The sequence below is a fragment of the Thiorhodococcus minor genome (genome assembly GCF_010820565.1).
Lineage (GTDB): Bacteria > Pseudomonadota > Gammaproteobacteria > Chromatiales > Chromatiaceae > Thiorhodococcus > Thiorhodococcus minor.
The window spans coordinates 1-41,390 of sequence record NZ_JAAIJQ010000051.1 but is presented as its reverse complement, the minus strand read 5'-3'; the positions used below and the strand labels follow the sequence as shown (position 1 = coordinate 41,390).

40 protein-coding genes and 2 pseudogenes are annotated in these 41,390 nt (G+C 63.3%); 22 read left to right on the top strand and 20 right to left on the bottom strand.

All coding sequences use genetic code 11. The features are described 5' to 3' along the window. Positions 1–279: 279 nt before the first annotated feature. The 7 genes from G3446_RS16460 to G3446_RS16430 all read left to right on the top strand — a co-directional run bounded on the left by G3446_RS16460 (position 280) and on the right by G3446_RS16430 (position 6,530). Entirely contained in the window at positions 280–657 is a 378-nt protein-coding gene (locus G3446_RS16460; protein WP_164453885.1) for a hypothetical protein, read from the top strand. Between the two features lie 174 nt (positions 658–831). Then, complete coding sequence (locus tag G3446_RS16455) at positions 832–1,731, top strand: ABC transporter ATP-binding protein (RefSeq protein ID WP_342450141.1); 900 nt, start codon at positions 832–834, stop codon at positions 1,729–1,731. Further along, positions 1,728–2,468 carry an ABC transporter permease gene (locus tag G3446_RS16450; protein ID WP_164453919.1) on the top strand — a complete coding sequence of 247 codons (741 nt, stop codon included), beginning with the start codon at positions 1,728–1,730 and terminating at the stop codon, positions 2,466–2,468. The genes G3446_RS16455 and G3446_RS16450 overlap by 4 nt, the downstream gene beginning before the upstream one ends. Then, positions 2,465–3,838 (top strand): GldG family protein, encoded by a 1,374-nt coding sequence (locus G3446_RS16445; RefSeq protein WP_164453918.1) that lies wholly within the window; start codon positions 2,465–2,467, stop codon positions 3,836–3,838. Before G3446_RS16450 ends, G3446_RS16445 begins: the two co-directional genes overlap by 4 nt. Further along, the gene (locus G3446_RS16440) at positions 3,835–4,995 is read left to right on the top strand and encodes a DUF4340 domain-containing protein (RefSeq protein WP_164453917.1); all 1,161 of its coding nucleotides are present in this window, start codon (positions 3,835–3,837) and stop codon (positions 4,993–4,995) included. Before G3446_RS16445 ends, G3446_RS16440 begins: the two co-directional genes overlap by 4 nt. 8 nt (positions 4,996–5,003) lie before the next feature. Further along, a complete protein-coding gene (gene mutM, locus G3446_RS16435; RefSeq protein ID WP_164453916.1) occupies positions 5,004–5,831 on the top strand; it encodes a bifunctional DNA-formamidopyrimidine glycosylase/DNA-(apurinic or apyrimidinic site) lyase in 828 nt (275 codons plus the stop codon). A gap of 21 nt (positions 5,832–5,852) precedes the next feature. Continuing rightward, positions 5,853–6,530, top strand: a complete 678-nt coding sequence (locus G3446_RS16430) for a DUF599 domain-containing protein (protein WP_164453915.1) — start codon at positions 5,853–5,855, stop codon at positions 6,528–6,530. On the opposite strand, the gene G3446_RS16425 is transcribed toward G3446_RS16430, so the two are convergent. From G3446_RS16425 to G3446_RS16415, 3 genes are all read right to left on the bottom strand, one after another. Next, positions 6,488–7,663: a RuBisCO large subunit C-terminal-like domain-containing protein gene (locus G3446_RS16425; RefSeq protein WP_164453914.1), complete on the bottom strand. Its 1,176-nt coding sequence runs from the start codon at positions 7,661–7,663 to the stop codon at positions 6,488–6,490. The genes G3446_RS16430 and G3446_RS16425 overlap by 43 nt on opposite strands. An 84-nt stretch (positions 7,664–7,747) precedes the next feature. Further along, positions 7,748–8,755, bottom strand: a complete 1,008-nt coding sequence (locus G3446_RS16420) for a transketolase family protein (RefSeq protein WP_209262471.1) — start codon at positions 8,753–8,755, stop codon at positions 7,748–7,750. Next, the gene (locus tag G3446_RS16415) at positions 8,755–9,699 is read right to left on the bottom strand and encodes a transketolase (protein ID WP_164453913.1); all 945 of its coding nucleotides are present in this window, start codon (positions 9,697–9,699) and stop codon (positions 8,755–8,757) included. The genes G3446_RS16420 and G3446_RS16415 overlap by 1 nt, the downstream gene beginning before the upstream one ends. Positions 9,700–9,757: 58 nt before the next feature. Here G3446_RS16415 and G3446_RS16410 point away from each other — a divergent pair, with 58 nt between their 5' ends. The 3 genes from G3446_RS16410 to G3446_RS16400 all read left to right on the top strand — a co-directional run bounded on the left by G3446_RS16410 (position 9,758) and on the right by G3446_RS16400 (position 12,576). After that, positions 9,758–9,913 (top strand): hypothetical protein, encoded by a 156-nt coding sequence (locus tag G3446_RS16410; protein WP_164453912.1) that lies wholly within the window; start codon positions 9,758–9,760, stop codon positions 9,911–9,913. An 80-nt stretch (positions 9,914–9,993) separates the two neighbouring features. Continuing rightward, entirely contained in the window at positions 9,994–11,043 is a 1,050-nt protein-coding gene (locus G3446_RS16405) for a bifunctional nicotinamide-nucleotide adenylyltransferase/Nudix hydroxylase (RefSeq protein WP_164453911.1), read from the top strand. A gap of 96 nt (positions 11,044–11,139) precedes the next feature. Then, a complete protein-coding gene (locus G3446_RS16400; RefSeq protein ID WP_164453910.1) occupies positions 11,140–12,576 on the top strand; it encodes a nicotinate phosphoribosyltransferase in 1,437 nt (478 codons plus the stop codon). 56 nt (positions 12,577–12,632) lie between these two features. On the opposite strand, the gene mnmE is transcribed toward G3446_RS16400, so the two are convergent. The 6 genes from mnmE to G3446_RS16370 form a co-directional block, all read right to left on the bottom strand. After that, entirely contained in the window at positions 12,633–13,970 is a 1,338-nt protein-coding gene (gene mnmE, locus G3446_RS16395; protein ID WP_164453909.1) for a tRNA uridine-5-carboxymethylaminomethyl(34) synthesis GTPase MnmE, read from the bottom strand. 11 nt (positions 13,971–13,981) lie between these two features. Further along, positions 13,982–15,658 carry a membrane protein insertase YidC gene (yidC, locus tag G3446_RS16390; RefSeq protein WP_164453908.1) on the bottom strand — a complete coding sequence of 559 codons (1,677 nt, stop codon included), beginning with the start codon at positions 15,656–15,658 and terminating at the stop codon, positions 13,982–13,984. Continuing rightward, a complete protein-coding gene (gene yidD / locus G3446_RS16385) occupies positions 15,651–15,887 on the bottom strand; it encodes a membrane protein insertion efficiency factor YidD (RefSeq protein ID WP_164453907.1) in 237 nt (78 codons plus the stop codon). The genes yidC and yidD overlap by 8 nt, the downstream gene beginning before the upstream one ends. Then, positions 15,872–16,258: a ribonuclease P protein component gene (gene rnpA, locus G3446_RS16380; protein ID WP_164453922.1), complete on the bottom strand. Its 387-nt coding sequence runs from the start codon at positions 16,256–16,258 to the stop codon at positions 15,872–15,874. Before rnpA ends, yidD begins: the two co-directional genes overlap by 16 nt. Next, entirely contained in the window at positions 16,255–16,389 is a 135-nt protein-coding gene (gene rpmH / locus G3446_RS16375; RefSeq protein WP_164453906.1) for a 50S ribosomal protein L34, read from the bottom strand. The genes rnpA and rpmH overlap by 4 nt, the downstream gene beginning before the upstream one ends. A 172-nt stretch (positions 16,390–16,561) precedes the next feature. After that, positions 16,562–16,804: a hypothetical protein gene (locus G3446_RS16370; protein WP_164453905.1), complete on the bottom strand. Its 243-nt coding sequence runs from the start codon at positions 16,802–16,804 to the stop codon at positions 16,562–16,564. Between the two features lie 168 nt (positions 16,805–16,972). Here G3446_RS16370 and dnaA point away from each other — a divergent pair, with 168 nt between their 5' ends. The 4 genes from dnaA (at position 16,973) to gyrB (ending at position 23,386) form a co-directional block, all read left to right on the top strand. Beyond that, positions 16,973–18,325: a chromosomal replication initiator protein DnaA gene (gene dnaA / locus G3446_RS16365; RefSeq protein ID WP_164453904.1), complete on the top strand. Its 1,353-nt coding sequence runs from the start codon at positions 16,973–16,975 to the stop codon at positions 18,323–18,325. A gap of 193 nt (positions 18,326–18,518) precedes the next feature. Continuing rightward, positions 18,519–19,619 carry a DNA polymerase III subunit beta gene (gene dnaN / locus G3446_RS16360; RefSeq protein ID WP_164453903.1) on the top strand — a complete coding sequence of 367 codons (1,101 nt, stop codon included), beginning with the start codon at positions 18,519–18,521 and terminating at the stop codon, positions 19,617–19,619. Between the two features lie 40 nt (positions 19,620–19,659). Then, positions 19,660–20,742 (top strand): DNA replication/repair protein RecF, encoded by a 1,083-nt coding sequence (gene recF, locus G3446_RS16355; protein WP_164453902.1) that lies wholly within the window; start codon positions 19,660–19,662, stop codon positions 20,740–20,742. Positions 20,743–20,980: 238 nt separating this feature from the next. After that, on the top strand, positions 20,981–23,386 hold the full coding sequence (gyrB, locus tag G3446_RS16350) for a DNA topoisomerase (ATP-hydrolyzing) subunit B (RefSeq protein WP_164453901.1): 2,406 nt from the start codon (positions 20,981–20,983) through the stop codon (positions 23,384–23,386). 511 nt (positions 23,387–23,897) lie between these two features. On the opposite strand, the gene G3446_RS16345 is transcribed toward gyrB, so the two are convergent. The 5 genes and pseudogenes from G3446_RS16345 to glyQ form a co-directional block, all read right to left on the bottom strand. Continuing rightward, positions 23,898–24,614, bottom strand: a complete 717-nt coding sequence (locus G3446_RS16345; RefSeq protein ID WP_164453900.1) for a lysophospholipid acyltransferase family protein — start codon at positions 24,612–24,614, stop codon at positions 23,898–23,900. Beyond that, complete coding sequence (gene gmhB / locus G3446_RS16340) at positions 24,611–25,189, bottom strand: D-glycero-beta-D-manno-heptose 1,7-bisphosphate 7-phosphatase (protein WP_164453899.1); 579 nt, start codon at positions 25,187–25,189, stop codon at positions 24,611–24,613. Before gmhB ends, G3446_RS16345 begins: the two co-directional genes overlap by 4 nt. Further along, positions 25,186–27,108 (bottom strand): annotated as a pseudogene (glyS, locus tag G3446_RS16335) (glycine--tRNA ligase subunit beta); the annotation flags it as partial. The pseudogene glyS and the gene gmhB, both read right to left, overlap by 4 nt. 15 nt (positions 27,109–27,123) lie before the next feature. Further along, positions 27,124–27,270, bottom strand: coding sequence for a hypothetical protein (locus tag G3446_RS28990; RefSeq protein WP_342450140.1), 147 nt, complete (start codon positions 27,268–27,270; stop codon positions 27,124–27,126). 7 nt (positions 27,271–27,277) lie between these two features. Then, the gene (glyQ, locus tag G3446_RS16330) at positions 27,278–28,183 is read right to left on the bottom strand and encodes a glycine--tRNA ligase subunit alpha (protein ID WP_164453898.1); all 906 of its coding nucleotides are present in this window, start codon (positions 28,181–28,183) and stop codon (positions 27,278–27,280) included. A gap of 484 nt (positions 28,184–28,667) precedes the next feature. On the opposite strand from glyQ, the gene G3446_RS16325 reads away from it, so the two are divergent. The 6 genes from G3446_RS16325 to G3446_RS16300 all read left to right on the top strand — a co-directional run bounded on the left by G3446_RS16325 (position 28,668) and on the right by G3446_RS16300 (position 35,812). Beyond that, positions 28,668–29,822: a cation diffusion facilitator family transporter gene (locus G3446_RS16325; protein ID WP_342450139.1), complete on the top strand. Its 1,155-nt coding sequence runs from the start codon at positions 28,668–28,670 to the stop codon at positions 29,820–29,822. Positions 29,823–30,308: 486 nt separating this feature from the next. After that, positions 30,309–31,712, top strand: coding sequence for a glutamate--ammonia ligase (gene glnA, locus G3446_RS16320; protein WP_164453896.1), 1,404 nt, complete (start codon positions 30,309–30,311; stop codon positions 31,710–31,712). 124 nt (positions 31,713–31,836) lie between these two features. Continuing rightward, the gene (locus G3446_RS16315; protein ID WP_164453895.1) at positions 31,837–32,418 is read left to right on the top strand and encodes a DUF4124 domain-containing protein; all 582 of its coding nucleotides are present in this window, start codon (positions 31,837–31,839) and stop codon (positions 32,416–32,418) included. Positions 32,419–32,696: 278 nt separating this feature from the next. Next, positions 32,697–33,740 (top strand): nitrogen regulation protein NR(II), encoded by a 1,044-nt coding sequence (gene glnL, locus G3446_RS16310; protein WP_280818835.1) that lies wholly within the window; start codon positions 32,697–32,699, stop codon positions 33,738–33,740. Next, positions 33,733–35,160, top strand: a complete 1,428-nt coding sequence (gene ntrC / locus G3446_RS16305; protein ID WP_164453893.1) for a nitrogen regulation protein NR(I) — start codon at positions 33,733–33,735, stop codon at positions 35,158–35,160. The genes glnL and ntrC overlap by 8 nt, the downstream gene beginning before the upstream one ends. A gap of 259 nt (positions 35,161–35,419) precedes the next feature. Next, the gene (locus G3446_RS16300) at positions 35,420–35,812 is read left to right on the top strand and encodes a hypothetical protein (RefSeq protein ID WP_209262470.1); all 393 of its coding nucleotides are present in this window, start codon (positions 35,420–35,422) and stop codon (positions 35,810–35,812) included. Between the two features lie 273 nt (positions 35,813–36,085). Here G3446_RS16300 and G3446_RS16295 read toward each other — a convergent pair whose 3' ends face one another. Beyond that, a complete protein-coding gene (locus G3446_RS16295; protein ID WP_164453891.1) occupies positions 36,086–36,310 on the bottom strand; it encodes a hypothetical protein in 225 nt (74 codons plus the stop codon). A 136-nt stretch (positions 36,311–36,446) separates the two neighbouring features. Here G3446_RS16295 and G3446_RS16290 point away from each other — a divergent pair, with 136 nt between their 5' ends. Next, positions 36,447–36,929 (top strand): tRNA (cytidine(34)-2'-O)-methyltransferase, encoded by a 483-nt coding sequence (locus G3446_RS16290; protein ID WP_164453890.1) that lies wholly within the window; start codon positions 36,447–36,449, stop codon positions 36,927–36,929. 1 nt (position 36,930) lies between these two features. Here G3446_RS16290 and G3446_RS16285 read toward each other — a convergent pair whose 3' ends face one another. The 4 genes from G3446_RS16285 to G3446_RS16270 form a co-directional block, all read right to left on the bottom strand. Then, a complete protein-coding gene (locus G3446_RS16285; RefSeq protein WP_164453889.1) occupies positions 36,931–37,941 on the bottom strand; it encodes an NAD(P)H-dependent glycerol-3-phosphate dehydrogenase in 1,011 nt (336 codons plus the stop codon). Further along, positions 37,938–38,414: a protein-export chaperone SecB gene (secB, locus tag G3446_RS16280; RefSeq protein WP_164453888.1), complete on the bottom strand. Its 477-nt coding sequence runs from the start codon at positions 38,412–38,414 to the stop codon at positions 37,938–37,940. The genes G3446_RS16285 and secB overlap by 4 nt, the downstream gene beginning before the upstream one ends. A gap of 90 nt (positions 38,415–38,504) precedes the next feature. Further along, positions 38,505–38,933, bottom strand: a complete 429-nt coding sequence (locus G3446_RS16275) for a rhodanese-like domain-containing protein (RefSeq protein WP_164453887.1) — start codon at positions 38,931–38,933, stop codon at positions 38,505–38,507. Between the two features lie 223 nt (positions 38,934–39,156). Then, positions 39,157–39,525: an ArsR/SmtB family transcription factor gene (locus tag G3446_RS16270; RefSeq protein WP_164453886.1), complete on the bottom strand. Its 369-nt coding sequence runs from the start codon at positions 39,523–39,525 to the stop codon at positions 39,157–39,159. 211 nt (positions 39,526–39,736) lie between these two features. Here G3446_RS16270 and G3446_RS16265 point away from each other — a divergent pair, with 211 nt between their 5' ends. Beyond that, a complete protein-coding gene (locus tag G3446_RS16265) occupies positions 39,737–40,969 on the top strand; it encodes a murein hydrolase activator EnvC family protein (RefSeq protein ID WP_245232551.1) in 1,233 nt (410 codons plus the stop codon). A 74-nt stretch (positions 40,970–41,043) separates the two neighbouring features. Here G3446_RS16265 and G3446_RS16260 read toward each other — a convergent pair. After that, a pseudogene (locus tag G3446_RS16260) lies at positions 41,044–41,390 on the bottom strand (porin); the annotation flags it as partial.

Below are 41,390 nucleotides of genomic sequence, written 5' to 3'. Positions count from 1 at the left end.
TGGGCCGCAACAAGGAGTTTCCGATTCGCTTATCCGTCCGCTATCTTCCTCTCCTTCCAGGCTTTGCCTGGCGCAACCAACTGATGATCAAGGCTCGAACCGCAAGTCGGATCGTTGGGCGACTTAGCGGGCTTCATGCCCTTCGCAGCTCATCGTTGCCGTCGGAAATTTCAATGTGACCAAGGCAAATCAGTCTTTGTTTATTTACTAAACTAAAAGCAAGGGACCCTGGTCCCATACTCCCGTGGGATTCAGTGTAGGTCCCGGAGGAGGTGTGCAATGAAACGGTCACATGTCTTCGCATCCGCGTTCCTCGCGACGCTGCTACTGGCCATCCCGATGCAGTCACAGGCCTTCTTCGGCTTCTTCGGCGGTGGGTTCAGCTTCGGCTTTGGTGGCGGCTGGGGTGGCTGGGGCGGTCCTGGCTGGTGGGGCCCCGGCTATTGGGGCGGCTATCCAGGCTACTGGGGCGGTCCTGGCTACTTGCACCACAGGCCCTGGCTGTGGCGGCGGCCCTATCTCTGGCACCGCTATCGCCATTGGGGCCACCCTCTCTACTGGGGCGGTTCGCATTACGGGCTTGGCTGGCCGAGCCTCTACATCCCACAGACCGCGGCACCCGCACCCAAGGCACCTGAAGCGGCCAAGGAGAAATAGACCGACACGCACCTGAGCGCGCGGCCGTGGCGTCATCGGAGCGACGCCCGGCCGGCAGCGCCCGAAGGTGCCCCCCGATCGGTGGACAGCACCCGCTAGAGCATTCCCGAGAAGGCGTTTGGCAAGAGGATCGAGAGGGGTTATCTTCCCGCCTCCATGGACACACTCGTTCGCGTGACAGATCTCAGCCGAAGGTTCGGACGCCAGCTGGTGCTGTCCGACGTGAATCTGTGCCTCCAAAAGGGAGAGGTCCTGGGTCTGCTCGGACCCAATGGCGCGGGCAAGACGACCTGTCTGCGACTCTTGAGTGGCCTTTTGGCGCCGACGACGGGCCGCATCGAGATCGAAGGCATGGATCTCGCGAGGGATCCGATTCGCGCCAAGGCCGCCCTCGGCTATCTGCCCGAGCGGCCACCGGTTCATCCGGAGCTGCGCGTCGACGAATATCTGACCTATTGCGCACGCTTGCGACGGACTCCCAAACGCGAGATCGACGAGGCCGTTTTCGCCGCGAAAGATCGCTGCGGATTGTCGAACAGTGGAGGGCGTCTGATCGCCAAGCTGTCGAAGGGATACCGGCAGCGTCTGGGCATCGCGCAAGCCATCCTACATAAGCCGCGCGTCCTCATCCTGGACGAGCCTACCGAGGGCCTCGACCCCTTCCAGATGCGCGAGCTGCGCGGACTCATCCGCGAGCTGGCGGAGAACTGCGGCATCATCCTTTCCAGCCACCTGCTGCCCGAGGTCCAGGCGGTCTGCGACCGCGTGGTGATCCTGCACGAGGGAAGGGTTCAGCTCGACGCCGACCTGGCCGACAACCAGCCGGGCAATGTCTGGCGGGTCAAGCTCGGCGGTCAGGCCAATGCCGAGCGGCTCGCAGATCTGCCACCCGTGGCCGGGGCCGTCGCGATCGGCGCCGAGGGCTTCCAGATCGATCTCTTCGAAGAGGCCGGCTCGGCGGATTTGGCCCGCGCCATTGTGGAAGACGGGCTCGACCTCTTGGAGCTGGTCCCCGAGCGCAGCGACCTCGAGCGGGTCTTCTTCGACCTCATCGGCGTGGAGGAGACGACATGATCGCGGCCATCGCCGGACGCGAGGTAAGGGCCGGGGTCGTCACGCCCCTGCTCTGGGTGCTCCTGGGCGTGGGGCAGATCGTGCTGGCCTGGATCTTTCTTCAGGTTATCGAAGACTTCACCGGGCTCGGCGCCGATGAGCGGATGGCCGCGCTGACGCAAGAGCTGACCATGAACCTCTTCGCCTTCGCCGCCATCGTCGCCATGCTGGCGGCGCCCCTGCTGGCGATGCGTATGCTGAGTGGCGAGCTGCGGGACGGCAGCTTCGATCTCATCGCCGCTGCGCCGGTCCGGCTCGGACAGGTGGTGATCGGCAAGATGCTCGGGCTTGCGGTGCTCATCACGCCACTCTGTCTGCTTCCCACCGCGAACGTGCTTATCCTCAGCGGTGTCACCCCTCTCGACTTCGGCCAGCTCGCCGCGGCGACGCTCGGGCTTTGGCTCGCGGCCATGATGTTCTGCGCCATCGGACTCTACGCATCCAGCCTGACGTCCCAGCCTGGCGCGGCGGTGCTGGCCGCCTTCGGACTCTTGCTGCTCTTCTCCATCATCGGGCGGGCGGACGCGACGCTTGCGACTCAAGACCTGTCGCTGTTCGGCTGGCTCTCCTGGAACGAGCACCTCTTCTGGCTGCTCATGGGCATGGTGCGTCTCAGCGATCTCAGCTACTTCTTAATCTTCACGCTCTTCTTCCTCGCCCTGACGCATCGACGCCTCAGCAACCGCCGCCTGCAATGAAGGAATTCTTGGATCAGCTTCGGGATCAGCTGCATCGGTTGGAGCGACCGCTGGTCGATGCGCTCTTCGCACTGCTGCTGCTGGCCGTGGTCGTCACATCCGGCTGGCTGACTGCACGCCACGACCGCTATTGGGACTGGACCCGAGCGGCCGCCAATACGCTCTCGCCGCAGAGCCTAGAGATCGTGGAGCGGCTGGAGGCACCCTTGCGGGTCACCGTCTTCGCCGATCCGCAGGCGCCCTTGGCCAAGGCGATCGGGCGACTCTTGGCGCGCTATACACAAGCACTTCCGGATCTGGAGATCCTCTATCGCGATCCGCAGCTCTTCCCAGAGCAGGCGCGCGACGCCGATGTCTCTCTATTGGGTCAGATCCTGCTCGAATATCGTGGCCGGCGCGAAACCTTGAAGGAGATCGGCGAGCGGTCCATCTCCGCCGCGATCCTGCGACTCACGGAGACCCGAAGCCCCTGGGTCGCCGTCATCGAGGGCCATGGGGAGCGCGCGATCGAGGGCCAGCAGGGAGCGGACCTGGGGCGACTTGGCAATGCGCTCAGGGACCAGGGCTTCCTGGCGCGTCCGCTCGACCTCGCGCGTATCCCGGACGTGCCGGACAACACTCGGCTGGTGATCCTGAGCAATCCCCAGCTCCCGCTCTTCGAGGGCGAGGTCGAGGCGCTGATGCGCTTTCTGGATCGCGGCGGAAATCTGCTTTGGCTCATGGATCCTGGTGAGCCGAATGGCTTGGAGCCGCTCGCCGAGCTGATGGGAATCCAGCCTCTGCCGGGCGTAGTCGTGGACGCCGCGGCGGCGCGTTTTGGCGCAGCCACACCGGCGATTGCCGTAATCTCGGACTACCCGAGCCATGCCCTGACGGAGGGGCTCTCGAAGCCGGCGCTCCTGCCTGGCGCATTGGCCTTCGATCCGACGATCGCGCCGAGCTGGAGCCTCGCCACCTTCTTGGCGACAGGCGATAAGAGCTGGAACGAGACAGGCACAGTTGTCGGCAAGATCGATCGGGACGAGATCGTCGGCGAGCTGGCGGGCCCCTTGCCCGTGGTCCTGGCGTTGACACGAGCCCTGCCGGAGACCGATCGGGTGCAGCGGGTGGTGGTGGCCGGCGACGGCGACTTCCTGAGCAATGCTCAGATCGGCAGCTATGGCAACACGGTGCTCGGGATCCAGCTCCTGCGCTGGCTGAGCTCGGACGAGGACCTGGTGGAGCTTCCGCCCGAGCCTGGCGCCGTGGAGGCACTGGAGATGACCAGGACCCGCCGGACCCTGGTCGGCGTCTGGAGCCTCATGATCCTCCCGGCCGTCTTCCTGGTCGGCGGGCTCCTGGTGCGCTGGTATCGTTGGAGGGAGCAGTGAAACAGCGTTGGCTGATCAACCTGGTCCTATTGGTCACCCTGGCCGTGCTCGCCATGCTGATGCGCAGCGAGATCAACGCCGGGCGATCCGTCTCCAAATTGACCGACCTCGCGGCCGAGGATCTGTATCAGGCGCGGATCGCGCGCGAAGGTGAGCCGACCATCGTCCTCACTCAGGACCTCCTGGGATGGAAGATGGAAGCGCCGATGCAGGTCGACGCCGAGGATGGGCAGGTCGCCAAGCTGCTCGAGATCCTCGACACACAGGTGATCCGCAGCTTTCCGGAAACGGCCGCAGCGCTCGATGAGCTCAAGCTCGCGCCGCCCAGGCTCGAGCTCAAGCTCGACTCCGTGGAAATCGCCATCGGCGGCATCGATCCGGTCGGTCAGTCGCGCTACGTCGCCTCGGACGGACTCGTCCATCTCATCACGGATCGGTTCTATCATCTTCTGATCGCACCGCCGATCGACTACGTCTCGACCAGGCTCCTACCCCGCGACTTCAACCCGGTCTTCGGTCGACTCGACGGGGTAGCATTGACGACAGACAGCGTCACGGCGCTCAACGCCCTAGTCGCGGAGCGCGTCGAGCCCTTGGCGGAAACACCGAGCGGCGTGCCGGTCGCGCTCAAGATGGGCGACGGCTCGACGCTGCGATTCGTCGTCTCAGGAGATCGGCGCCGTTGGGCGCGCAGGGACCAACGGCTGCTCTATGTACTGACGGACCCGCCGGAGCTCGATCTGGATCCGAGCGCGGTCGATCCGACGCCGCCCGAGCCTGCCGCGCCGCAGCCAATGCCGGCGGCCACGCCCGTCGCCACGCCGGCCGAGCAGACACCCATCGCCGAGCCCATGCCCCAGCCGTCAGCCGATGAGATCGTGGCCGACCCCTTCGGACCCGTGCCAACCGAGCGGGTGCCCTACCAGCCATTCGGGGACGATCCGGAGCGGATCCTTCCAGGGAATGCCCCACTGAGCGAGCCTCCAGTGTTCAAGCTCACGCCGGATGGCAGGGAGATCCCGGTCTCTCCCGAGGTGCCTCGCCAGCCACGCGGCTTGCCGCAGAGCGAGAGCGCGAATCCCTACGGATTCGGCGTCGATCCCTTCGCCCCGGATCCGTCGGCCGGAGAGACTCAAGCGCCCGCAGGCGCTTTCTAGTCCAGTCGATGCCGGAGCTGCCTGAGGTCGAGACCACCCTGCGAGGGATCCGGCCCCATCTCGAGGGCGAGCGTGTTCAGAGACTCCAGGTGCGCGAGCCCCGACTGCGCGTGCCGATCGCCCCGGAGACGGCGGATCTCGTCGAGGGTCAGCGGATCCGGGCGCTGTCGCGACGCAGCAAGTACATCCTGATCGGGCTGGAGCGAGGCACGCTGATCGTCCATCTCGGGATGTCGGGAAGCCTGCGCGTGGTGCCGACGTCCAGCCCGCCACGCCGTCACGATCATCTGGACCTGGTCTTGACCGACCAGCGCTGTCTGAGATTCCACGACCCACGCAGATTCGGGATCTTCCTGTGGACCCCGGAGCCGCCCGAGATCGCCGAGCGGCAACATCCCTTGCTGAGCCACCTCGGGCCCGAGCCGCTTGGCGAGCGATTCGATGGCGACTACCTCTACGGCGCGAGCCGGGGAAGGCGCGTCGCGATCAAGTCCTTCATCATGGACGCCTCTGTGGTGGTGGGAGTGGGGAACATCTATGCCAACGAATCGCTCTTCCTGGCCGGGATCCATCCGGCGCGACTCTGTGGCCGGGTCGGCCGCGAGCGCTACCGCCGGCTTGCCGGGACCATCCGGCGCGTGCTCGCCGACTCCATCACCCAGGGTGGCACGACGCTGCGGGACTTCGTCCAGGAGGACGGTCAGCCCGGCTATTTCGCCCAGTCGCTGCGGGTTTACGGACGGGAGGGAGAGGCCTGCAAGCAATGCGGCGAGCCGATCCGCCAGCGAAGGATCGGGCAGCGCTCGAGCTTCTATTGCCCGCGCTGCCAGCACTGAGAAGCTCGGAGAGGCGACCTGATGCGAGACTGGTGGCAAGAGTACGGCGGTGACCTCATCTGGCTCGGGATCGGCGTTTCCATCCTGGTCGCCTACCACCTCTTCCTGGCGATCCGCGTTCGCCAGAATCCCAACTTCACCGTGCAGAGCGTCAATCGCAAGGCCAGGCGGAGCTGGGTGCAGAACATCATGGCCGATCCCAGTCACGCGATCCTCGGCGTGCAGACGCTCCGCAACTCGACCATGGCCGCCACCTTCTTCGCCTCGACCTCCGTGATTCTCAGCATGGGCGTGCTCAGTCTGACCGGCCAGGCGGACGAGATCGCGCACAACTGGCATGCCCTGAATCTCTTCGGCTCGCGGCATCCGGGGCTCTGGGAGCTGAAGCTGATCGTCTTGCTCGCCGACCTGCTGATCGCCTTCTTCAGCTTCGCCATGTCCGTGAGGCTCTACAACCATGTCGGATTTCAGGTCAGCCTGCCGCCGAAGCTGCGCCCCTCCGCGGTCAGCCCAGAGAAGGTAGCCGCCCATCTGAACCGCGCCGGGTCCTTCTACAGCACGGGGATGCGTGCCTACTACCTGGCGGTTCCGCTCGTCTTCTGGCTGTTCGGGCCGCACCTCATGGCCGCATCCAGTGTCGTCTTGGTCGTCATGCTCTACTTCATGGACCGGATGCCGCCGATCGCCGAAGAGGACTGACGCGCGAGCGTCTCGAAGCGGCGGCAGCTCGCGACGAGATCACCTCCCTGAGCGTGAAGGTCTCCGCCGATCAGCAAGATCACCTCGGGCCCGTAGAAGTCGATCATCTCGGAGACACGCTCCAAGCGCATGCCACCAGCCGGCACGGGAAAGATGGGCGCGATACGCCCCATCTCTCGCGTCGCACCGTCAACGATGTCCAGGCACTCGTCCTCGGTGTAGGAGAAGCGCCCACCCCAGTTCGGAAAGATGGTCGCGTCCGCGCCGCCCAACCGATTGAGCTGCCCGTAGAGAACGCCGTGCGCGGCCCCTGAGTCCGCGCTGAGGCAATAGCTCCCTTGAAAGGCCGGGTGAGCGAGGATCGGTAGACCGAGGCCGTCGTCGTCGGCAAGGCGGCGCATGGCATCAAGGCCGCACAGCCCGGGACAGAAGAGATAGCCACCGGCGCCGGCGTCCTTGGCGAAGTGGGCACGGGAATCGATCTCGCCGGCTGGTGCGGAGACGTTCGGCAGATAGAGACAGTGCCGACCTGTCTGCGCATTGGCGCGGGCCACGGCATCGGCACAGCGCCGGACGCGCTCCTCGAAGGGACAGAAGCCTTGGTCGGTAAGACCGTGATCGTCCTTGATGAGATCGATGCCGCCGAGCGCAAGCCGGTAGGCCAGCTCGGCCAGCTCGGCCGGCGAGAGTCCCATGGGCTTGAGGGCGGTGCAGAGCAAGGGGCGATCCTGGACGCCGAGCAGGGTCCGAAGTCCTTGCTGGCCAAACCTTGGTCCGGGGTATTCCTGCCCCAGGGACTCGGGCAGATCGAGGCGCATCAGGCGAATGCCCGGCTTGATGCTGATGTTGCCGAAGAGGACGTTGATCAGCTGAGTGAGCTCACGACCGGCGGCCTCGATGGGATAGCTGATCCGAACGGCGAATCGCTCCGGGCCGATCTCCTCGACCGATTCGATCTGGCCGATGATCTGATCGCGAATCGCCGTGCTGGTGATCAGGGCTTCAGGGAACTCCACGGTCTGCTCGACACAGATATCGCGAGCGCGCGCCTCCAGCTCGGCCGCTGACGACCGGATGTGATAGAGCGCGCTGAAGCGCTCGCCGCCGAGGGATAAGGCCGATGGCTGGGTCATGCTCGAATTCCGGCAAGGGTGATGGGCAGCCGCGCATGCGGACCATGAGCCCGACTGGATGCGTCGGGCTCAGAGGGATCGGCGCTAGAGGTCTTCGGTCTTGTCCACCTGGCGCATGGTCTCGAGTCGGACAGCGGCGAGGTCGTCCTCGGTGAGCGCCAGGGGCTGACCGATCAAGGATGCGACGGCGCGGACGAGGGCCATGGCATCCAGGCCATATTCGCGCATCAGATACTGGCGGCTCGCGCCATGCGCGTAGGTATCCTGAAGGCCGATGCGCAGGAGGCGCACACCCAGTCCGCGCTCCGCCATCAGCTCCGCGACCGCCGAGCCGAGACCGCCAATGACGCTGTGGTTCTCCATGGTGATGACGCCGCGCTTGGCCTTGGCGATGGCTTCGAGGACGGTCGGATCGTCGAAGGGCTTGAGCGTGGAGACGTGCAAGTGGCCGACATCCAGCCCGCGCGTCCGCAGGGCCTGGGTCGCCCGCACGGCCTCCTCGGTGCAGATACCCGTGGAGAGCACCAGAACCTCCGCGCCTTGAGTCAGGACGCGGGCGCGATTGAAGCGCAGGGGCTCGCTCGGATCGAAGAGCCTGGGGACCTCTCCGCGCAGCATACGCACATAGACGGGTCCGTCGATGTCCTGGGCGACATCCAGGACAGACTCGACATCTGTGGCGTCGCCGCACTCCAGGATCCGCATGTTCGGCAGGATGCGCATCAGCGCGATGTCGTCGATGGCCTGGTGGGTCACACCGCCCGCTGTGGTGATCCCTGGCAGGAAGCCAATGAGCCGGACCGGGAGATTCGGATAGGCGATGGACATGGCGACCTGATCGAAAGGCCGACGGCAGATAAAGACCGCGAAGGTGTGGATGTAGGGAAAGAATCCCTCGCGGGCGAGACCAGCGGCGAAGCCCATCATGTTCTGCTCCGCCATCCCCATGGAGAAGAAGCGCTCCGGATAGGTATCGCGGAATCCGTCCGCCTCGCAAGACGAAGTCAGGTCGGCGGACAGCACCAGAACCTCCGGCCGGCTCGCGGCCCAGCGAATCAGGTTCTCGCGATGGGGACGTTGCACGCTTTCCATCAGCAGGCCTCCGCACGCAAGCTGTCGAGCAAGGAGCGATAGGTCGCAAATTCCGCGTCGCTCTTGAAACGGACATAGTGCAGCTTGGGCGCGCGCTCGCGCAGCTGCTCGAGACCACGGCAGGGGTCGGTTCGCGCGATCACCACCAAGGGTCGGTCCCGCTCGATGGCCGAGTCGGCCGGTGCGGCCAGGGCGACTGGATCGTGACCGTCGACCTCGTGGACCTCGGCACCGAAGGCACAAAGGCGCTCGGCCAGGGGCTCGATGCCCATCACGGCATCCATGGGGCCATCGCACTGCTGGGCATTGGCGTCGACATAGATGCCGATATTACCGAGACGATGGTAGGCGAGGGCGGCGAAGGCCTCCCAAGTCTGACCCTCTTGAAACTCGCCGTCCGACATGAACACCCAGACACGCCCAGTCTCGCCGCGCATGCGGCGGGCAAGGGCAATCCCGCCGGCCTGGCTGATAGCTTGGGCCAGCGACCCGGCCGTCACCTCATGGCCTGGCGAATGCTCGGCGCCGATCAGCTCGACGGTGCTGCCGTCTCGATTGAAGTCGTCCAAGGCATCCGGACCAAGCCGGTCGAGCTCGATCAGGAGCGAATAGAGCACCAATGCGTAGTGAACCGGCGAGAAAATGAAGCGATCCAGCTCGGGGGCCTTGGTGCCATTGTAGCCCGCACCTGTGAATGCGCCCGGATTGGCGCTGCTCGGAACGCCTGCAAAAGGGCGCGGGTCGAGTGGCTCCTGGCTCGGTCCGAGACGCATGACGCTCAGATAGAGGGTCGCCAGGATCTCGGCAGAAGAGCAGGCCTGGCTCAGATAGCCGCCGTTGTTGTTGAGGGTGTGCTCCAGGACGCGCCGCCGGACGGCATCAGCCACCCCGCGGATGTGCGCCGCCGGGGACTGCGCCCGCGGCTGAATACCGGCTTGTGCCATAAGCGTCGTCTCGGGTCGAAGAACTGATGGGATCCGCGGTAGCAGGAGGGTCGCGCCATTGGCCGCGAGGATCCGTCCGGAGCCCGCGAGGGTACTGCGCGGGAAGGCGGTCATCAAGGCGGTGCCTGGCGAGCGGCCGCATCATCCCGTGGCGAGCTCGGCGGTGCTGACTGCCGACAAACGGCAGTTGATTCAGAAGGTCGCTCATGACTAGGCTAAAGATAGGTGGCGTTTCTCGACCCACCTGCTCACCGATAGACGCTGAGCATCATCTGACGTTCTTGGGGGATTCCCATGAATCGCTACGATTTCGCGGTCTATATCGGCCGCTTCCAGCCGTTCCATGATGGCCATCTCGCCTGCGTCACCCAGGCGCTGAGCCTCGCCTCGCACCTCATCGTGCTCGTCGGATCCATCAACCGTCCGCGCAACATTCGCGATCCCTTCAGCTACGCGGAGCGACGAGAGATGATCGAGGGGGCGATCCCTCCGGAACTGCGCGATCGGGTGGTCGTGTCCGGCGTTTCGGACCGGCTGTACAACCTCCCACAGTGGGTAACCGCGATACAGGCGGCCGTCCGTGGCATCGTCGAATCCACTGCGGGGAAGGATGCAACCATCACCCTGGTGGGCCATCGCAAGGACCAGACGTCGGACTACCTCGACCTCTTCCCGCAGTGGGCATTCAGTGCGGTCGAGGAGGTCAGCATCCTCTCGGCGACGCAGATCCGCGATGCCCTGCTCGGAGCACCTGAGGCGCATCTCGAAAGGACGCTCGCTGAGCAACCGATCCCACCGGGCGTGAGAGAGGCACTCGGCGCCTGGATCGCCTCGCACGCGGATGCCTGGAAGGCCCTAGGCAGCGAGTGGGACTTCATCCAGCGCTACCAGTCCCAGTTCAAAGGCCTGCGCTATCCGCCGATCTTCCAGACGGTCGACGCAGTGGTGATCCAAGCGGGGCATATCCTGCTGGTCGAGCGCGGTGCGCACCCCGGCAAGGGCTTGCTCGCCCTCCCGGGAGGCTTCCTGGATGCCGAAGAGCGCATCGAGGACGCGGTCGTCCGAGAGCTGCGTGAAGAGACGGGTATCAAGGTGCCGGAGCCGGTGCTGCGTGGAAGCATCCGCGCCCGCGCCCGCTACGACGACCCCATGCGCTCGCTACGCGGGCGGACCATCACGGATGCCTTCCTCATCGAGCTGAGACCTGGCCCACTGCCCAAGATCAAGGGCGGCAGCGACGCCCGCAAGGCGCATTGGACCTCGCTCGCCGAGTTTCAGTCGCTCGAGGCGCAGGTGTTCGAGGACCATTTTCATATCGTGCAGGACTTGCTCGGACGCATCTGACAGACGAGAGGCCGAGCGAGCCCGAGGGCCGCACGAAAGCCGCCATCGCACCGATGGCCCAGCCCCGGGGATTCCGGGATCGAACGGGAGAGACCCATGACCATCCACACCCTGTCCAGATTGCAGTCGAATTTCATCCTCAATACGGATTCCTACAAGGAATCGCACTATGCGCAGTTCCCGCCAGGCACGGAATCCGTCTTCAGCTATGTCGAGTCCAGGGGCGGGCGCTTCGAGCGAACCCTCTTCTTCGGGCTGCAAATGTTCATCCAGGAGTACCTGAGCCGACCGATCACCCGGGACATGATCGAGGAGGCCGCGGACTTCTATGCCCGGCACATGCCTGGCTCGCCGTTTCATCGCGAGGGCTGGGAGTACATCCTGGAGCGGCACCAAGGCCTGTTGCCGATCCGCATTCGCGCGGTGCCGGAGGGCTCCCTGGTCCCCGTGAGGCAGGTCCTAGCGACGATCGAATCCACGGATCCACGGATCCCCTGGATCGGGCAGTTCGCCGAGACGGCGATCCTCCGGGCGATCTGGTATCCGACGACCGTGGCGACCATCAGCTGGCATGTGAAGGAACTGATCCGAGGCTACTTGGAGCGCACCTCGGAGTCGCTGGACGGCTTGCCCTTCATGCTGCACGACTTCGGCGCACGCGGCGTCAGCTCCTTCGAATCCGCAGCCCTTGGCGGGGCGGCGCACTTGGTGAGCTTCCAGGGCTCAGACACGGTCGCGGGCGTGGTAGCGGCCAATGACTACTATGACGCCGAGATGGCGGCCTTTTCCATTCCCGCCACCGAGCACTCGACCATCACGGCCTGGGGTGAGCCAAGGGAGGTCGATGCCTATCGCAACATGCTGGATCGCTTCGCACGCCCCAGGAGTCTGCTCGCCGTCGTGTCGGACTCCTATGATCTGGAGCGCGCCGTGGGCTTCTGGAATCGGGAGCTTCGTCAGCAAGTGATCGCGTCCGGCGCTACGGTGGTCATTCGCCCGGATTCGGGACATCCGCCGACCGTGGTACGGCGTACCCTGCAGCAGCTCGCACAGGGCTATGGCACCACCACCAATGCCAAAGGCTACCTGGTGCTCGAGCATGTGCGGGTGATCCAGGGCGATGGGATCGAGTACGACTCCATCGGTGAGATCCTGGCGGAGGTCGAGCGGGCGGGATTCTCCGCGGAAAACCTTGCCTTCGGAATGGGCGGTGCCTTGCTGCAGCGTCTCGACCGCGACACCCAGAAGTTCGCCCTCAAGGCCTGCGCGATTCGCATCGACGGGCAGTGGCAGGATGTCTTCAAGCGCCCGAGAGAGGATCCGCAGAAGGCCTCGAAGGCCGGGCGGCTGACACTGCTGCACAACCCGGAATTCGGGACCTGGCGAACGCAGCGCGTCGAGGAGCCGATCGAGCCCGGTTGGCGAGAGGCGCTGCAGACCGTCTATGAGAACGGCGTCGCGATGAATCGCCAAAGGCTCGCCGAGATCCGGACGCGCGCGGATGCGGCTCTGGGAGCCAAGACGAGGCATTGAGGCGGCATCGCCTTCCGGCACGGGAGCGCGCTCTTGCGTGCCTCCCGCGCCGGCCATCACTTGCCGATACAGAAGCTCGAAAAGATCCTGCCCAGGAGATCGTCCGAGGAGAATTGACCGGTGATCTCTCCAAAGGCCTGCTGGGCGAGCTGAAGCTCCTCGGCAACCAGTTCCGGTCCGAGCGTCCCCACCAGATTGGCACGGGCGGTCTCCAGATGCGTCTGGCCACGCGTCAAGGCATCGACGTGGCGACGGCGTGCAAGGAAGGCACCTTCGGTGCTTGCGGTGAGGCCAGCGCGCTCCCGGAGGTGGGCCCGCAGGAGATCGACGCCTTGGTCGTCCCGCACGGAGAGGGCGATCTCCGGGCCGCCGGGAAGGTCGGTCATGCGGGGCTCCTCGCCGAGCAAGTCGATCTTGTTGCGGATGCGCGTGACGGGCACGTCCGGCGGGAAGGAGGCTGGAGTCGCCTCGTCAGGACCCTGGTTGGCGTCATAGACCCAGAGCACCAGGTCCGCGCGATGCACGGCGTCGCGCGCCCGTCTGACCCCCTCTTGCTCGACGGGATCATGGCTGTCGCGCATCCCGGCGGTATCGACGATCCGAATGGGCAGGCCGTCGACCTGGACGTCGATCTTCAGCAGATCACGGGTGGTTCCTGGGATGTCCGTGACGATGGCCGTTTCGTCTCCACTGAGCCGATTCAGCAGGCTCGATTTCCCGACATTGGGCGAGCCTGCGATTACAACGGCCAAGCCCTCGCGAATCACCTGGCCATGGTGCGCCTCGACGAGGATCTCGCGTGTTGAATCGATCAGCGCTTTGAGGTCGTCGAGGACGGTCGAGTCTGCGAGAAAGTCGATCTCCTCTTCTGGGAAGTCCAGGGTCGCCTCGACATAGACTCGGAACTCGATGAGACGCGCGATCAAGGCATTGATGCGCAGGGAAAAGACGCCCTGAAGGCTGCGGCCGGCCAGACGGACGGCGAGTGCCGTCGAGCCCTCGATGAGGTCGGCGATCGCCTCGGCTTGCGCGAGATCGAGCTTGCCATTGAGGAAGGCACGCTCGCTGAACTCGCCCGGCCTTGCGAGGCGCGCACCCAGCTCGAGACAACGGCGCAGCAGCAGGTCCATGACAACGGGTCCGCCATGGCCCTGAAGCTCCAGGACATGCTCGCCGGTGAAAGAGGCTGGGGCGGGGAAGAAGAGGGCGATGCCTTCGTCGATGAAGTCGCCGTCGGCCGCGCGAAAGCGGACAAAGGTGGCGTGGCGGGGCTCTGGTAGCCTGCCGATGATCTCGGCAGCCATCTCAGGGATGCCCGGGCCACTGAGCCTCAGGATGCCGACGCCACCGACTCCCGGCGGCGTGGCAACTGCGGCAATGGTATCCGCCCCCATGGTGCTGCGGGCTATCGCCGGCGCTTAGCGGTTTCCTTCTCGAGGTTGCGGGTGATATGCCACTGCTGCGCAATCGAGAGGACGTTGTTCACCGTCCAGTAGAGCACCAGGCCCGACGGGAAGAAGGCGAAGAAGACCGTGAAGACGAATGGCAGGGCCATGAAGATCTTCGCCTGCATCGGATCCGGTGGCGGCGGATTGAGCTTCTGCTGGATGAACATGGAGACACCCATGATCAAGGGCAGCACATAGTAGGGGTCGGGCGCGGAGAGGTTGTCCAGCCAGAGCATGAAGGGCGCCTGCCGCATCTCGACGCTCTCGAGCAGCACCCAGTACAGGGCGATGAAGACGGGGATCTGGATCAGGATCGGCAGACAGCCGCCGAGCGGATTGATCTTCTCCGTCTTGTAGAGCTCCATCATGGCCTGATTCAGGCGCTGCTTGTCATCTCCGTAGCGATCCTTCAGCGCCTGAAGCCGAGGCGTGAGCTGACGCATGTGCGCCATGGATCGATAGCTGGTCTCCGAGAGCTTGTAGAAGGCCAGCTTGATCAGAATGGTCAGGACGATGATGGCCCAGCCCCAGTTCCCGATCAGAGAGTGGAGGAAGCTCAGGAGCCAGAAGATGGGCTTGGCGATGACGGTCAGCCAGCCGTAGTCGACAGCAAGCTCCAGGCCAGGCGCGATCTCTTCCAGTCGTTTCTGCAGCTTCGGACCGATGAAGAGCTGATTGGAAAAGGTGTGGGCGGCGCCCGGGGCGATGCTGACCGCAGGCGTGTATTTGCCGATGATGTAGCGGGAGCCGCCGAGGACGTTGGTGTAGAAGGTCTCGGCAACGCCACGCGGCGGGATCCAAGCCGCCAGGAAGTAGTGCTGCATCATGGAGATCCAGCCGTCGACGACCGTCTTGTCCAGCTTGCCGTCGGTCATGTCGTCGAAAGAGACCTTCTTGTACTTGTCTTCCGGGCTGTAGTAGACGCCGCCCGTGAAGGTGTGGATGAACTTGGTCTCGTTGGGGTCGTAAAGCTCGGTGCGTTGAAACTGGCTGTACTCGCGGGCCACCAGTGGGACATCCGTCCCGTTCGTAACGGTCTGCTTTGCCTCGATGAGGTAGCTGCCCCGGGTGAAACGATAGGTCTTGGTAACCTCGACACCTGCGTCGCTCTTCCAGACGAGCATTACCGTCATGGAATCGTCGTCGCCAAGGCTGTAGCTGGCCTGCGGGCTGGAGAAGATCCCCTCATGCGTCGGCAGCAAGGAGGCATCCTCGCCCAAGAGACCGGACTGGGTGATGAACATGTTCGGCGGAGCCGGCTTCATCAGCCGATACTTTTGCTCCGGCTGCTCGGGCGTGACCGCGTAGTCGCGTAGCCAAACGCTGGCGATCGTCCCGCCGCGCGGAGAGATCTCGACCTTGAGGACGTCGGTCTCGACCTGGATCGGAGCAAGCGTCGATGACGCGGTCGACTCGGCCGACAGCGCACTGGATGCGACCGTATCCGGCGTCGTGGCGACCGTGGGAACGCCCGCTGTTTCGGGTGTTGCCGACGGAGCGCTCGGCATGCCCTGTGTCTGCTCGATGCTCGACGCCGGGGTCATTGGCTGCCCGTAGTCTTGCATCCAAGCCTCGTAGATCAGGAACAGCACCGCGGCAAGCGCGAGAAACAGAAACAAGCGCTGGTTATCCATGAATCGTTCTCTGCCTTTCGTGTGGAACCGGGTCGACGCCACCCGGATGCCAGGGATGGCACCGCAGGACGCGGCGCGCGGCTAGGTAGCTCCCGTAGGCGATGCCGTGGCGCTCAATGGCCTCGACGGCATAGTGGGAGCAAGAAGGATAGAAGCGGCAATGGGGACCGAGCAGCGGACTGATCAGATACTGGTAAGTCTTGATCAGCCCGATCAAGAGTCGGCGCATGCTGATTTCCTGATTGTGGCCCAGGCTTGCTCGAGCGTATCGAAGAGCCGGCGACTCGGCATTGTCGTTGCGCCACGGGCGCACAGCACGACGATGTCGACGCAAGGCAAGCGCTCGCGATTCCGCCGAAAGCTCTCGCGGGCGATCCGCTTCAGCCGATTGCGGTCGACGGCGCGCCGCGCGCACTTTTTCGAGATCGCCAGGCCGAGTCTTGCCGTCTCGAGCCCGTTTGGCCGGTATAGCAAGACATATCCGGGCTTCGCCGCACGACTTGGCTCGGCGAAAACCCGCCGAAACTCCCGCGGTTGAGTCAGCTTGAGGGCGCGGTCGAGCCCCTGGTTGGGACGGCCGGTTGTCTCTGCGGGGCTCAGGGTGCGAGGCGTGCGCGACCTTTGGAACGACGCGCGGCAATGACCTTACGGCCGTTGCGCGTTGCACAACGAGCACGGAAGCCGTGCGTACGAGCCCGCTTCAGGCGGCTAGGTTGGAAAGTGCGCTTCATGAACGGGTACTCCAGAGTGAATCGATGGGAGATGCGAAGGGCTCGACAAAGCCTTGCCAGAAAAGGGCCGGAAATTTACGCAATCTAGCTAGATAAGTCAATCGTTAGCCTGCGCGCTCGGCGGGGCTCGGTTGTGGATAAGTCGACCTCAGAGCTGTAGACTTGATGGCTTCTACGGACCGCGCGGAGAGGCTCGGGCTTGGACATCAGGCTCCTTTGTGGTCGAGCCCGGATCTTCGGTCGAGCTGAGCAGAGTGGCGGCAACCTCCAATCGCAAGGTCAGCGCGATGTCGAGCTGCTCCCTTGGATCCGGCTGCTGTGTCGGATCCGCCAGATCCATCAGATCCGGCGAGCAATGACGCCGGACCAAGAGGCGCAGCCCCGCGCCTCGGCCACCTCCTTTGGCGGCGATCATTCGGGTCTCAGCTCGAGGCTCGGAGAGGAACCGCGGTACGCCGTCGCACACTAGCGGCGCCCTTGGGTCGTGAAGGAAGACCCGAGGCGAGCAGCTCTGTCCATCCGAATCCAATCAACCCACGAGGACACAGACAGCGGTCCTCGCTCCACTCAGACGGGACGACGAATGTCGGGAATATCTTTTGGCTTGTGGGATCAATGCGTCAGACAGCTCAAGGGAGAGCTTACGTCCGCGGAATTCAACACTTGGATTCTGCCACTGCAAGCACGGGTCGATGGCAGAGAGCTAAGACTGCTGGCACCGAATCGGTTCGTCCTGGAGTGGGCGCAGAAACACTACGCGAAACGGCTTCTCGACCTCTGCGCCCAGTACAGCGACGGCACCGTCGGGCAGGTTCGGTTCGACGTTGGCGGATTCGATCGAGAGGATGGCGAGGAAGCACAGATGGGGGGCTTCGATGAGGGCATCTCCATAGCGGACCTGCAAGAGCGCCGCGCGGCCGCCAATCTGAACGTCGACTTCACCTTCGACACCTTTGTCGAAGGCAAGTCCAATCAGCTCGCCCGAGCGGCGTCCATGCAGATTGCTCAGAATCCAGGCACGGCCTACAACCCCCTCTTCATCTATGGGGGAGTGGGTCTGGGCAAGACACATCTCATGCACGCGGTGGGGAACATCATTCTGGCCTCGAATCCATCGGCCCGTGTCATCTATCTGCACTCGGAGCGGTTCGTCGCCGAGATGATCAAGGCGCTGCAGCACAACAGGATCGAGGAGTTCAAGAAGCGCTATCGCTCGGTCAACGCCCTCCTGATCGACGACGTTCAGTTCTTCGCTGGAAAGGAGCGCTCGCAGGAAGAGTTCTTCCACACCTTTAACGCGCTCTTCGAGTCGCGTCAGCAGATCGTCCTCTCGAGCGACCGCTTCCCGAAGGAGGTGGTCGGACTCGAGGAGCGACTCAGATCGAGGTTCGGGTGGGGCCTGACGGTCTCCATCGACCCTCCGGATCTGGAGACCAGCGTGGCGATCCTGCACTGCAAGGCGAGCCAGCTTGGCATCGAGCTGCCAGAGGATGTCGCCTTTTTCGTTGGCCGGCGGATCCGCTCGAATATCCGCGAGCTCGAGGGAGCGCTTCGCCGACTGGTCGCAAACGCGCAATTCACAGGGAAGCCCATCACGCTTGATTTCGCCAAGCACGCACTGCGCGACGTGCTGGCGGCGCAGGACAAGCAAGTCACCATCGAGAACATCCAGAAGACGGTCGCGGAGTATTTCAAGCTCCGGACATCCGACCTTCTCTCCGCAAAACGCAGCCGCTCGCTCGCGCGGCCACGCCAGATCGCGATGGCGCTGGCTAAGGAGCTCACCAAGCACAGTCTCCCGGAGATCGGGAATGCATTCGGGGGCCGGGACCACACGACGGTCTTACACGCGACGCGCAAGGTCAAGAGTCTCCGCGAGAGCGATGCCGGGGTCGAAGAAGACTACAAGAACCTGTTGAGAATACTGACCTCTTAGCTGTGGAAAAGGTGTGCGCGGATTTGGGCGGTTCGAGGAGCCGAGAGTTATCCACAGCTTTGGCAGCGGATAGCCAGACCCTCAGGTTCGGTTAGCGTGCTGTTTTGACTGCGATTTACCGAGTTTTCGGGGTTTTCCACAGCCCTTATCATTACAATCTTTATATTTATCTTCTTTGTTATTGGAGATGCCCATGGATTTCGTCGCGAACCGCGAAGTCTTTCTGCCAGCCATCAGCAAAGTCATTGGGGTCGTCGAGCGACGTCAAACCCTTCCGATCCTTGGGAACTTGCTGATCGTCGCGCATGGTGAAACCGTGACGCTCGCCGGGAGCGACCTAGAAGTGGAGGTGAAGACGGAGCTACGTGCAAAGGTCACGGAAGAAGGTGAGACCACGGTGCCAGCCCGAAAGCTGGCGGACATTTGTCGGAATCTCGCGGAAGGTGCGGATATCCGGCTGCGCGTCAAGGACGAGCGATGCGTGGTGACGGCGGGGCGAGGACGGTTTTCGCTCGGTTATCTCGCTGCGTCTGGATTTCCCGCGATGGAGATCGAGGAAGACGGCTTCGATTTCGAGATCGAAGAGGGACAGTTCAAGCGGATGCTGGAAAAGACGGCCTTCGCGATGGCTCAGCAAGACGTTCGCTATTATCTCAATGGTCTGCTGGTCGAGCTGAGCAGCTCGATGGTCAAGACGGTGGCAACGGACGGGCATCGCCTGGCGAAGTTCGTCGCGGCAATGGATTTGGCGATGCATGAGGGGAGGCAAGTCATTATTCCGAACAAGACCGTGATGGAGCTAAGACGGCAGCTGGGCGGGTCCGAGGACAGCGTCCGGCTGAGCCTCGGCGAGAAGAGCATTCGGATTCTGATGGGCCAGACGACCATGACCTCGAAGTTGGTCGATGGCAGGTATCCGGAGTTCGAGCGCGTTATCCCCAGGGATCTTGGAGAAGCCGCGATCCTCGATAAGGACGCACTGCGTCGGAGCCTGTCCCGGGCGGCGATCCTGTCGAACGAGAAGTACCGGGGCGTGCGACTGAGCTTTGCGAAAGGGATGCTAAAGCTGCTGGCGCATAATCCGGAGCAGGAGGAAGCGGAAGAGGAGATCGAGATCGACTACGAGGGAGAGCCGGTTTCTGTGGCGTTCAACGTCGCCTACATGATGGATGTCCTGGGGGCGATCGACGCAGCAGCGGTCGAGATTCGATTCCAAGTGGACAACAAGAGCTCGATTTGGCGGGGGCAGGGTGCGGAGGACGAGACCTTTGTCGTCATGCCCATGAGGATCTAGGTAGGGGTGGCTGATCGGATTCGAGGTGGATCGGGGAGAGGTGCATATTGGCGGTCTGCGAGCCCTGGAGATCCATTCGCTAAGAAACCTGGGGCGAGTGATGGTGGAGACGGATGCGTCCGCATGGCTGGTGACCGGGGCGAACGGAGCGGGCAAGACGACCTTCTTGGAGGCAGCCTATCTGTTGGCGCGGGGCAAGACCTTCCGGGGGCTGAAAGCAGGGCCGGTTTGCGCGAGGGGGGCGGAACGGATGCTGATCCGCGGGGATGTGGAAACGCGGGAGGGTGAGCTTGGAAGGATTCGGGTGGAGCGTGACCGAGAGGGGATGCGCCGGGAGACGGACCCAATCAGCTGGCTGGACGGTGGCTCGGCGGGGTTTCCGTTTCGGGTCAAGCTCGTGAGCGAGAATCCACAAATGCTTCTGGAAGGGTCGCCGGAGCTGAGGAGGCGCTTTCTGGATCTTGGCGTGTTCCACGTGGAACCTCGATTCGGGGCGAGCCATCGGCGCTATCGCCGCATCCTAGCTCAGCGCAACGCGGAGCTCAGGACACCAACCGGGCAGGTCGAGGCTTGGGATAGCCCCTTCGTTGAGGCGTCGCATGAGCTGCATGCCTTTCGAGAGGCCTTCGTGCGCGCTTGGAAGGCTGCCTTCCGAGAGCTCGCTCGCCACTTTGAATTTCTCGATGGCTGCGATCTTCGGTACGCCCCCGGATGGTCGGGGGAGGATCTCGGGGCCTTGCTCGTGCGACATCGCGCGCAAGAGATCCGCCGAGGATTTTCTGTGGTCGGTCCGTCGCGGGCGGACGTCTATCTGGCCCGCGGCTCGGAGAGGGCCGTTTTCTCGCGCGGCCAAGCGAAGGTCGTGGTGACGCTCCTGCAATTGGCGGCCGAGCGCGTCCACATCGATGCTGGGTGCGAAGCTGCGGTGCTGTTGCTCGACGACTTGGCAAGCGAGCTCGATGAAGAAACGGCAAGCCTGCTATGGGCACTCGTGAGCAGCACCAGAAGCCAGATTCTGGCGACAGGTGTTGCCGTGCGTCCCAGGGCCTACACTCCGCTCTTGGGCCGTGAGACTGCCATGTTTCACGTGGAACATGGCGATATCCGGTCAGTCCTCACCTAGCTCCTCTCCTTACTCCGCCCTTCCTCTCCTGCCGCCTGAATCTCCGGCGTATCAATCATTTAGGCGTAAATTCACGCCTTCCCGTATAATGGGGCGTCCTGAGAGCCATCCGCCGTTCGCCCACACGAGGCCGATCTCATCGCCCCATCCGGCAACATCCTCGCCGGTTGCGCTGATTGCCGTCGGGCTTTTTCGGCGGCCCCTCGTCAATGCTCCATTCACCATTCTTCGACCTCCCATGACGTACGATTCTACGAATATCAAGGTGCTCCGAGGGCTGGATGCTGTTCGCAAGCGCCCCGGGATGTACATCGGCGATACCGACGATGGAACCGGTCTACACCACATGGTGTTTGAGATCGTGGACAACTCCATCGACGAAGCCTTGGCAGGATATTGCTCGAGCATCACTGTCACCCTCCACAGCGATGGCTCAGTCTCCGTTCTCGACGATGGGCGGGGCATCCCCACGGATATCCATGCGGAGGAGAACCGTTCTGCTGCAGAGGTGATCCTCACCGTTCTGCACGCAGGAGGTAAATTCGACGACAACTCCTACAAGGTGTCTGGCGGGCTGCATGGGGTCGGCGTCTCGGTCGTCAATGCCCTTTCCGAGCGCCTCTATCTCAAGATCTACCGCGCCGGATCCCTCTATGAGCAGGAGTATCGACTCGGCGCTCCTCAGTATCCCCTGAGGGTTGTCGGGGAGACCCCCGAGACTGGAACCGAGATTCGCTTCTACCCTTCCTCCGAGATCTTCTCCAATCTCGATTTCCATTACGACATTCTTGCACGTCGCCTGCGCGAGCTTTCCTTCCTGAACTCCGGAGTACGGATCACGCTGAGCGAGGAGGCGTCCGGGCGGAGCGACACCTTCGAGTATCAAGGCGGGATCCGCGCCTTCGTCGAGCACCTCAACAAGAACAAGGAGCCGGTGCATCCCACGGTCATCTACTTCACGGGAGAGCGACAGGGTATCTCCGTCGAGCTGGCGATCCAGTGGAACAATAGTTATCAGGAGACCATCTTCTGCTACACCAATACCATCCCCCAGCGGGATGGTGGCACCCATCTCGCGGGTCTGCGTGCCGCCTTGACCCGGACGCTGAACTCTTACATCGAGCGCGAAGCCTTGGATCGCAATCAAAAGGTGAGGCCTGTCGGCGATGACGCACGCGAAGGCCTGACCGCTGTCCTTTCCGTCAAGGTTCCAGACCCCAAGTTCTCCTCTCAGACGAAAGATAAGCTCGTCTCCTCCGAGGTGAAGGCCGTCGTCGAATCCCTCGTCGTCGAGCATCTCGATCGGTTCCTCGAGGAGCAGCCCGCAGAGGCCAAGGTCATCGCCAACAAGATGCTGGAGGCCGCGCGCGCTCGAGAGGCAGCCAGAAAGGCCAGGGAGATGACGCGCCGCAAGGGTGTCCTGGACGTCGCAGGCCTGCCCGGGAAACTGGCGGATTGCCAGGAGAAGGATCCCGCGCGCTCCGAGCTGTACCTGGTCGAGGGTGATTCCGCTGGCGGCTCGGCGAAGCAGGGACGTGATCGCGCCTTTCAGGCGATTTTGCCCCTGAAAGGAAAGATTCTGAACGTGGAGAAGGCGCGTTTCGACAAGATGCTTTCATCCGCGGAGGTCGGTACGCTGATTACCGCGCTCGGCTGTGGCATCGGTCGCGAGGAGTACAACCCCGACAATCTTCGCTATCACCGTATCATCATCATGACCGATGCGGACGTCGACGGTGCCCACATCCGGACCTTACTGCTCACCTTCTTCTATCGCCAGATGCCAGAGCTGGTGGAGCGTGGGCACATCTACATTGCCCAGCCACCACTCTTCAAGATCAAGCGGGGTAAGCAGGAGGACTATCTGCTCGATGAGTCCGCCTTGAACGGCGCCATGCTGCAAAGTGCCCTCGACGGTGCGGAGCTGCACGTGACTTCGGAGGCCCCACCTTTGGCCAGCACCGCCCTCGAAGCCCTGGCCAAGGACTATCAGATCTCCGTGGCGATCGTGAAGCGATTGGCACCTCGCTACGATGCGGCCTTCTTGGAAGAGCTCGTTCGCTCCGCCCCGGTGACCGATGAGATCCTTGCGGATCCCGATCGGCTCGAAGCCTGGTGCAAGACGATCGAGTCCGGCCTCAACGTCGAGGATTCCATCTCGCTGAGCTATCGTCTGCGCCTCGCGGGGACCTCGTCGGACAAGTCGGCGCATCTCGAGCTAGTGCGCCTCATCCACGGTATCCCGGAGACCCGCATCATCCCACTCGAGCTCTTCCACACGGCTGACTATGTCAAGCTCAGAGAGTTTGGCGAAAAGCTCGAGGGTCTGATTCAGCCGGGTGCCTACGTCCAGAGGGGCGAGCGTCGCAAAGAAATTCGCGATCTCGGGGAGGGCATTCGTTGGCTACTTGCGGAGGCTCAGCGCGGCTATAGCATCCAACGCTACAAGGGCCTTGGCGAGATGAATCCGGAGCAGTTGTGGGAAACCACGATGAACCCAGACTCCCGTCGCCTGTTGCGCGTCACCATTGAGGATGCTGTCGCCGCCGATCAGATCTTCACGACCTTGATGGGGGATCAAGTCGAGCCGCGCCGTTTGTTCATCGAGCGCAACGCCTTGAGCGTGGAGAATTTGGACGTCTGAGACGAATCAGATCGAGCGCTTTCAGTCCTAGGGGCCGGCGCTCGATTCTGTCACCACTCCCTCAAGGCGCTTGGCCAAAAAAGGGAGCTGTCAGCCCCCTGCCTTTAGCGGTCAGCTTTTCGAGATCAGCCAACTCGCCATCCAGTGGGGACCTCTTGGGCTCACATGGGGGGAGGCGTTAGGAAGGGGAAGACGCGACACAAAGCCGCTGGGTGCATGCAGCTGGCGGTTCGCCCCTTCGGCCGGGGGCTTCCGAACAATCAGGTGATTTCCTGAGATGATCCTACCCAGACAGCGCCTCCAGTAGGATGGGCAAAGCCCCTGGCACGCCGGCGCGCATGGGGAAGACGTTTGTGGGGCGTGCCCACCCAGGTCGCTCAGGCGCCCGGACGATGGGCACGCTGCGCTTTGCCCATCGGGGAATCTGTTTCCCGGAAATCACCTTAGTCGACTGCCCATCAACCCACGCCCGACGTTTCCAGCCACCCCCACCATCCTGCGTGGGGCGAAACTAGGCGCTCGGTAGCTCCGCGACCGCTCCTTCGATCCAGTCTTCGGTCATGGCATTGATTTCCGTTGCCTTGCGACCTTGGGTCTCGATAACCGGGCCGACGATCACATCGATTACGCCAGGCCGCTTCACGAAACTGCGCCGTCCCCAGAACACCCCCGCGTTGTGCGCGATCGGAACGACCCGTCGGCCGCTCCGCGCAGCCAAGAGGGCTCCACCGACACCATAGCTATGCCGCGCCCCAGGCGCGACTCGTGTTCCCTCGGGAAAGATGACGACGTTTCGGCCAGAGCCCAGCTGCTCCGTACCTTCCTGAACGAGCCTGGTGATCTCCCGCCGTCCGGCCGAGCGATCGATCGCTATCGGGCCGCATCGCATCAGTGCCCAGCCGAAGAAGGGGATGCGCGTCAGCTCTTGCTTCAGCACCCAGGATTGCTGCTCCGGAAGGATCGCGCGAAAGGCGATGGTTTCCCATGCCGACTGGTGCTTCGAGAGGAGGACGATCGGCTCGTCTGGGAGATGCTCTAGCCCCCTGATCCGATAGCTCAATCCACAGAGTGTCCTGAGCGCCCAGAGATTCGTCAGTCCCCAGTATTTGGCAACGCGATCGCAGCGCGCGAGCGCCGGCCGGATGCTCACCCCAAGTATGATGATCGAGAAAAACAAGCTGGAAAGGATCAGAACCACTTGGTAAAGCAGCGAGCGAAGAAAGATCATAGATATCCTTGATCGGTGAGAAGGGCATGAGCCGCCGCGCCGAGGTCGGCGAAGATAGGGACATCCGCCAGCTCTCGACCTCTCGAGCCCGCGAGCGTCCGCTCGCCCTTGCCGGTCCTGACCAGCCAGGGAGACGCCCCGGCTGCGCGAGCGGCTCTGACGTCGCTGATGGAATCGCCGATGAAAGGGACGGATTCGAGACAGCAGCCGAATCGTCCCGCGATCTCCTCCAGTAGACCAGGCCCCGGCTTGCGGCAACGGCAGCCGGCATCCGGGCCATGCGGGCAGAAGGCGATCAACTCGATCTTCCCGCCTTGTGTCGCTAATAGCGCGTGCAGCTGCCGATGGATCGCGTTGAGCTCGGCATGGGTGAAGAGGCTGCGGGCGAGCCCAGATTGATTGGTCGCCACAGCGACCCGGTATCCCGAGCGTGAGAGCCTGGTGATGGCATCGATACTTCCCGGGATGGGAGTCCATTCCCCGACCGATTTCACGTAGGTATCTGAGTCATGATTGATGACCCCATCCCGGTCTAGGATCACAAGGCGCCCCGCGGAGGATGGGGGCTGCCTCACTGTAGCCTGGAGATGTCCGCGACCTGCAAGAAGAGGCCGGACAACGATTGGAGCAGTCTGATCCGATTGCGCCGCACCGACGCGTCGTCCGCCATGACCATCACCTCGTCGAAGAAGCGATCGACATCCTCCCTGAGGCCCGCGAGGGTTCCGAGCACGCCCACGTAATCCCGCTCTGTCACCAGTGGTGCGATCTCGGATTCGAGTGCCTTGATCCGGGCCGCGAGCTGAACCTCGGCAGCGTCGCCGAGGAGATCTTCATCCACGGCACCTGCGTCCCCCGGTCCGACTTCCGCCTTCGCCAGGATATTTCGAATCCGCTTGTTGGCGGCAGCCAGCCTCTCCGCCGCCGGCAGCTGGCGGAACTCCGCGACGGCCTTGACGCGGCGATCCAAATCCCAGGTGTTGGTCACGCCAGTCTCGATGACCGCCTCGACGCTATCGAAGGACACGCCCTGGTCCCCGTAATAGCCGCGCAGCCGATCCGTCGTGTACCCGAGCACGGTCTCGACGACATCTTCGCCCAGCAGACCTGCCGGGAAGCCACGCGCGGCCTTGCGCAGAAGTGCCGCGAGATCCAGATCGAGCGGCGTCTCGATCAGTAGGCGCAGCACTGCGATCGATGAACGCCTCAGCCCATAGGGGTCCTTGGTCCCGGTCGGCTTGAGCCCGATTCCGAAGACGCCGACCAAGGTATCGAGCCGGTCGGCGAGCGCGAGCGCGATCCCGCAAGGGGTGACTGGCAACCGATCTCCCGCGAAGCGCGGCATGTACTGCTCTTCCATCGCCGCGCAAACACAGGGATCTTCGCGAGCGCGCTCGGCGTAGTAACGCCCCATGGTGCCTTGAAGGCTCGGGAACTCGAACACCATGGCGCTCACGAGATCGCACTTGGCTAGATGAGCCGCTCGCTCGATCAGACTGGCGTCTGTCCCCAAGACACCGGCCAGCTCAACGCCCAGCTGTGCAACCCTGCGACTCTTCTCGGCGAGGGTCCCGAGCTTATCCTGGAAGACAACGCTCTCGAGCCGCGGGGCGAGATCGGCCAGCGGCTGCTTCAGATCCTGCGACCAAAAGAAGGCGGCATCCTCGAAGCGCGGTCGGATGACCCGCTCGTTGCCGGCCTTGACCTGATCCGGCTCACGGCTGGCGATGTTCGCGACCGCGATGAACTGCGACCGCAGAGCCCCCGTCTCGTCTTCAAGCGGGAAGTACTTTTGGTTGCTCTGCATCGTTTCGATGAGCACCTCGGGCGGGATGTCGAGGAAGCGCTCGTCAAAGCTGCACAGCAGAGGCTGCGGCCATTCGACCAAGGCTGTCACCTCGTCGAGCAGCCCATCCTCGATGCGCGCCTTCAAACCATGCTCCGCGGCGAGCGCCAGGACCTGGCCGCGAATGCGCTCCCGTCTTGCCTCGAACGAAGGCTCGACAAAGCCCTTGGTCCGCAGGGCCTCCGCATAGTCCGTCGCCTGCTCCAGCATGACTGGGCCTGGATGATGAAAGCGGTGTCCAAAGCTATGGTCCAGGGTCTCGACACCGAGGACAGTTCCGGGAAGGCGCTCAGAGCCGAGCCGCATGCAGACCCAGTGGATCGGCCGCACGAATTCTTCCGATCGGTCGCCCCAGCGCATGCGCTTCGGAATGGGCAGTGCCCCTAGGGCGACCTCCGTCATCTCCGGCGCCAGACTCGCCGTCTCCTTGCCGGTTGTGACGCTGCGGTGGGCGAGCCAAGCGCCCTTGTCGCCCTCTTCGCGGCCGAGCGCCTCGATCTCTACACCGCAGGAGCGCGCGAATCCAAGCGCGGCCTTCGTGGGCTGGCCGTCGGCGTCGAATGCCGCCTTGAGCGCGGGTCCTCGCCGCAGGCTTTCCTGATCCGGCTGACGTCGCTCGACGCCGCGGGCCAGCAATGCGAGTCGTCGCGGCGCCGCGAATCCTTAGATGGAATCGAAGGCGATCCCCGGCGTCTGGAGCTGCGACTGAAAGCTATCGACGAATGCCTTCGAGAGCGTCGGGAGTGCGACGGGAGGAAGCTCCTCGGTCCCGATCTCGATGAGTAGGTCAGTGCGTGTGTCCAACATCATCCCCTGGTCAAGACTGCAGCATGGGAAAACCCAGCGCTTCCCGCTTTTCGTAGTAGGCCTGGGCGACGGCCCGTGACAAGGTCCGCACCCGCAAGATGAATCTCTGCCGCTCGGTCACCGAGATCGCGCCCCTTGCATCCAGCAGATTGAAGGTGTGGGATGCCTTGAGGACCTGCTCGTAAGCCGGCAGGGGGAGTCCTCGCTCGACGAGCTCGGCGCCGATGCGCTCGCAGGTGTCGAACTGGTGGAAGAGCGCATCCGTATCCGCGATCTCGAAGTTGTAGGTGGATTGCTCGACTTCATTCTGATGGAAGACGTCCCCGTAGGTGACGACGGACCCTGAGCCTCGACTCCACACCAGGTCGTAGACGCTCTCCACCTCCTGGAGATACATCGCGATGCGCTCAAGACCATAGGTGATCTCGCCGGTCACAGGGCGACAATCGAGCCCACCGACCTGCTGGAAGTAGGTGAACTGCGTGACTTCCATGCCGTTGAGCCAGACCTCCCAGCCGAGGCCCCAGGCCCCGAGCGTCGGGGATTCCCAGTTGTCCTCGACGAAACGGATGTCGTGAACTAGAGGATCGATCCCGAGCCGCTCGAGTGACCCGAGATAGAGGTCCTGGATCTCGAGCGGCGACGGCTTCAAGACCACCTGGTATTGGTAGTAGTGCTGCAGCCGGTTGGGATTGTCCCCATAGCGGCCGTCGGTCGGCCGGCGCGAGGGCTGGACGTAGGCGCTGCGCCAAGGCTCCGGCCCGATGGAGCGCAGAAAGGTGGATGGGTGAAAGGTTCCAGCCCCGACTTCCATATCATAGGGTTGAACGACGACGCACCCATGCTCGGCCCAATAGCGCTCCAGCGCGAAGATAAGACCTTGAAAGGTCGAGAGGTCCTCCGATTCGAGACTCAAAATGGACTCCTGCGACGAGGTGATGAGTAAAACCCGACAGTATATTCGGTCGGCGCATTCGCTGCCGGGGCGTGGCGCGGCAGCGCAGCATCTGGGATCCGGCTTGCGCATCCGAATCTTTTGATCTCGGGGCGAGCTGGGTGTCCTGTCTTGCGAGCGCAGGTCTTGGCCATCGTTTGGTCCGGCGTCCGCTCCATCTGCCACTTCTGACGCGGGACGCCCGGCCGTGCTTCGCTCGTTACCCAGGCCGCAGCCCAGGAATCCAGCCCAGCCGCTCTTGCGGTCCGTCGCGCGACGCGATGCTGGAGCCTGGGAGCCAGAAGAAAGTGAGGGCCAAAGGATGATCGACGCCCGAGCGCACACCTGGCCTTGCCGGGCGCATCGGCGCGCCTCCCGAGGAGCCAAGCGCTTTCCGGCCGACTTTGGGCAATGCTCCTGGCGTATACTGAACGGCTGTCCGGTGCGCATCAATGGAGCCTTCGACGTGACCTCCGATCAACCTTCGTCCATCGACCGCAGCAAAGCGGTGACCCGAACCGCGGTCGTGGGTGCGGTGGTGAATCTACTCTTGTCGGCCGTCAAGATCATTGCCGGCATACTGGGTCACTCTCAGGCCCTGGTCGCCGACGGACTCCACTCGCTCTCCGATCTCCTATCCGACATCCTGGTGCTCTTCGCCGGGCATCACGCCAACCAAGGACCGGACCAGAGCCACCCTTATGGCCATGCCCGATACGAGACGGTTGCAACCCTGGTCCTCGGCTTTCTGCTCCTCGCCGTCGCCCTTGGTATCGGTTGGGATGCCGCCAAGAGGCTCTTCAACCCAACCGAGCTGCTTAGGCCGGATGCCCTCGCAATGGCCGCCGCACTGCTTTCGATCGGTGCCAAGGAGTGGCTCTATTGGTGGACGCTGGGTTATGCCAAGCGGGTCCGCTCGGATCTCCTGCGGGCCAATGCTTGGCATCACCGGACAGACGCGGTTTCCTCCATCGTCGTCCTGGTCGGCATTGTCGGTACCATGGCGGGACTTCCCTATCTGGATGCCATCGCCGCGGTTATCGTGGCCCTCATGATCGCCAAGATCGCCTGGGAGCTCGGCTGGGAGGCGACCAACGAGCTCGTGGATACCGGATTGGAGTCCGAGCGTCTCGCGGAGGTGACGGAGACCATCCGCTCCGTTGGCGGCGTCCGCGACATCCACATGCTGCGGACGCGCCGCTCAGGCGGCCAGGCGTCGGCTGACGTGCACGTCCTGGTCGATCCCGACATAAGTGTCTCGGAGGGTCACATGATCAGCGTCCTGGTCGAGCAGCGTCTGAAGCGGGAGATCGACGAGATGACGGATGTGACCGTCCATATCGACCCCGAGGACGACGAGATCGCCCCAGCATGCCCGTCGCTCCCCCTGCGCGCCGAGGCACTCGCGCGGCTGGCATCGCATTGGTCTGGAATCCCGGCGGCCAACGAGCGTCAGCGCATCATCTTGCACTACCTTGCTTGCAGCATCGACGTGGATGTCTACTTCCCGATCACGGCTTGCCTGCGCGAGGGAGCGGACCCACAAGGGCTGCGTGACGCCCTGCAGGAGGCATTGGAGCAGGATGCCGCCTTTCGGCAGATTCGCGTCTACTTCGGCTGATAGCTGCGCTGATATGGTGCGTAATGCTTGTTGGCGCATCTATTTGGTGCGTTTTGCCCGGCGTCCTTACGACTTATGGGTGCGATCACTCGTACCCGAATCCTTCGGGAAGGCCGCAGTGACGACGCGCCCATCTCTGGATCGACAGCAACTCTTTGTCTAAGCGAATTTTTTCCTCATCCCAGCTGAATCATGCCCGCGCTTGAGGCGGGTGCCATCCCCTCGACGCCCGCTGGCGTATTCGTTGCATGCGCGCTGCGAGGCAGTGAATGCGCTATCCGATTCCGCATGCCCCGACCCAAGCGTCGGGGCATCATTCCATGCCTTGCAGGATTCGTGAGGTTGTTTTGACGAATCGTGCAGCGCGATCCACGACCTGGTACTCTCCGGCGCCGAATGCGTGGGCTGCGGGCGATTTCGTCGTCCGAGGCGGCGCGTCGGACTCAGCCGGTCCAGCTTTGTAGAAACAGCATCGGAGACTATTCAATGACTGATGTCATTAAGATGATCAAAGACAATGAAGTGAAGTTCGTCGATCTTCGCTTCACGGATACTCGCGGCAAGGAGCAGCATGTCTCCATGCCTGCAACCGTGGTCGATGAGGATCTCTTCAAGGACGGCAAGATGTTCGACGGCTCTTCGATCTCCGGCTGGAAGGGCATCGAGGCGTCCGACATGGTCCTGATGCCAGAGGCAGATACGGCCGTCATGGATCCCTTCTCCGACGAGAACACCCTGATCATCCGCTGCGACATCCTCGAGCCCGAGACCATGACCGGCTACGAGCGCGATCCCCGCTCGCTGGCCAAGCGGGCCGAGGCCTACATGAAGTCGACCGGCGTCGCCGACACCGCCTTCTTCGGTCCCGAGCCAGAGTTCTTCGTCCTCGACGACGTCCGTTGGGGCGCGGACATGGGCGGCGCCTTCTACAAGGTCGATTCCGAAGAGGCTGGCTGGAACTCCGAGCGCGTCTTCCCCGATGGCAACATGGGTCACCGTCCCGGCGTCAAGGGCGGTTACTTCCCGGTCCCGCCGGTCGATTCCCTGAACGACCTGCGCGCGGCCATGTGTCTGACGCTCGAAGAGATGGGCGTTCCGGTCGAGGTGCACCACCATGAGGTCGCAACCGCCGGACAATGCGAGATCGGCACCAAATTCGACACCCTGGTCGCCCGCGCCGACCAGAATCAGATCCTCAAGTACGTCATCCACAATGTGGCGCATGCCTACGGCAAGACCGTCACCTTCATGCCCAAGCCTCTGGTCGGTGACAACGGAAACGGCATGCACGTTCACCAGTCCCTGAGCAAGGATGGCCAGAACCTCTTCGCTGGTGACAAGTACGGTGGTCTCTCCGACACCGCGCTCTATTACATCGGTGGCATCGTCAAGCACGCGCGCGCACTGAACGCGCTGACCAACGCCTCGACCAACTCCTACAAGCGGCTGGTCCCAGGTTTCGAGGCCCCGGTCATGCTGGCCTACTCGGCGCGCAACCGCTCCGCATCCATCCGCATCCCGCACTGCGCCAGCCCCAAGGGTCGTCGTATCGAGGTCCGCTTCCCGGATTCCATGGGCAACCCCTATCTGTCGTTCGCTGCAATGATGATGGCTGGTCTGGACGGCATCCAGAACAAGATCCATCCGGGCGATGCGATGGACAAGGACCTCTACGATCTGCCCCCGGAAGAGGCCAAGTCGATCCCGACAGTTTGCTCCTCCTTTGAGATGGCGCTCGAGTCGCTGGATAAGGACCGCGACTTCCTGACTGCCGGCGGCGTCTTTACCGATGACCTCATCGACGCCTACATCGCGCTCAAGATGGATGAAGTCACGCGTTTGCGCATGACGACTCACCCCGTCGAGTTCGATATGTACTACAGTCTGTAAGGCGGACCAGCCTCTAAGGGCAACGCGGTCGCGCAGGATCCTCCGGCCGCAGGCGCAGGGAAGCGCCTGCCCTCACAGGCTTCTCTTCCTCCATCCAATTGCTGCAGCGTCTGCTGCTTGCAGATTGTCGGCCGAACGGCACCCCCATCCTGTTGTTCTGGCGATTGGCGTCGATTATGCTCTCGCTATGATCAGACCATGCTTGATCATCGCCGCCATTTTGGCCCCGTCCGTCGGCTCCGCCGAGATCTATCGCTGGGTTGATGAAGCTGGACGGGTGCACTTCTCCGATCGCTGGAATCAAGGCTCTGAGAAGGTCTCGACTGCGCCCAAGACTGATGCGGATGCTCCCGCACCTGCTCTCCCCCAGCCGGATTCTCCAGATGTCGAATTTCTCGGCCCCTATTCGGCGCTCGACATCATCGCTCCTGCCGCCAATGAGACCCTGACACAGCAAGACGCTGGCTTGCCCGTGAGCCTGATGGTCAATCCTTCCCTCATGGAAGGGCACCAGATGGCGATCCTGCTGGACGAGGCCCCTTTGACCGTCGCCAGTGGTGCGACGCAATTTCGGCTGACCGGCACCGCCCTTGGCAGTCACCGTCTGCAGGTCCGCGTCACGGGTGAGAATGGCAGCGTCGTCGCCCAGTCCGCACCGCGCCGATTCCACGTTCGAAAACCAGACGAGCCGGGACAGTTGCGCTGATCCCGTCCCGGACGGGCGCCTGAGCCCGCACAACTCCTGATTGCGCGTTGTGAGCAAGCTCGGACGCGTTGCCAGCTAATTCTGGTACTTTTATTGCCTTCCGTGACTGGCCAGGGCTCGCCTAGCTCAGGATTGTGCCCTGCGCCTTGCCGCGCGATCGTCGTCGACCGTGGCGATTCGGCGCGCTTGGCGATGGCGTCAACGACCCAAACAATGCAGTCACCTCATTTGGAATCAGCTCGATGACGACTCTAGCGGCCACTCCGGCTCTTGAGCGGATGATTCTCGATCATCTGAACACCGCCGTCATGTTGTTCGACAAGCACTTATATCTGAAGTACATCAACCCAGGGGCGGAGGTTCTGTTCGAAGTCAGCTCCCGGCACCTCGTTGGACAGCATGTTTCCGCCGTACTTCCCTGTCCGGACGATCATGCGGAAAAGCGGCTGACAGAGGCCATGACGTCACGTCATCCTTTCACCGAGCGCGAGATCAATGTCCGGGTAGCGGATGCGCGCACCAAAACGGTGAACTGCACCGTGCTTCCCTTGCACCATTTCGATGCGGACGCGGAGATCCTGGTCGAGCTCTATCAGGTCGATCGTCAGCTCCGTATCACCCGTGAGGAGCAGCTTCTCTCGCAGCATCAGGCGACTCAAGCCCTGATTCGCGGTCTCGCGCATGAGATCAAGAATCCGCTCGGCGGGCTGCGCGGCGCCGCGCAGCTGCTCGAGCGGGAGCTTCCCGATCCCTCCCTGCGCGAGTACACCCGCATCATCATCGACGAGGCGGATCGTCTGCAGTCTCTGATGAATCGGATGATCGGACCGAATCTCATGCCCCGCCGCGCGCGGGTGAACATCCACGACGTCCTCGAGTATGTACGTGGCCTCATCTTGGCCGAATTCCCCCGCGGCCCGGCGGTCATCCGCGACTATGATCCGAGCATCCCCGACTTCATCGCCGACCAGGAGCGGCTGATCCAGGCCTTTCTCAACATCGTCCGCAATGCGGCTGCCGCCGCGGGCGTCCGAGGTCACGTCGAGCTGAAGACGCGGGTGCTGCGTCAATTCACCATCGGAAATCGCCGCCATCGCCTGGTTCTTCAGGCCCAGGTTCGGGACGACGGCCCCGGGATTCCGGACGAGCTCCGCGATCAGATCTTCTTCCCGATGGTATCCGGACATCAGGGCGGCACCGGACTGGGGCTGCCGATCGCGCAGGAGCTGATCAACCAGCATGCGGGCCTGATCGAATGCGAGAGTCGTCCCGGCGAGACGACCTTCTTCGTCTATCTGCCCTTGGAGCGAGAAGATGCATAGGGAGCCGAACGTCTGGGTCATCGACGATGACCGCTCGATCCGTTGGGTGCTGGATCGCGCACTCCGCAAGGCCGAGATGAACGTCACCTGCTTCTCCAATGGTGTCGGCGTCATGGAAGCGCTGCAGCGCGAGCAGCCGGACGTCATCCTCACCGACATCCGCATGCCGGGGATCGATGGGCTAGAGCTGCTGCGCCAAGTCTCGGATCGCTACCCGGGGCTTCCGGTCATCATCATGACCGCCCACTCAGATCTCGACAGTGCGGTCTCGGCATTCCATGGCGGCGCCTTCGAGTATCTGCCCAAGCCCTTCGACCTCGACGAGGCCGTGTCGCAGGTGACGCGCGCCTGTCGGCGCGGTCGCGACGATCGCGCGGAGGAGGCCACAGTCCCTCAGGGCACGGACATCATCGGCGAGGCCCCCGCCATGCAGGATGTCTTCCGCGCCATCGGGAGGCTCGCCCGCTCCAACATCACGGTGCTGATCAATGGCGAGTCAGGCACCGGAAAAGAGCTGGTCGCCCATGCCTTGCACCGTCACAGCCCGAGGAGCGATGGCCCCTTCATCGCGCTCAATATGGCGGCCATCCCCAGGGATCTCCTGGAGTCCGAGCTCTTCGGCCACGAGCGCGGCTCCTTCACTGGTGCTCAGACGCGTCGCGAAGGGCGTTTCGAGCAGGCCAACGGCGGCACCCTCTTCCTCGACGAGATCGGCGACATGCCGGCCGAGCTGCAGACTCGTCTGCTTCGGGTCTTGGCCGACGGCGAGTTCTATCGCGTCGGCGGCTTGGCCCCGATCAAGGTCGACGTGCGTATCATTGCCGCAACCCACCAGCATCTCGACGAGCTGGTGCGTCAGGGGCGATTCCGCGAAGATCTCTTCCATCGTCTCAATGTCATCCGCATCCAGCTGCCGGCCTTGCGAGACAGACGCGAGGATATCCCCCTGCTCATGCGGCATTTTCTCGCCCAAGCCGCTCAAGAGCTGAGCTGCGAGCCCAAGGTGCTGCTCCAGGATGCCATCGATCACCTCCAGCGCCTGGACTGGCCAGGTAACGTCCGCCAGCTCGAGAACACGGCGCGCTGGGTCACCGTCATGGCGTCCAGCAAGCAGATCCACGCCGAAGATCTGCCGCCCGAGCTGAGTGCGCCGTCCGTCGAGCAGGCGCGCGACGAGCCCTGGGAGAGCGTGTTTCGTCGCTGGGCGCGGAACGCCCTCAAGCAGGGCAACGAGGCCCTGCTCGATACCGCCCTGCCGGCCTTCGAGCAGATCCTCATCCAGACTGCCCTCGAGCACACTGGGGGGCGACGCCAGGAAGCCGCGCGACTTCTGGGGTGGGGGCGCAACACCCTGACGCGTAAAATCAAGGAGCTGCGGTTGGAGGGAGATGGCGAGCGGGAGGACCTGCCGGCCTCCTAGTCCGCCGTTCCATCTTATGCTGCAGGCAGGGGTAACGCCGGGAGTGTTGGCCTCTAGGTCAAGAGGTGTCGGCCTGGAGGCAGACACTCCCAGCACTGATGGCCCCCACATCAATGCTGGGATCGCAACCTAGCGCGATAGCACACTGAGAGTGAAGCGCGGTCCTAGCGCTAGTGGCTCGGCCCATCATCGGCCGCTGCGCTCGCCTCCGACGTGGAATGAGCCAGCTGATGTCATTGAGGAAATTTGCGTGGATACGATGAGCGTTGACCTAAGAGACTCGGAAATCTCCGACATCAGGCTTGCGGAGGGTCGCTTCGAGCTGACCTTCGCGCGGGCCTATCTCATCAAGACGATGACCGGCTCGTTGGAAAAGACGCGCTGGTGGCAGGCGGGCGTCTTGGTGATCGACGAGGCGGAGGCCGAAGTCCCTGTGCCGACGGGTCCGCAAGTCTGTGCGGGTGGCGATATCGAGGACAACATCTACACCTATCGCGACATGATTCCGGTCCCCCTGGAGAGTCGCGGAAGGGTCGGCTGCCGCTTGCAGCTGCAAGGAATGGAGGCCTCGCTGATCGTGAGTGGGGCCGCAATTCGCCTGGAGATGAAGGATACCCCGAAGTACATCGAGCACATCCGCCCGGACGCTTAGGGGCTAAGGCGATTTCTGTCAATTCCCATACCATCTGGCTTGTCTTGACGCCCGCCTTCTGTGTCGCCCCGCCAGTCACATCGCCCAGCGATGCTCCTGGCGGCGCTCCTTGAAGGCGGACCTCAATCCGGCGCCACCTGGTATAAGAATTTCCGGCAATCGCCTTAGGGGTCTAGCGGCACGCGCGAGGTGCCGGACATGAAAAAGCCCGCGATGGCGCGGGCTTCGTCTGCTCAGGAGAGCCTCTTCAGGAAGAGGTCGCCCAATCAGCCCTCAGACACGGGCGGACCCGACGATCTCGTGGGCGAGATCGACGACGCGATTCGCCATATCCATGTACTCTTGGCGATAGTTCGCGAGCATGCCGTCGGACGACGCCCAATAGTCTTTGCCCGAGACGCCATTTTGGTGCTCGTAATCGATGAACTGTTTTTGCATCTCGAGCATCTTGTCGATCAGTTCCTGCTTCTCTTTTTTCAGCGCGGCGATATCGCTCATGAAGGTGTCCCCCCCATCATAAAGTGGGCTGATGATGCAATAGGTTTTCAGTAGATACTGATCTCTTAATATAGCACGCAACTGGGAAAAGCGGTCAACAGATCCGCCAGCGAGCGTCAAGTCAAAGACCAACACGATGTTCGAGCTGATTCTCTACGAGCCTGAAATCCCGCCCAACACGGGCAACGTGATGCGACTCGCCGTCAACAGCGGTGCTCGTCTGCACTTGATCGAGCCACTGGGCTTTTCGCTCGATGACCGCTTGCTGCGTCGGGCCGGGCTCGACTACCGCGAGTGGGCAGACGTCCGCGTTCATCAATCGCTCGGCACTTGCTTGGATGCCTTGCAGCAGCCTCGGCTATTCGGCGTCAGCACGCGGGGAGCCCGCTGTTACACAAGGGTTTCCTACCAAGCTGGAGACGCCTTCGTCTTCGGTCCGGAAACGCGGGGCTTGCCGGATGCCGTACTCCAGGGACTGCCGGAGCAGCAGCGCCTCTTCTTGCCCATGCGTCCGGGGAACCGCAGCCTCAACCTCGCGAACACGGTCGCGGTGCTGGCCTACGAGGCTTGGCGGCAACTGGGCTTTCAAGGCGCCCAGGGTCGCCCTGTCGAGCCGTGAGTCAGCCGAACTCGGGCTTTGGCTCGCGCTCCAAGAGGGCGCGTGTGGCCTCCTGAGGCGAGACTTGCTCACAGAGGACCCGATAGACCTGGCTGGCGATCGGCATCTCGATGCCGAGCCGCTCCGAGAGCCGATGAATGGCCTGTGCGGTGATGACTCCCTCGACCTCCTGACCGATGACCGCCTTCGCCTCGTCGACCGACTGGCCGCTCGCAAGTGCCAGGCCCAGCCGGCGATTGCGGGACTGATTGTCCGTACACGTCAGGACGAGATCGCCGATGCCGGCAAGCCCGGTGAAGGTCTCCGGCCGGCCGCCCAAGGCGGTACCTATGCGGATCAGCTCCGCGAGGCCGCGTGTGATGAGTGCCGCTCTCGTGTTCGCGCCGAAGCCCAGGCCGTCGGCGATCCCAGTGGCGATCGCCAGGACATTCTTGGCCGCGCCACAGATCTCCACCCCGATCATGTCCTCGCTGGTGTAGGCGCGGAAGCGACCGCCATGCAGCAGGCGCGCAGTCCGCGTCGCGAAGCGCCCGTCGTTGGATGCGACCGAGACGGCTGTCGGCAGCCCTTTCGCGACCTCGGTGGCGAAGCTGGGGCCGGAGACGACCGCTAGGGGGCGGTTGTCCAGGACCCCTTGCGCGACCGTGTGAAGGAGCTGTCCGGTGGCGGGCTCCAGCCCTTTGGTTGCCCAAGCGACGCCCATCTCCGGCGGCAGCCGCGAGGCCAGCTGAGTCACTACCTGTCTGAACGCGTGACTGGGGACGACGACCAGACAGTCGGTTGCGTCTTCCAGCGCCTCATCCAGCGAATCCGTCGCCATCATGGTGGACGGAAACGGAAAGCCAGGTAGGAACTGGGTGTTTTCGGAATCCCGCCTCAGCGCCTCGACCTGTGCGGCCTCATGCCCCCAGAGCCGAACGCGATGGCCGTTGCGGCAGAGCAGGAGGCCGAGCGCCGTCCCCCAGGAGCCGGGTCCGAGCAGCGCGACCTTGGCGGAGGGCTCTGTGCTCAATGCTGACTCGGCTTCTCGCCGCCTTCACCCTGCGCCGCGGCTTGCTGCTGGTGCTGTGCGAAAAGCGCATCGAAATTGACGTGCTGCAGCACAAGCTGCGGGAAGCTGCCCTTGACGACCAGGTCGGAGACGACTTCGCGCGCATAGGGGAAGAGGAGATTCGGACAGTAGGCGCCGAGCAGCGGGCCGAGCTCCTCTTCCGAGAAGCTCGCGGCGGTGAAGATCCCAGCCTGTTGAACCTCGACGATGAAGGCGGTCTTGTCGCCGACCTTTGCGGAGACCGTGACGTGGAGGACAACCTCGTAGGTGGTCTCGTCCAGCTTGTCGATCTTGGTGTTGAGGTTCAGCTCATGGGTGGGCTTCCATTCGCCGCGAAAGACCTCGGGCGCATTGGGCGATTCGAAAGAGACGTCCTTGGTGTAGACCCGCTGTACTGAGAATTGGCGTTGGTTGCTGTTCTGCTGTTCGGCCATGCCGGCTCCTAAAAGATGGCTAGAGTGAAGAAGGTGACTGGAGTGAAGCGAGTCGCTCGGGCGAGACGACTCGAATCCATGCGCAGCAGGTCATCGCTTCTTGCGCGTCAACGGCAGACTTGCGGCCTCCCAAGCCATGATGCCGCCTTGCAGATTGTAGACTTCCTCGAAGCCAGCCTTGCGGAGCTGGCTGCAGGCCACGGATGACTGGGATCCAGATCGGCAGTTGACGATGATCGGACGCCCCTTGTACTTGCCCAAGGTCGCCATCTGGTTCTTGAAGCCATTCATCGGGAGATTCAGGGCGTTGATGATGTGTCCCTTGGTAAAATCCGCGGCTGGGCGAACGTCGATGACGACCGCGTCGCGGTGGTTCACGAGCTCGGTGGCCTCCAATGGGCCGACGCTTCCCTTGCTGCCAACGATGAGGTTGTATGTCAGCAGCCCGAGAACGACGACAAGGGCCAAGAACAAGAGCCAATGATTTCCAACGAACTCGACAAGCTGGGCTAGGGACATTGGTATGCTGTCTCACTCAGGGTTGTGGCGCCACGCATGGGCTCGGGCATAGATGCGAAGAGGCAGCGCATCGGCGTGGGGACTGCGAACGCAGCTCGAGGCGCCTATGCGGCCCGGGGCTCCAAAGGCGCCGAAGTATAAGGATCGAGGGCTTCGGCGTCACCCTGGCGATCACTGAATCTGGGATGAGTGGAACGCCGAAGACGTGGCGAGCGTTGGACGCCTAGCGCGTGTGGTGGCAGAAGACCTCACGCATCATGCCGATCAGCTGCAGGGTCCTGGAATCGCTGACCCTGTAGTAGACGCGATTCGCATCCTTGCGCGAGGCGAGGATTCCCTTGTCGCGCAGGATGGCGAGGTGCTGGGAGATGTTGCTCTGCGAGGTTCCCACATGGTCGACGATCTCCTGCACGCTGATCTCCTGATCTCCGAGCGTGCAGAGAATCTTCAGCCGCAATGGGTGCGACATGGCCTTAAGAGACCGCGAAGCCCGCTCGATGTCCGCGTCGTCCGCGAAGAGATCGACGTCTCCGCCGCCGCCCTCGGGCAGGTTCAAGACCGGGTGGGAGGGATGCCTGAGGTCGCTTACCATGGAATCGCATCTGATCGACTTATCACCATACAATAATAAACTCTTTCTCCCCGGGTGCGAAGCACTCGCGTCTGCATAACTGCCTGAGTCGTCGGCGCTAGTGCCCGAGGCAGCGGGTATTTCGGGATCTGGAATGGTATCGAGGCTTGGTCTTTCTTCTCGGGCTCGCGCATGCTCCGTCCGAGGCTGGGCGAAGGGAGGCCGCGCCTCATTGCCCGGCCTGATGTCGCATCGCGCGCTCGTTCCCTTTGGCTTGGTCGCGATGCTGCTCTTTGCGCCCGGGCGCGCTCTCGGGGAGGGAGACGTCGATGCCAAGCTCCAGGAGAGCGAGCGCGATCTCGGTAAGATCGAGGGGCGCGTCGACACGCTCATCCGCGAGCTCGGCGAGCGTCGCGAAGACCGCCGATCGCTGATCGCCGAGCTGGAGGCGCTCGAGAAGAATGTCGCCGAGCTCGCCCTGGCCAACCGCGAGCTCGAGCGTCTGGTCGCGGAGCGTCAGGGCGTTGCCACCGAGCTCCGGGCGCGCCAGCGGGAGGAGCGCCGCGTCCTGGCCGAGGAGGTCGATCAGCTCGCCGATCTGCTGCGCACGGCCTATGTCATGGGGCGGGCCGATCGATTGCGGCTGCTGCTGAATCAGGAGGATCCGACCCAGGCGAGCCGCGTCATGTCCTATTTCGCCTATTTCAACCGCGAGCGTCTGCGGCGCATCCTGGGGGTGCAGCGGTCCGCCGCGCGGCTGGCCGCGCTGGCACTCGCCGCCGCGGCCGCGGCGGCGCGGCTCGCCGAGCTCGCGCGCAGTCAAGAAGCGACGCGGCAACAATTGGTCGCGGCGAAGGAGCAGCGCGCCGAGGTCCTCGCGCAGCTCGAGGCGACCATCCAGAGCCGCAGCGAGACGCTCGACGTCCTGAATCAAGACGCGGAATCCCTGAAGCTGTTGATCAAGCATCTGCGCCAGAGGGCGCAGATCAGCGCCGAGCTGGATATCGACCACGATCCCTTCCCGGCGCGCAAAGGCCGCTTGGCCTGGCCGATTCTCGAGGGCCGCATCCTCGCCGGCTTCGGGACGCGCAAGGAAGACTCGGATCTGGACTGGGATGGCGTCCTGCTCGCCGCGGAAGAGGGCGAGGAGGTCAAGGCCGTGAGCGACGGGCGCGTGCTCTATGCCGACTGGCTGCGTGGCTTCGGCCTTCTCATCGTGCTCGACCACGGCGACGGCTACATGACGCTCTATGGCCACAACGAGGCCCTGCTGCGGGAGGTCGGCGAGTGGGTCTCGACCGGCGAGCCGATCGCGCTCACGGGAAATAGCGGCGGGCGCGCCGAGCCCGTTCTCTACTTCGCCGTCCGCAAGGACGGTCGGCCACAAGACCCGGCCAAGTGGTGTGCGGGACCGAGCCGCCATCGCGCGCAGCTCGACGCTGGGCGGAGGGACTTACGCCTCTAGAACGGCAGAGCGAGTCTTGCCCGAGGCGCCGGTGCGTCCGTGCATAGCCGGCTCCTCGGGCATAGGCCGGTAGGCTAGGGGGCGCCGAAGTCGTAGCGCAGACCGACCGCGAAGACCTGGCCGCCGCTGCAGCTCCAGCAGGTCTCGGCGAGACCACCATACTTCGTCGTAATGGCGGCGGTTTCTTCCTCGCTGTAGACCTCGGCGAAGAATTTCAGGTCGTCGCGATGCCGATAGTCGTAGCCGAGGTGGTAGATGGTCTCGCCGTAGTTGTCGACGTCGGCGATCATGCCCTTGATGGTGTGCTTGCCGATGTTATAGCCGGCATAGAAGTTCATGGCCGCGTCGCCGTCGGCGCCGTAGCCGCTGTCGATCTTGCTGTCGTGCTGCTCGTACTTGGCGCCGACGTAGAGGGCGTCGG

What these genes read in the sequence shown, in the direction of transcription:
- G3446_RS16460 (WP_164453885.1), top strand. Translation starts at nt 280, where the DNA reads ATGAAACGGTCACATGTCTTCGCATCCGCGTTCCTCGCGACGCTGCTA.
- G3446_RS16450 (WP_164453919.1), top strand. Translation starts at nt 1,728, where the DNA reads ATGATCGCGGCCATCGCCGGACGCGAGGTAAGGGCCGGGGTCGTCACG.
- G3446_RS16445 (WP_164453918.1), top strand. Translation starts at nt 2,465, where the DNA reads ATGAAGGAATTCTTGGATCAGCTTCGGGATCAGCTGCATCGGTTGGAG.
- mutM (WP_164453916.1), top strand. Translation starts at nt 5,004, where the DNA reads ATGCCGGAGCTGCCTGAGGTCGAGACCACCCTGCGAGGGATCCGGCCC.
- G3446_RS16430 (WP_164453915.1), top strand. Translation starts at nt 5,853, where the DNA reads ATGCGAGACTGGTGGCAAGAGTACGGCGGTGACCTCATCTGGCTCGGG.
- G3446_RS16425 (WP_164453914.1), bottom strand. Translation starts at nt 7,663, where the DNA reads ATGACCCAGCCATCGGCCTTATCCCTCGGCGGCGAGCGCTTCAGCGCG.
- G3446_RS16420 (WP_209262471.1), bottom strand. Translation starts at nt 8,755, where the DNA reads ATGGAAAGCGTGCAACGTCCCCATCGCGAGAACCTGATTCGCTGGGCC.
- G3446_RS16415 (WP_164453913.1), bottom strand. Translation starts at nt 9,699, where the DNA reads ATGGCACAAGCCGGTATTCAGCCGCGGGCGCAGTCCCCGGCGGCGCAC.
- G3446_RS16405 (WP_164453911.1), top strand. Translation starts at nt 9,994, where the DNA reads ATGAATCGCTACGATTTCGCGGTCTATATCGGCCGCTTCCAGCCGTTC.
- G3446_RS16400 (WP_164453910.1), top strand. Translation starts at nt 11,140, where the DNA reads ATGACCATCCACACCCTGTCCAGATTGCAGTCGAATTTCATCCTCAAT.
- mnmE (WP_164453909.1), bottom strand. Translation starts at nt 13,970, where the DNA reads ATGGGGGCGGATACCATTGCCGCAGTTGCCACGCCGCCGGGAGTCGGT.
- yidC (WP_164453908.1), bottom strand. Translation starts at nt 15,658, where the DNA reads ATGGATAACCAGCGCTTGTTTCTGTTTCTCGCGCTTGCCGCGGTGCTG.
- yidD (WP_164453907.1), bottom strand. Translation starts at nt 15,887, where the DNA reads ATGCGCCGACTCTTGATCGGGCTGATCAAGACTTACCAGTATCTGATC.
- rpmH (WP_164453906.1), bottom strand. Translation starts at nt 16,389, where the DNA reads ATGAAGCGCACTTTCCAACCTAGCCGCCTGAAGCGGGCTCGTACGCAC.
- G3446_RS16370 (WP_164453905.1), bottom strand. Translation starts at nt 16,804, where the DNA reads ATGATCGCCGCCAAAGGAGGTGGCCGAGGCGCGGGGCTGCGCCTCTTG.
- dnaA (WP_164453904.1), top strand. Translation starts at nt 16,973, where the DNA reads ATGTCGGGAATATCTTTTGGCTTGTGGGATCAATGCGTCAGACAGCTC.
- dnaN (WP_164453903.1), top strand. Translation starts at nt 18,519, where the DNA reads ATGGATTTCGTCGCGAACCGCGAAGTCTTTCTGCCAGCCATCAGCAAA.
- gyrB (WP_164453901.1), top strand. Translation starts at nt 20,981, where the DNA reads ATGACGTACGATTCTACGAATATCAAGGTGCTCCGAGGGCTGGATGCT.
- G3446_RS16345 (WP_164453900.1), bottom strand. Translation starts at nt 24,614, where the DNA reads ATGATCTTTCTTCGCTCGCTGCTTTACCAAGTGGTTCTGATCCTTTCC.
- G3446_RS28990 (WP_342450140.1), bottom strand. Translation starts at nt 27,270, where the DNA reads ATGATGTTGGACACACGCACTGACCTACTCATCGAGATCGGGACCGAG.
- glnA (WP_164453896.1), top strand. Translation starts at nt 30,309, where the DNA reads ATGACTGATGTCATTAAGATGATCAAAGACAATGAAGTGAAGTTCGTC.
- glnL (WP_280818835.1), top strand. Translation starts at nt 32,697, where the DNA reads ATGATTCTCGATCATCTGAACACCGCCGTCATGTTGTTCGACAAGCAC.
- ntrC (WP_164453893.1), top strand. Translation starts at nt 33,733, where the DNA reads ATGCATAGGGAGCCGAACGTCTGGGTCATCGACGATGACCGCTCGATC.
- G3446_RS16300 (WP_209262470.1), top strand. Translation starts at nt 35,420, where the DNA reads ATGAGCGTTGACCTAAGAGACTCGGAAATCTCCGACATCAGGCTTGCG.
- G3446_RS16295 (WP_164453891.1), bottom strand. Translation starts at nt 36,310, where the DNA reads ATGAGCGATATCGCCGCGCTGAAAAAAGAGAAGCAGGAACTGATCGAC.
- G3446_RS16290 (WP_164453890.1), top strand. Translation starts at nt 36,447, where the DNA reads ATGTTCGAGCTGATTCTCTACGAGCCTGAAATCCCGCCCAACACGGGC.
- secB (WP_164453888.1), bottom strand. Translation starts at nt 38,414, where the DNA reads ATGGCCGAACAGCAGAACAGCAACCAACGCCAATTCTCAGTACAGCGG.
- G3446_RS16275 (WP_164453887.1), bottom strand. Translation starts at nt 38,933, where the DNA reads ATGTCCCTAGCCCAGCTTGTCGAGTTCGTTGGAAATCATTGGCTCTTG.
- G3446_RS16270 (WP_164453886.1), bottom strand. Translation starts at nt 39,525, where the DNA reads ATGGTAAGCGACCTCAGGCATCCCTCCCACCCGGTCTTGAACCTGCCC.